Annotated in this window: 54 protein-coding genes and 1 pseudogene (1 of these 55 running past the window's edge); 42 read left to right on the top strand and 13 right to left on the bottom strand. The window is 43.9% G+C overall.

Going from position 1 to position 57,671, the window contains the following annotated elements; all coding sequences use genetic code 11:
* From PH210_RS17750 to PH210_RS17705, 10 genes are all read left to right on the top strand, one after another.
* Positions 1-810, top strand: partial view of a magnesium transporter CorA family protein gene (locus PH210_RS17750; protein WP_289987420.1) — the 3' portion only. Its footprint begins 126 nt before the window's first position; the window shows 810 of its 936 coding nt (coding positions 127-936); the start codon falls outside the window, past its left edge; it ends in the stop codon at positions 808-810.
* Positions 811-1,137: 327 nt separating this feature from the next.
* Complete coding sequence (locus PH210_RS17745) at positions 1,138-1,467, top strand: con-10 family general stress protein (protein ID WP_440446421.1); 330 nt, start codon at positions 1,138-1,140, stop codon at positions 1,465-1,467.
* Between the two features lie 139 nt (positions 1,468-1,606).
* Positions 1,607-3,148, top strand: a complete 1,542-nt coding sequence (gene cls / locus PH210_RS17740) for a cardiolipin synthase (RefSeq protein WP_289987419.1) — start codon at positions 1,607-1,609, stop codon at positions 3,146-3,148.
* A gap of 187 nt (positions 3,149-3,335) precedes the next feature.
* Positions 3,336-4,418, top strand: a complete 1,083-nt coding sequence (locus tag PH210_RS17735) for an AI-2E family transporter (RefSeq protein ID WP_289987417.1) — start codon at positions 3,336-3,338, stop codon at positions 4,416-4,418.
* 65 nt (positions 4,419-4,483) lie between these two features.
* Positions 4,484-4,960 (top strand): TraR/DksA C4-type zinc finger protein, encoded by a 477-nt coding sequence (locus tag PH210_RS17730; RefSeq protein ID WP_289987414.1) that lies wholly within the window; start codon positions 4,484-4,486, stop codon positions 4,958-4,960.
* 33 nt (positions 4,961-4,993) lie between these two features.
* Positions 4,994-6,292, top strand: a complete 1,299-nt coding sequence (locus tag PH210_RS17725; RefSeq protein ID WP_289987413.1) for a hemolysin family protein — start codon at positions 4,994-4,996, stop codon at positions 6,290-6,292.
* A gap of 198 nt (positions 6,293-6,490) precedes the next feature.
* Positions 6,491-6,805, top strand: a complete 315-nt coding sequence (locus tag PH210_RS17720) for an anti-sigma factor antagonist (RefSeq protein WP_289987411.1) — start codon at positions 6,491-6,493, stop codon at positions 6,803-6,805.
* Between the two features lie 12 nt (positions 6,806-6,817).
* Positions 6,818-7,300, top strand: a complete 483-nt coding sequence (rsbW, locus tag PH210_RS17715) for an anti-sigma B factor RsbW (RefSeq protein WP_289987409.1) — start codon at positions 6,818-6,820, stop codon at positions 7,298-7,300.
* On the top strand, positions 7,266-8,054 hold the full coding sequence (sigB, locus tag PH210_RS17710) for an RNA polymerase sigma factor SigB (protein WP_289987407.1): 789 nt from the start codon (positions 7,266-7,268) through the stop codon (positions 8,052-8,054). The genes rsbW and sigB overlap by 35 nt, the downstream gene beginning before the upstream one ends.
* 156 nt (positions 8,055-8,210) lie before the next feature.
* Entirely contained in the window at positions 8,211-9,347 is a 1,137-nt protein-coding gene (locus tag PH210_RS17705) for a fused response regulator/phosphatase (RefSeq protein ID WP_289987549.1), read from the top strand.
* A 450-nt stretch (positions 9,348-9,797) separates the two neighbouring features.
* Here PH210_RS17705 and PH210_RS17700 read toward each other — a convergent pair whose 3' ends face one another.
* Positions 9,798-10,256, bottom strand: a complete 459-nt coding sequence (locus PH210_RS17700) for a Dps family protein (protein ID WP_289987405.1) — start codon at positions 10,254-10,256, stop codon at positions 9,798-9,800.
* A gap of 166 nt (positions 10,257-10,422) precedes the next feature.
* Here PH210_RS17700 and PH210_RS17695 point away from each other — a divergent pair, with 166 nt between their 5' ends.
* Together PH210_RS17695 and PH210_RS17690 are read left to right on the top strand one after the other, a co-directional pair.
* Positions 10,423-13,152 carry a CHASE3 domain-containing protein gene (locus tag PH210_RS17695; protein WP_289987401.1) on the top strand — a complete coding sequence of 910 codons (2,730 nt, stop codon included), beginning with the start codon at positions 10,423-10,425 and terminating at the stop codon, positions 13,150-13,152.
* Positions 13,149-14,006, top strand: a complete 858-nt coding sequence (locus PH210_RS17690) for a CheR family methyltransferase (RefSeq protein WP_289987399.1) — start codon at positions 13,149-13,151, stop codon at positions 14,004-14,006. Before PH210_RS17695 ends, PH210_RS17690 begins: the two co-directional genes overlap by 4 nt.
* A gap of 39 nt (positions 14,007-14,045) precedes the next feature.
* On the opposite strand, the gene PH210_RS17685 is transcribed toward PH210_RS17690, so the two are convergent.
* Together PH210_RS17685 and PH210_RS17680 are read right to left on the bottom strand one after the other, a co-directional pair.
* Positions 14,046-14,300 carry a GlsB/YeaQ/YmgE family stress response membrane protein gene (locus PH210_RS17685; protein ID WP_289987398.1) on the bottom strand — a complete coding sequence of 85 codons (255 nt, stop codon included), beginning with the start codon at positions 14,298-14,300 and terminating at the stop codon, positions 14,046-14,048.
* A gap of 47 nt (positions 14,301-14,347) precedes the next feature.
* Positions 14,348-14,680 (bottom strand): IDEAL domain-containing protein, encoded by a 333-nt coding sequence (locus PH210_RS17680; RefSeq protein ID WP_289987396.1) that lies wholly within the window; start codon positions 14,678-14,680, stop codon positions 14,348-14,350.
* Between the two features lie 124 nt (positions 14,681-14,804).
* Between PH210_RS17680 and PH210_RS17675 the strand changes: the two genes are divergently transcribed.
* From PH210_RS17675 to PH210_RS17635, 9 genes are all read left to right on the top strand, one after another.
* A complete protein-coding gene (locus PH210_RS17675; RefSeq protein ID WP_289987395.1) occupies positions 14,805-15,131 on the top strand; it encodes a YflT domain-containing protein in 327 nt (108 codons plus the stop codon).
* A gap of 60 nt (positions 15,132-15,191) precedes the next feature.
* Positions 15,192-15,371 carry a hypothetical protein gene (locus PH210_RS17670; protein ID WP_289987393.1) on the top strand — a complete coding sequence of 60 codons (180 nt, stop codon included), beginning with the start codon at positions 15,192-15,194 and terminating at the stop codon, positions 15,369-15,371.
* Between the two features lie 264 nt (positions 15,372-15,635).
* Positions 15,636-15,872, top strand: coding sequence for a DUF1146 family protein (locus PH210_RS17665; RefSeq protein ID WP_289987391.1), 237 nt, complete (start codon positions 15,636-15,638; stop codon positions 15,870-15,872).
* 238 nt (positions 15,873-16,110) lie between these two features.
* Positions 16,111-16,923: a YwmB family TATA-box binding protein gene (locus tag PH210_RS17660; RefSeq protein WP_289987389.1), complete on the top strand. Its 813-nt coding sequence runs from the start codon at positions 16,111-16,113 to the stop codon at positions 16,921-16,923.
* Between the two features lie 32 nt (positions 16,924-16,955).
* Positions 16,956-18,266, top strand: coding sequence for a UDP-N-acetylglucosamine 1-carboxyvinyltransferase (gene murA / locus PH210_RS17655; protein WP_289987387.1), 1,311 nt, complete (start codon positions 16,956-16,958; stop codon positions 18,264-18,266).
* Between the two features lie 333 nt (positions 18,267-18,599).
* The gene (gene spoIID, locus PH210_RS17650; protein WP_289987385.1) at positions 18,600-19,637 is read left to right on the top strand and encodes a stage II sporulation protein D; all 1,038 of its coding nucleotides are present in this window, start codon (positions 18,600-18,602) and stop codon (positions 19,635-19,637) included.
* A 260-nt stretch (positions 19,638-19,897) separates the two neighbouring features.
* Positions 19,898-20,884 (top strand): nuclease-related domain-containing protein, encoded by a 987-nt coding sequence (locus PH210_RS17645; protein ID WP_289987384.1) that lies wholly within the window; start codon positions 19,898-19,900, stop codon positions 20,882-20,884.
* A 257-nt stretch (positions 20,885-21,141) separates the two neighbouring features.
* On the top strand, positions 21,142-21,975 hold the full coding sequence (gene spoIIQ / locus PH210_RS17640; protein ID WP_289987548.1) for a stage II sporulation protein SpoIIQ: 834 nt from the start codon (positions 21,142-21,144) through the stop codon (positions 21,973-21,975).
* A gap of 692 nt (positions 21,976-22,667) precedes the next feature.
* Complete coding sequence (locus PH210_RS17635) at positions 22,668-24,689, top strand: penicillin-binding transpeptidase domain-containing protein (RefSeq protein ID WP_289987382.1); 2,022 nt, start codon at positions 22,668-22,670, stop codon at positions 24,687-24,689.
* Positions 24,690-24,818: 129 nt separating this feature from the next.
* Here the strand turns inward: PH210_RS17635 and PH210_RS17630 are convergent, their stop codons facing one another.
* Complete coding sequence (locus PH210_RS17630; RefSeq protein WP_289987380.1) at positions 24,819-25,133, bottom strand: MGMT family protein; 315 nt, start codon at positions 25,131-25,133, stop codon at positions 24,819-24,821.
* 649 nt (positions 25,134-25,782) lie between these two features.
* Between PH210_RS17630 and spoIIID the strand changes: the two genes are divergently transcribed.
* The 5 genes from spoIIID (at position 25,783) to PH210_RS17605 (ending at position 29,090) form a co-directional block, all read left to right on the top strand.
* Entirely contained in the window at positions 25,783-26,055 is a 273-nt protein-coding gene (spoIIID, locus tag PH210_RS17625) for a sporulation transcriptional regulator SpoIIID (protein WP_007086083.1), read from the top strand.
* Positions 26,056-26,329: 274 nt separating this feature from the next.
* Positions 26,330-27,331 carry a rod shape-determining protein gene (locus PH210_RS17620; RefSeq protein ID WP_289987371.1) on the top strand — a complete coding sequence of 334 codons (1,002 nt, stop codon included), beginning with the start codon at positions 26,330-26,332 and terminating at the stop codon, positions 27,329-27,331.
* A gap of 411 nt (positions 27,332-27,742) precedes the next feature.
* Positions 27,743-28,057, top strand: coding sequence for a DNA-directed RNA polymerase subunit beta (locus tag PH210_RS17615; RefSeq protein ID WP_289987370.1), 315 nt, complete (start codon positions 27,743-27,745; stop codon positions 28,055-28,057).
* A 93-nt stretch (positions 28,058-28,150) separates the two neighbouring features.
* Positions 28,151-28,585, top strand: coding sequence for a 3-hydroxyacyl-ACP dehydratase FabZ (fabZ, locus tag PH210_RS17610; RefSeq protein ID WP_289987367.1), 435 nt, complete (start codon positions 28,151-28,153; stop codon positions 28,583-28,585).
* A gap of 130 nt (positions 28,586-28,715) precedes the next feature.
* Positions 28,716-29,090 carry a hypothetical protein gene (locus PH210_RS17605; protein WP_289987366.1) on the top strand — a complete coding sequence of 125 codons (375 nt, stop codon included), beginning with the start codon at positions 28,716-28,718 and terminating at the stop codon, positions 29,088-29,090.
* Positions 29,091-29,160: 70 nt separating this feature from the next.
* Here PH210_RS17605 and PH210_RS17600 read toward each other — a convergent pair whose 3' ends face one another.
* Complete coding sequence (locus PH210_RS17600) at positions 29,161-29,592, bottom strand: YwpF-like family protein (protein WP_289987365.1); 432 nt, start codon at positions 29,590-29,592, stop codon at positions 29,161-29,163.
* Positions 29,593-29,836: 244 nt separating this feature from the next.
* Here PH210_RS17600 and ssb point away from each other — a divergent pair.
* From ssb to PH210_RS17580, 4 genes and pseudogenes are all read left to right on the top strand, one after another.
* Positions 29,837-30,184: pseudogene (gene ssb, locus PH210_RS17595) on the top strand (single-stranded DNA-binding protein); the annotation flags it as partial.
* A 139-nt stretch (positions 30,185-30,323) separates the two neighbouring features.
* A complete protein-coding gene (locus tag PH210_RS17590) occupies positions 30,324-30,551 on the top strand; it encodes a hypothetical protein (protein WP_289987364.1) in 228 nt (75 codons plus the stop codon).
* Between the two features lie 290 nt (positions 30,552-30,841).
* The gene (locus tag PH210_RS17585; RefSeq protein WP_289987363.1) at positions 30,842-31,270 is read left to right on the top strand and encodes a hypothetical protein; all 429 of its coding nucleotides are present in this window, start codon (positions 30,842-30,844) and stop codon (positions 31,268-31,270) included.
* Between the two features lie 151 nt (positions 31,271-31,421).
* Positions 31,422-32,534: a 3D domain-containing protein gene (locus tag PH210_RS17580; protein WP_289987360.1), complete on the top strand. Its 1,113-nt coding sequence runs from the start codon at positions 31,422-31,424 to the stop codon at positions 32,532-32,534.
* Positions 32,535-32,671: 137 nt separating this feature from the next.
* Here PH210_RS17580 and PH210_RS17575 read toward each other — a convergent pair whose 3' ends face one another.
* From PH210_RS17575 to PH210_RS17560, 4 genes are all read right to left on the bottom strand, one after another.
* Positions 32,672-33,448: a HipA family kinase gene (locus tag PH210_RS17575; protein WP_289987358.1), complete on the bottom strand. Its 777-nt coding sequence runs from the start codon at positions 33,446-33,448 to the stop codon at positions 32,672-32,674.
* Positions 33,445-34,560, bottom strand: coding sequence for a glycosyltransferase family 4 protein (locus PH210_RS17570; RefSeq protein ID WP_289987357.1), 1,116 nt, complete (start codon positions 34,558-34,560; stop codon positions 33,445-33,447). Before PH210_RS17570 ends, PH210_RS17575 begins: the two co-directional genes overlap by 4 nt.
* Positions 34,561-34,647: 87 nt before the next feature.
* Positions 34,648-35,655 carry a serine/threonine-protein kinase gene (locus tag PH210_RS17565; RefSeq protein ID WP_289987354.1) on the bottom strand — a complete coding sequence of 336 codons (1,008 nt, stop codon included), beginning with the start codon at positions 35,653-35,655 and terminating at the stop codon, positions 34,648-34,650.
* A gap of 363 nt (positions 35,656-36,018) precedes the next feature.
* Positions 36,019-36,390, bottom strand: a complete 372-nt coding sequence (locus tag PH210_RS17560; RefSeq protein ID WP_289987352.1) for a winged helix-turn-helix transcriptional regulator — start codon at positions 36,388-36,390, stop codon at positions 36,019-36,021.
* A gap of 152 nt (positions 36,391-36,542) precedes the next feature.
* Between PH210_RS17560 and PH210_RS17555 the strand changes: the two genes are divergently transcribed.
* The 4 genes from PH210_RS17555 (at position 36,543) to PH210_RS17540 (ending at position 40,276) form a co-directional block, all read left to right on the top strand.
* Entirely contained in the window at positions 36,543-37,751 is a 1,209-nt protein-coding gene (locus PH210_RS17555) for an MFS transporter (RefSeq protein ID WP_289987350.1), read from the top strand.
* Positions 37,752-38,588 (top strand): aldo/keto reductase, encoded by an 837-nt coding sequence (locus PH210_RS17550; RefSeq protein ID WP_289987348.1) that lies wholly within the window; start codon positions 37,752-37,754, stop codon positions 38,586-38,588.
* 338 nt (positions 38,589-38,926) lie between these two features.
* A complete protein-coding gene (locus tag PH210_RS17545) occupies positions 38,927-39,700 on the top strand; it encodes a class I SAM-dependent methyltransferase (protein WP_289987347.1) in 774 nt (257 codons plus the stop codon).
* A gap of 87 nt (positions 39,701-39,787) precedes the next feature.
* Positions 39,788-40,276 carry a DinB family protein gene (locus tag PH210_RS17540; RefSeq protein WP_289987346.1) on the top strand — a complete coding sequence of 163 codons (489 nt, stop codon included), beginning with the start codon at positions 39,788-39,790 and terminating at the stop codon, positions 40,274-40,276.
* On the opposite strand, the gene PH210_RS17535 is transcribed toward PH210_RS17540, so the two are convergent.
* Positions 40,259-41,659, bottom strand: a complete 1,401-nt coding sequence (locus PH210_RS17535; RefSeq protein WP_289987344.1) for an aminotransferase-like domain-containing protein — start codon at positions 41,657-41,659, stop codon at positions 40,259-40,261. The two genes, PH210_RS17540 and PH210_RS17535, sit on opposite strands and share 18 nt — an antisense overlap.
* Positions 41,660-41,774: 115 nt before the next feature.
* On the opposite strand from PH210_RS17535, the gene PH210_RS17530 reads away from it, so the two are divergent.
* Entirely contained in the window at positions 41,775-42,686 is a 912-nt protein-coding gene (locus PH210_RS17530; RefSeq protein ID WP_289987343.1) for a DMT family transporter, read from the top strand.
* Between the two features lie 32 nt (positions 42,687-42,718).
* Here the strand turns inward: PH210_RS17530 and PH210_RS17525 are convergent, their stop codons facing one another.
* Together PH210_RS17525 and PH210_RS17520 are read right to left on the bottom strand one after the other, a co-directional pair.
* On the bottom strand, positions 42,719-45,613 hold the full coding sequence (locus PH210_RS17525; protein ID WP_289987341.1) for a DEAD/DEAH box helicase: 2,895 nt from the start codon (positions 45,611-45,613) through the stop codon (positions 42,719-42,721).
* Positions 45,614-46,086: 473 nt separating this feature from the next.
* The gene (locus PH210_RS17520) at positions 46,087-47,727 is read right to left on the bottom strand and encodes an SWIM zinc finger family protein (RefSeq protein ID WP_289987340.1); all 1,641 of its coding nucleotides are present in this window, start codon (positions 47,725-47,727) and stop codon (positions 46,087-46,089) included.
* Positions 47,728-47,974: 247 nt separating this feature from the next.
* Between PH210_RS17520 and PH210_RS17515 the strand changes: the two genes are divergently transcribed.
* Entirely contained in the window at positions 47,975-50,350 is a 2,376-nt protein-coding gene (locus PH210_RS17515) for an Ig-like domain-containing protein (protein ID WP_289987338.1), read from the top strand.
* A gap of 224 nt (positions 50,351-50,574) precedes the next feature.
* Here PH210_RS17515 and PH210_RS17510 read toward each other — a convergent pair whose 3' ends face one another.
* Positions 50,575-50,901 (bottom strand): hypothetical protein, encoded by a 327-nt coding sequence (locus PH210_RS17510; RefSeq protein ID WP_289987337.1) that lies wholly within the window; start codon positions 50,899-50,901, stop codon positions 50,575-50,577.
* Positions 50,902-51,216: 315 nt separating this feature from the next.
* On the opposite strand from PH210_RS17510, the gene PH210_RS17505 reads away from it, so the two are divergent.
* The 6 genes from PH210_RS17505 to PH210_RS17480 all read left to right on the top strand — a co-directional run.
* A complete protein-coding gene (locus PH210_RS17505; protein WP_289987336.1) occupies positions 51,217-53,286 on the top strand; it encodes an Ig-like domain-containing protein in 2,070 nt (689 codons plus the stop codon).
* 156 nt (positions 53,287-53,442) lie between these two features.
* Positions 53,443-53,889 carry a PaaI family thioesterase gene (locus tag PH210_RS17500; RefSeq protein WP_289987335.1) on the top strand — a complete coding sequence of 149 codons (447 nt, stop codon included), beginning with the start codon at positions 53,443-53,445 and terminating at the stop codon, positions 53,887-53,889.
* Positions 53,890-53,991: 102 nt separating this feature from the next.
* Entirely contained in the window at positions 53,992-54,456 is a 465-nt protein-coding gene (locus PH210_RS17495; RefSeq protein ID WP_289987333.1) for a VOC family protein, read from the top strand.
* 92 nt (positions 54,457-54,548) lie between these two features.
* Positions 54,549-55,124, top strand: a complete 576-nt coding sequence (locus PH210_RS17490) for a hypothetical protein (RefSeq protein WP_289987331.1) — start codon at positions 54,549-54,551, stop codon at positions 55,122-55,124.
* Positions 55,125-55,236: 112 nt separating this feature from the next.
* On the top strand, positions 55,237-57,309 hold the full coding sequence (locus tag PH210_RS17485; RefSeq protein WP_289987330.1) for an Ig-like domain repeat protein: 2,073 nt from the start codon (positions 55,237-55,239) through the stop codon (positions 57,307-57,309).
* Between the two features lie 95 nt (positions 57,310-57,404).
* Positions 57,405-57,671 (top strand): transposase (locus tag PH210_RS17480; RefSeq protein WP_289987328.1); only part of this gene is annotated, 267 nt, incomplete at its 3' end.

The following is a 57,671-nucleotide window of genomic DNA, read 5'->3' as shown; positions in this document are numbered from 1 at the left end:
AGCAATTATTTGAGAGTGAAAGCCCCTGAAAACGGAGAAAAGGTGGTCTATGGATCGCTTATCTATCAGCAAAGTTTTGAAGACGATCAAGATTATAAGATTTTTCATTTCTATGTAACAGAGGATCATTGGATCACCGTGGACCTTGCCCTTCCTGCGTTTAAACATATCAATCTTGAATTTCTTGTCAGGCAAATCAATCGAACGGAACATGCCGTGGATGGATTCCTCATTTTTCTGGGAGAACTGATGAATGAAATGCTGGTGGAAATAGATCAGTTTGAAGTGGAGCTGAAAACCCTCATATGGAGCATTCGTGATAGAAATGAGACAGGAATTCTCGAAAAAGTCTATCGGCGCCGGCATGAGCTGCTGGTTTGGAAAAGTCTGCTGATTCCGATACGCGAATTAAAAATGGGAATTGAGGAAGCGGATTTTGAAGAAGTATCAAAAGGAGAAATATTTACGAGAACATGCAGGCGGATTGAACGAGCGGTTGTCCTGCTCAACGAATATGAACATGAAATCGACTCGATTATTAATTTAGAAGAAGTGATTTCCTCCCATCGCGGCAATGAAATCATGAAAACCCTAACGGTCATCACAATTATCTTCACTCCGATAATGGCTTACGGAGCCTTGTGGGGTATGAATTTCAAGTATATGCCGGAGCTTGGATGGAGGCATGGCTATTTATTTGCCCTTATTCTGGTAATCTTTACGACTCTCTTGCTGTATGGTTATTTGAAAGTCAAAGGCTGGACAGGCGATCTCTTAAAAGGAAAAAAAAGAGGTTCCTTTTTTAAATAATAACTGTGTTAAAGGCCAATGTTGATTTATAACACTGTTGATTGGAGCGGAAGGCACGAAGACTCCTCGAAAATGCTAACGCATTTCCTTCGTGCGTGGGCGGATTCGAGGATGCAATTCAATGTCCTGCGGGAGTACGGGGCAGGGGAGACTCCGCAGGCGCTAAAGCGCCGAGGAGGCTCCCCGGCACGCCCTAAGGTGCGCGAAGTGCCTGGAGCGCAAATCAACAACTAAGTTTAAATAATAGGTTTTGAACCTTAAAAACGTGGTATTACATGAGTATAAGGTTAAAACAACCTTATAAAAAATCAGAAGGAGGAATTCAAGATGGACCGAAAAGATGATCAGAACATGAGCATGGAAGAACGAGGACGAAAAGGTGGACAAGCCACCGCCGAGAGACATGACAAGGAATTCTATCAGGAAATAGGTCGAAAAGGCGGGGAAGCCACTTCTGAAAATCATGACAAGGAATTTTATCAAGAAATTGGCCGCAAAGGCGGGGAAGCGACTTCTGAGAATCATGACAAGGAATTTTACCAAGAGATTGGCCGCAAAGGCGGGGAAGCGACTTCTGAAAATCATGATAAGGAATTTTATCAAGAAATTGGTCAAAAAGGCGGAGAATCGCGCAATAACCAGCGAAATGACGACTAAAGTTTCAGAATAACAATATTGTAAAAAAAGCTTGCACAACATCGTGCAAGCTTTTTCCATTTCTTTCAATCGAGATAGTTTTTTTTAGCCAAAAACGGGTATGTATCTTTTAAACAGTGATAAGCAGGGAGAAGGGCATATGAAAAAGCAGAGATTGGAATTTTTCTTGGTGATCTTGATGCTGGCTTTAGGATATTTGGTACTATTCAGAGACATCTCTTTTCAGTGGAAAGCGGTATGTATCGCTTTTTATGGTGTCATCATCTTCAGTACGGTGTTTTCGTTAATGATGGAAAATCGCTCCGCACAAAGTACACTTTTATGGATTTACATTTTAGTGTTATTACCTATATTCGGATACATCTTTTATTTATATTCTGGTCAGTTGCTGTTAAAAGGACTTCTATTTAAACATAAGCGCATGAATGATCGTGAAATTTTTGCAGCCAGTCACCACAGAGTCATGTTCGACTTTTCTCAGCTCAATGAGCGTCAGAGGTGTTTTGCTCGCTATTTGGAGCGGATGACCTTAACCCAGCCAAACACAAATACGAAAACAAAAGTTTTAAAAAATGGCAAGGAAACCTTTCGGGAAATCAAACAAAAGCTTTTGAATGCGAAGGAATTTATTCACTTGGAATATTATACATTCCGCTATGACAGGCTCGGAAAGGAGCTAATCGCCATTTTAGCCGAGAAAGTGAAAGAAGGAGTAGAGGTTAGATTGCTGTATGATGCAGTAGGCAGTATGTGTCTTTCAAAATCAGATCTTAAAGAAATTAATGACGCTGGTGTGGCTGTTTATCCGTTTTTACCCATCAAAAGCGGATTTTTGAATCAAAAATGGAATTTCCGCAACCATCGCAAGATCATTGTCATCGACGGCACATCAGGGTTTGTCGGCGGCTTGAATGTTGGGGTGGAGTATCTTGGGGAGGACGAAAAAATCGGATTTTGGTGTGATACGCATGTCTATTTGGAAGGAGACGCGGCTCAGACGCTGCATAAGGTTTTTTTGGCAGATTGGGAGTATGTTTGCAAGAAGAAACTGATGAAAGAGAGGAAACCAATGCAGGAGGAAAGCCAGCTGGAGGACAAATCAAGGCAAGCGGATACGAAACCAATCCCCGTTGATAAGGATGGCTTGGTCCATGTCGTGGCGACCGGTCCAGAAACGCGCAAGATGAGTGATCATTTTTATGCGATGATTACCTGTGCGGCCGAATCGATTTGGATTGCTTCTCCGTACTTTGTCCCCAATCAAGCGATCCGGACAGCCTTAAGGATTGCGGCTGCAAAAGGGATCCAGGTCAGAGTGATGGTACCGGAAGTGAATGATGGCTTTCTGACCCAATATGCTTCCCGCTCGTATTTTCCAGAGCTATTACGTGCCGGAATCGAAATTTACACGTACCAAAAGGGATTTTTACATAAAAAACTGATCATCGTCGATGGGGATATTGCCTCGATTGGAACCGCCAACATGGATTTGCGCAGTTTTCATCTAAATTTTGAAGTCAATTTATTTTTAACCGGGACAGAGCCGGTACGAGACTTGATTGTCCAATATGAAGAAGACCTAAGGGAATGCCGGCGGATTCGTCCTGTTCAATTTTACAAACGCCCGACGTCTGAACGGGTGAAGGAATCTTTCGCCCGCCTGTTTTCGGGTGTTTTATAAGGGCTCTTTTCGTAAACTATGTTTATTTTGGGGCTTAATAAAGGGCTTTTACTAAGTTCGCAGGCAATTTTCGCAAATGCTTTTACGAAAAGATGCCACGAAGCAACTAATTATACGGGTAGATGAACTTATACGAAAAACAAAAATCTTTGCGAAAATAGCCTTTATAAAAAAATGAGGTGATGATTTGCTGCGATCAAAAGCATTTCGAATTGGCTGCGGACTGCTGCTTGTTTTCTTAATAGTCCTAGTCGGGATGAAAATCAATTTTGTGTTCCAGCCGGTGATCATCCTTATCCGGACTCTTTTTTTTCCTTTTTTAATTGCAGGGGTGTTATATTACCTGTTTCGACCGCTAGTCCATTATCTGGAGTCGAAACACATCCCGCGAACACTGGCGATATTCCTGATCTATATCATGGCTGCTGCCCTGATTAGTTTATTGGCCTATCTCGTCGGACCCATTTTGCAGAGGCAGATTAAGAGTTTGGCAGAAAGCGGTCCTGCCTTAATAGAGTTTATTCAAGAAAAAATAAAGGGCTTGCAGGCTGGTAAATGGCTGAATCAATACAAACAGGCGGGCTCTGATACGATTGCTGAAAATGTATCTGAGATTGGGACAAAATTAGTTGAATTTATTGGAATGCTTGCGAAAATTGTGACCGTTTTTGTGACGGTTCCGTTTATTTTATATTACATGTTAAAGGAAGGCGAAAAGGCACCGAAACAGATGATTCGAATATTGCCGCCAGGGCAACAGAAAAACGGACGAAAAATTTTAGCTGATTTGGATGAAGCCCTCAGCTCCTATATACATGGTCAATTTCTTGTCAGCTTCTGTGTAGGAGCTCTTGCTTTCCTGGGTTATTTAACCATTGGTCTTGATTACTCGCTGCTTGTTGCCATAGTGTCAATGTTTACCAATGTCATTCCCTTTCTCGGCCCCATTATTGCCGTCATCCCCGCCTTGATTATTGCTGGATTAGATTCCCCAATGATGATCATCAAGGTCTTGCTTGTCATGGTAATCGTCCAACAAATTGAAGGACATATTATCTCGCCCCAGGTAATGGGCAAAAAGCTTGAGATTCACCCCCTCACGATTATCTCCTTACTGCTCGCAGCTGGAAGTATGGGAGGCATACTCGGATTACTCCTTGCGGTGCCGGTATATGCTGTCCTGAAGGTGATTGTCCATCATAGCGTAAAATTATGGAAGCTGCGAAAAGAGCAAACCATGGAGGAGAAAATGATAAACGGGACTTCGTAAACACAGGTTTTACCATTTTACTATAAGGGTATGTAAATGGCAGGAAAAGAAGAGGAGGAAACGATATGCTCACTGAAAAACAACTGATTTTTTTAAACCACAAATTAATCCAGACCAAACAAGAAATGCTGCAAGTGATAGAGGGGAACCAGCCGATCACGTTCGAGGACTTCGGTGAGTTAACCAGCTATGACAACCACTTTGCCGATCAAGCCACCGAATTGGATGAAATCGAAAAACAAAAAATGATCCATCAGACAGCCAAAAATATAGTTGATGAAGTCGATAAAGCATTGGAGCGGATGCGGGAAGGAACATATGGACTCTGCATCGATACAGGAGAAGGAATTCCGTTTGCGAGGCTTGAAGCTCTTCCTTATGCCAAGCGGACAGTAGAGGCACAAGCAATGTTTGAGAAGGACGGGGCTATAAGTTTTCTCGAGGAAAAATCGTTTTCTACGCCAAAACAAAATACAAGAGGAGATACACGTATTCAGACAGCAGACGAATTGATGACTGTGCATGGAAACTCATCATCCTAACTCCAATACATTTTTTTAAAGGAGGGGAAGTGGATGGTTATAAAGCTAGTAAGTGTTGCCCTATTAATCGCCTTAACGGGCTTCTTTGTTGCGATAGAATTTGCCATCGTCAAAGTACGTCCATCGCGGATTGATGAACTGGTAATGAGCGGAAAAAAAGGGGCAGTTTCCGCAAAACGGGTCGTGACCCATCTGGATGAATATTTATCAGCCTGTCAGCTCGGGATCACTGTGACAGCGCTGGGACTTGGATGGCTGGGGGAACCGACCGTAGAAAAGCTGCTCCATCCATTGTTTGAACTGCTTCATTTGGGTGACTCAACCTCGCGAATCTTGTCATTGATGACTGCTTTCATTTTGGTCACCTTTTTACATGTTGTGGTAGGGGAATTGGCACCCAAAACGGTCGCCATCCAAAAATCCGAAACGATCGCACTTCTTTTTTCCACGCCTATCATTTGGTTTAACAAAGTGATGTATCCCTTTATCTGGTTGTTAAATAGTTCTGCCCGAAGGCTGGCTGGCCTGTTTGGCTTAAAGCCTGCAAGTGACCATGAGCTGGCGCACTCGGAAGATGAGCTGCGGCTGCTGTTGGAGGAAAGCTATAAGAAGGGGGAAATCAATCAGAATGAGTATCAATATGTTAATAATATTTTCGAGTTTGATGAGCGCGTGGCCAAAGAAATCATGGTGCCAAGAGTGGAAATGAGCTGCCTTTCGGTAGAGGATACGCTGGAGGTGGTCATGCAAAAGTTGAAGACGGAAGGGTTTACCCGATATCCGGTCATGGAGGAAGACAAGGATCACATTATTGGTGTGATGAACGTAAAAAGGTTTTTGACAGCCAAAATAATGAATAAAGGTCCTTATCAAAATTGGAAGATTAAATCCTTCATCCAGCCCGTGATTCGTGTCATTGAGACGATTCCGATTCATGATTTATTGATTCGGATGCAAATGGATCGCACCCACATGGCGATATTAATGGATGAATACGGCGGCACGACAGGGTTGGTGACGGTTGAAGATATCATTGAAGAAATCGTAGGTGAGGTAAGGGATGAATTTGATGCAGATGAAGTCGCCGAGATTCGGACGCTGGCAGCTGGAAAACACTTTATTGTCAATGCGAAAGTAGGAATTCGTACCTTGAACGAGCTACTTGGGACCGACTTGACCGCCGAGGATGTGGACACAATCGGCGGCTGGTATTTGACCCAAAACACGAATGCATGTAAAGGCTCAATAGTGGAAGCGGATGGATATATGTTCAAAATACATGAAGCGGACGGGTGCCACCTTATGTATTTGGACGTGGAAAAGGTTAGTTGATTGTCTATAGATATAAAAACGGGCTGTTTCAAAAACAGCCCTCTTAGTTATATTCACCTAGAGCAGAGGGGCTATTCGGCCAGCTGGTATATTTTGATATAATAAAAAAAATAGATTCTGAATTTTTCTAAAAAAATAGGTTTTAGCTTTTAGAAAAGCGGGTATGTAAAAATAAATAGTTTCAGAGGTGAGGATGGCATGAATTTAAAGATAGAGAAGCAGCAGAGTGAAAAAGGTATATTGGTGCAAGTGGCAGGTGAAATTGATGCGTTTACGGCCCCGAAGCTCCGAGAGGAACTATTACCGTTAGCTGAAGGAAGCAATAAATCGATTATTGTCAATCTAAAAGATGTATCCTATCTGGATAGTACCGGTTTGGGTGTCTTTGTCGGTTTGTTTAAACAACTCAAGAAAAGTGGCGGAGAATTACAGCTGACGGACTTATCCGACCGGCTCAAGCGCCTTTTCGAAATTACAGGTTTAAGTCATATTATGAATATTTCAGTAAATTAGAGGTGGGGGAACATGAACGAAGTCATGGATTATATTGAAATGAAAATTCCGGCAAAACCGGATTACGTTGGTGTTATCCGCTTAACGTTATCGGGAATTGCCAGCCGCATCGGATATACTTATGAGGAGATTGAGGACATGAAGATTGCGGTAAGCGAGGCCTGTACCAATGCGGTTCAGCACGCTTACTCCATGGAAGAAGGCGGCGAAGTGATTATCGGTTTTGGGATCTATCCCGATAAGCTGGAAATCATGGTCGCGGACAGCGGCAAGAGCTTTAATTTTATCCAGACAAAAAATGAACTGGGCCCTTACACTGAATCCAGTACGGTCGAACAGCTGTCAGAGGGAGGGTTAGGTTTATTTTTGATTGAAACGCTTATGGATGAAGTCAGGGTTTTAGAGCATTCCGGAGTTACGGTCTTCATGGTGAAGTATCTGAGTGGGGAGCGTGAAAATCATGACCAAACCATTGCAAACCGTGAAACGAACTAAGGAAGAAATCGATGCCCTGATTTTGGAGTTCCAAGAAAACGAGAGCGCACAGGCACAAACGATCCTTGTGGAACATTACACCGCACTGGTCGGGAGTCTGGCGAGGAAATACTCACATGGGAAAGAGCTTCACGAGGATATCATGCAGGTTGCGATGATTGGGCTGTTGTCCGCAATCAGACGGTATGATGCAAGCGTCGGAAGATCGTTTGAAACGTTTTTAATCCCGACTGTCATCGGTGAAATCAAGCGTTTTTTACGGGATAAAACCTGGAGCGTACATGTACCGAGACGAATTAAAGAAACCTGGCCGAAAATTAAAAAAGTGGTAGACGAGCTGACGAATCGCTATCAACGCTCGCCAAAAATCCATGAAATTGCTGCACATATGGAGATTTCCGAAGAGGAAGTATTGGAAGCGATGGAAATGGGAAAAAGCTATCAGGCCGCTTCTGTCGATCAATCGATTGAAGCCGGTAAGGATGGAAGTTCAGTCACGGCCCATGATATTATTGGAAGAGATGATGAGGGCTTTGAAAAAGTCGACCAGCGGCTCCTCCTCGAGAATGCTCTTCAGGTTTTAAACGACCGCGAAAGGGAAATCATCCACTGCACATTTGTTTCCAACCATAGTCAAAAGGAAACAGGCGAGCGATTGGGGATCTCGCAGATGCATGTTTCGAGGCTGCAGAAAAAGGCGCTTGAAAAACTGCGAAAGGCCGTTGAGAGCAATGCCTATCAGCGGGTGAAATAAGGTGTGCTTGTAAAGCGGTTTGAATGGCCGTCTTTTGGGCACAGCGGCACCTGTTCGACTCATGTTGCTTTAATACGTTAATATACTCAGGTGTCAGGCCCCTTCTCGGGAGCAGGAAGTTTTTTTTACAAAAAAGGGGTTGGCTATCGGATGCCTATGAAAATTGCCATTGTGGACGATAATGTGACAAATTTAATGATTATTGAAAAAATCTTGCAGAAAGCGGGCTATCCTAGATTGGTTAAGCTGACTTCTGCCAAGGAGCTATATCAGTATTTGCAGCTGGATGGGGCTGGTCCTTCTTCTGAGGTGCCGGTAGATTTGATTTTGATGGATATGATGATGCCGGAGATTGATGGGCTTGAGGCATGCCGGACGATTCTGGCTGATGAGCGGTACAACGACCTTCCAATCATATTTGTCTCGGCGATGGGAGATTCGTATAAGATGGCCGAGGCGATGGATGCGGGAGCGCTGGATTATGTGATGAAGCCGATCAATAAAGTGGAGCTGCTGGCACGGATTCGGTCAGTGCTGCGTTTGAAGCGTGAGAAGGATTTGCGCAAGGAACGGGACCAGCGGATTCAGTATGAACTGGATTTGGCCAGACAGGTGCAGCGAAGTATGCTCAGCCGCCCGATTCAGGAAGGCGATGTCACAATTTCTGCGGTGTATAAGCCGTCCTTTGAGCTGGCCGGGGACTTGTATGCCTGGTACAAGATCAGTCCGAGCCGGTATGGCGTGATTTTGCTTGATATGATGGGACACGGGATTTCGTCTTCATTGGTCTGCATGTATATTTATTCCGCTTTAAAAGATACGATTACGGGGATATCCGATCCGGAGGAGGTCATGAAGGAGCTGAACAGGCGCATGAATCAGCTTCACATGCCTGATAGTCTTTTAAACTATTATTTTACGGCGATTTATTTTGTGCTGGATACGGAAGAGCGTTGCATTGAGTATGTGAATGCCGGCCATCCGCAGGGGTTGGCGCTGGTGGATGGGGAAGTAAGGATGCTGGATGAGGGTTGCTGTGCGCTCGGCTTTTTTGAGGAGATTGAGGTTAAAAAAGGCGTGATTCCATATAAGGAAGGAGCGCGGATATTGCTGTTTACGGACGGGTTGTCTGAGTGGCTGGAGGAGGAGTATGTGAATGCCCGCGAGAAACTGATCAGCTGCTTGCAGGAAAATGACAATCTGGAGTCGCTGCTGCACCAGCTGCAGCCAAACTCCGAGCTGGTGAATGCCCAAAAGGACGATATGTGTCTGGTGATGGTGTCGGCGAATTGAGTGTTGTTGCTAAATTGAGGATGTTGCGGGAAAAATGCATGAATCAGTCACTCTGGCAGGTTCAGTCCATAGTGCGATGAAGGACAAAACTTGGTTAGAAACAGAGCGGACTGTCTTTCATAAGGTGCGGTTAGGGAGGAAATATGTATCAATTCACAATGACCGCTGACATAAAAAAAGAGAACGAGCGGTCACTGTGGAGGGGGCCGAGAATAACCTAGGCACTCTTTTTCTAATTGATTCCGCCGAAATGTGTGTTATTTCCGCGGAACTTATCCTTATATCCGCGAATTTTCGGCGGAATTTCGCCATTTTTGGGACGAATTCCGCCGAGTTCACAATTAATTCCGCCGTTGTCACAATTTCAACTCAAAGGTCGGAGTTGTCCGGGACAGATAGGGCAGACTCACCTCTTGGATCCAGCCCTATCGTCCATACTTCACTCCCATCTTACTCCGCCAAATAGGCCTGCAGCATCCAACGGTGTTTTTCCAACGAAGTCCGAATCTCAATAAACAAATCCGCTGTCGGCTGGTCATCGTTGTCCTCCGCTTCCGTGATCCCTTCCGTTAACTCACTGCAGACCGTATTAAAGTCATCAGCCAGCGCCTGAACCATCTCGGACGACGACTCCTCGCCCGATGCCTCCTGAATCGAAGCCAGCTTCAATTGCTCCTTTAAAGTTGCCGTTGGCGAAGCCCCTAATGACAGCATTCTTTCTGCAATCGTGTCCATATGAAGCGCCGCTTCCGCATACAACTCACCGAATTTGACATGCAGCGTGAAGAAATTTTCGCCTTTCACATACCAGTGATAATGGTGCAGCTTCATATACAACACCGAGAAATTGGCCACCTGTTTATCGAGTGTCTCTGTCAACATCACGTTTTTATCTTTTGTTTTTGCCATAAAATAACCTCCATAACTAGTGATACCTTTGTAATACCCCAAGCCAAATATATGAAACTATGAAATATTTCCTATAGGGCTTAATTCCCATTGGGCTACCAGGAAATAAACGATATGATAGAATATAGATAGATTTTACAAAAAATAGGAGGGCGGCTGCATCACAATGAAGGGCTTCAACTTCAACATACGGACAAAAATTATCACAGGCTACCTGACCATCCTGGCCTGCCTCGTGCTAGCTCTGCTTATTGTCATGAATAGGATGACAGCACTGCAGAACGAGGTTGACTTTATATCCCAGCATGATATTGAGGTTCACGATCTCGCCAATCAGATTGAAAAAAATGTGCTCGAGATGGAAACCGGAATGAGAGGGTACGCGATTACGGGCGATGAAGAATATCTTGAGCCCTATCACGAGGGGAGCCGCAGCTGGCTGGACAACTACAATAAACTTCATTCCCTGATTAAGGGCAACAGCACTCAGGAGCGGAACCTCGAGGAGATTAAACCGCAGATTGAAAAATGGCAGGCAAACTCCGGTGAATATGTCATCAATAATAAAAAGGCAAATAACACTGCCGCTTTAAACGAGCACTTCACGAAAAATGCCGGAAAGAAAGTGACCGATCAGCTTCGGACTCAGCTAGAATCCTTCCTTGAAAAGGAAAAGAAATCCACCGATAACCGTACCGCCAAGCTTTTACAAAACACTGCCAATTTAAAATTAATCATATATGCCATCATCCTTTTGGTCACGGTTATTACCGTTGCTACGGCCATTTTCTTGTCCAATACGATCGTCAGGACGATACGAAAGGTCGTGAAAACGATTAAAAGCATCACCGATGCCGAGGTCGACCTGGCAACAAGAATCGAAGTGCATACGAAGGATGAGACTCGGGAGCTGGCAGAGGCGATGAACAGTCTGTTGAGCAGCCTCGAAAAACAGAGCTGGGTGGAAAAGAGCATGACGGAAATTTCCACCATGTATCAGGGGATCACGGATATTACAGATTTGGCAAAATCCTTTATAACTAAGCTTGCACCCTTGCTTGACGCCACTTATGGAGTCGTCTATCTACGCAGAAATCAAGGCGGCGAGATTGACTTCGTCAAGGTGGCGGGCTACGCAGTCGCGGAGGAAGAACGTGCTGCTGCCAGCTTCAAGCTGGGAGAAGGGATGATTGGCCAAGCGGCACTTGATAAAAGAATTTTTCTCATCGATAAACTGCCGGAAGACCATATCAAAGTGACTTCTGGTTTAGGCGCATCCTCTCCAAGCAATTTATTGGTGGCCCCGATTCTCTATGACGGCAGGGTGGAAGCTGTAGTCGAATTCGCCGCGCTCAAGCCGTTTCTTTCTCAGCACCTGACCTTGCTCGACCTGCTCCAGGACAAATTTGGCTCATCGATTACGAGCGTACTTGGGCGGATGGAAGTGGAAAGGCTGCTTGGAGAATCGCAGGTATTAACGGAGGAATTGCAGGCGCAGTCAGAAGAGCTTCAGGCCCAATCCGAAGAATTGCAGATGCAGCAGGAGCAGCTCCGGATTTCGAATGACTTTTTGGAAGAAGAGAAGCACCACGCCGAACAAAGAGCGGCTGAGCTAAAAAAAGCGAAGGACGAGCTGGAGGATTATTCACTCCAATTGAAGATGAGTTCGCAATATAAATCTGACTTTCTGGCGAACATGTCGCATGAGCTGCGAACGCCGCTGAACAGCATCCTCATTTTGTCACAAATGCTCATGGAGAATAAGGCGGAATTGGATCAAGACGAGGTTGGCGAGTACGCCCGTGTCGTCAATACCGCCGGTGCCGATTTGCTGCGGCTGATTGATGATATCCTCGATTTATCAAAAATTGAAGCAGGGAAAATTGAAATCCTGACCGATGAAGTCAATGTGACAGAGCTGCCGCAGATATTGAAGAGTTTATTTGCCCCGGTAGCGGCAAAAAAGAATTTGAGGTTTGAGGTGCACAGACATCCACATGTCCCTGCGGTCATTTCGACGGATGGCCAACGACTACAGCAAATTTTAAAAAATCTGTTATCCAATGCCTTCAAATTTACGGAACAGGGCTCGGTCTCGGTACGCATTAATCTAGCTGACGCTGAAAAAGTACCTGATATCCCGGCAGGAGTGCCTGTGCTGGCGATCTCTGTCACGGATACCGGAATTGGAATCCCGTTTGATAAGCAGCAAATTATTTTTGATGCTTTCCAGCAGGTTGACGGGACGACGAACCGGCAATACGGCGGGACGGGGCTAGGGTTATCGATTTGCCGCGAATTTACCCGTCTGCTTGGAGGTGCTCTTGACGTAGAGAGCGAGGTTGGCAAGGGAAGCACGTTTACATTATATATCCCGAGCAAACTGGACCGGGACATTCTTGCACTGAAGGAAGTGGCAGCTTCCATTAGCGTAACGACAGAGGACGAGGAGTGGAAAGAAGAAGAATCGACTCCAGCCGAAAAAACGGAAACCTCGAATGATCAGCTGTTTAAAGGGAAAAAAGTGCTTTTGGTGGAGGACGACGGACGAAATGTATTTGCCATCGTCTCGGCTCTTGAACGCAAGGGTGTAGCTGTACAAGTGGCAAAGAACGGGAAACAGGCGATTGAAATTTTACAAAAACAAGAGTTTGATTTGATTTTTATGGACATCATGATGCCGGTCATGGGGGGCTATGAAGCGATGACGATCATCCGAAATGAACTCGGGATGCACGATCTGCCTATTATAGCCTTGACGGCCAAGGCCATGAAGGGCGAGCGCGACAAATGTATGGAGGCAGGAGCCTCGGATTATATCATGAAGCCATTAAATATTGATCAGTTGTACTCGCTGATGCGGGTGTGGCTGACTGAGCAGGTGAACCAGCGGTGAATCCTATCATATCTCAAGATACAGAGGTCTTGGCGCTGAATGAGAGGCAGGAAGTCGAAATCAATCTGCTTCTCGAAGGTCTCTATCAAATGTACGGCTACGACTTTCGCAGCTACGTCCGCGCCTCATTGACCCGAAGAATACTGAACCGGATGAAAGCGGAGCAGCTCCCGACGATTACGGCTTTATTGGAAAAAGTGCTGCATGAGCATGGCTATTTGGAACGTCTTCTCAATGATTTATCGATTAGGATGACGGAAATGTACCGTGACCCGAGCTTCTTCGCTGTCATTCGCAACGAAGTAGTGCCGCTCTTGCGGGAGCTTCCGGAGATTCGGATCTGGCACGCCGGCTGTGCAACAGGGGAGGAGGTCTATTCCATGGCCATCCTGATCGAAGAGGAAGGGCTGGCGGAAAAAACCCGCATCTACGCGACCGACATGAATGAAAAAGCCCTTGTCGCTGCTCAAAAAGGCGCATTTCCTTTAAAAAAAATGCAGCAATACACAAAAAATTATTTGAAAGCCGGCGGTAAAAAGGCCTTTTCTGAATATTATTCGACAGACCATCAATTTGCCTATTTTCGGCCAAATTTGAACGAGAACCTGATTTTCGCCCAACATAATTTGGTGACGGACGGCTCGTTTAATGAGTTTCATATGATCCTCTGCCGCAATGTAATGATATATTTTGACAATAACCTGCAGCAGCAGGTGCACCGCCTGATGTATAATAGCCTGGCGCAGGGCGGTTTCATGGGACTCGGAAGCAAGGAATCGATTCTGTTTATGCCAAAAGGGCTGCAATACGAGGAATTCAATCCACAGGAACGAATCTATCGAAAAGCTTTTTAAAGAAGAAAAGACTGCCTCACACAGGGCAGTCTTTCTTTTTTAGGCGGAGCGTTTGAGACTTTTAAAAATTAGGCTGACGATAAATACGAGCACGATTGCCCCGACGAGAGCTGGAAGGACATAAAATCCACCGATTACCGGCCCCCAGCCGCCTAATATGATGGAACCGAGCCATGCCCCGACAAAGCCGGCGATAATATTACCAATGATACCTCCTGGCACATCACGTCCAAGAATAAGTCCGGCAAGCCAGCCGATGACTCCTCCAATAATTAATGACCAAATGAATCCCATGAATCATCTCTCCTTTCTTTTCAATTAAGTACCCGCAGTATAAAAAGCTAAACCTGAAATTTTTTCTCATTGGATGCTGGTGCAATCTTGTGATTTTTTAAAGATTCATGACATGCCTTTAATTCTTCCGTTAACTTTTTAAACCCTTCTTCATCACGTTCATCCAGGCATTTGTCAATCTGGCGCCTTAACAAAATGATGTTAGAAATGTTTTCAGCCTGGCGTTTTTGGGCGACATGCTCATTCCACGTTTTTGGCTTCTCCCAGCGATAATCGCTCAGTTTGGTTAAGCGCAGACCACATTTGCACAGCGCTTCATTCACATTAATCATATAAAATTCGGCATTCCCACAATCCCTGCATAACAATTTCTTCATCATCCTACCACCTCCATATAATTGCTTTTTATATACCCACGCTAGCTATATTAGTAACCTAAAAAAAATAGGTTTTAATTTTTCAAAAGCGGTTATATAACCTGTAAACACGAAAGGAGGAAGAAAAATGAAACATGTAAAAGTAGTTGAAAATGGGGTACAGGCAAGAAAAGAAATCGAACAATTCATCATGGATGGTTATAAAAAGGATGAGATTTATTTATTGGCGCACGACCAACATCGCTCGGAGGATTTAACGGATCAACTCGACATAAGCAATGTCGGTGTCGCCGAGGAGGGTGTTCTGGATTCGCTGGCAAACGTTTTTCGGACGCGCGGTGACGAATTACGGTCAAAGCTTGAATCATTGGGTCTGTCCACTAATGAAGCCGAGCACTTTGAGGAAGAATTGGACCACGGAAAAGTAGTTGTTGTCGCTTCAAAAACAGCCTAACTAGTCTCGCTCGCAGGCTCCCTACTTGGGGGCCTGCACCTAAAAAGGAGGAGGAAGAACATGAAATATTCCAAGATCAACTTTGAAAAATTAATCGGAGGACAAAGGATGGCAAGACAAAAAATAAGTCTTGCACGCCGTTTGGAGGCTTATTTTGAAGAACCAATTATCCACCGTGAGATTCATGGAGAAAAAGTATATGTACCACTAAATTTGCACAGGGTTTGGAATGAAGTGTAAGGATAATTAACTGCCTAAACAGCGTTTAAACAGCAGTGAACGGTGTTTAGGCGGTTAATTTTTTGGCTGTGTTTAAGGTCAAAGTTGAATTTGTAACCATGTTGATTCGAGTAAAATGACGAAGAGACTCCTTGGATGACCCGCAAAAAGCGGAAATCAACAGCAAGGAATTTTTAGAAAAAGTCTCCAAAAAAAGGAAATTACTCGAACTTTTTAATGGCGATATGGTAGAATAGTCTTTGGATTGAAAAAGGAGGTACCAGGATGATAAATGATTTTGGCCAAATAGCGCTAATCAGCATTATCTCCCACTTAGTGTTTATCGCGCTTTCATGGTGGGCACTGCAGGCCATCCGATTGGAGAAACTGCTGCGGCCAAACCATGTGTTCCAGGCGCGTTTACTGTACATATTATTAGCCATTTTCATCGGTTCATCTGTTAGTAACTTTTTCCTTGATTATCTGCAATGGTCCCAGCAGCTGCCGATGATTTTACAATAAATATGATAAAATGGAAAATATTTAGGTCTTCGTACATGTTCCCATTTGTCCATATTTTGAGTACAATTCTCTTTGTGTGGAAAAAATAGTAGTAAGTGATTTAATGTGATAAAGTGAACATGAAACCTTTGTACATTGTTTCACCTAATAGATATTGAAACTTGTCTAAAAGTGACGACATTTCCCAAGTATGCTCTGCTCTTCCTTGGAAACAATGGTAGTAAGGGGGAGTCGAGAGATGAAGAGAAACAGTAAGATTTTTTTAGGCATGGTTTCAATTTTATGTTTTTTTCTGGTTGTAATTGGGAACCGAACAACTGAAGCAAACGGCGGCCTGGATATTTTTAATAAAGAAAAAGCAGACGGAAGAGCGTCCATTTTTCAAAACAGCGGACAGGATTTGGCGAAAATCGGCTCTGTTTTACAAGCCGAAAATATTTTGCTCAATGAATGGTCGTATTATGCACGAGAACATCTGGCAGGCCTTAAGAGTGAGAAGGAAGTTCAGGAATACGTAGATAAGCTTCAAAAAAAGTTTCCCGAGTGGAATTGGTCTATGAAAAACACTAGCGAATATCGGGAAGTGACAGCAGTATCTCCAACATCTAAACACCACAGTGAAATGCTTCAAATTATGGCAACCCACACAAAACAACCTATCGATGCGTATATAGTTTATAGAGTTAGCGGGAGAGATTGGAATAAGATGTCAGAGGGCTTTTTCACTAGCGAGCAATTCAAAAATAGGATATCTGACATATTTCGAGGAAAACCTACAGTTTTCTCTTGTATGAAAGGCGTTTTCAGTGATAAGATTGATACGGCTTTACCTGAGGAAGTAAACAGGCTAATGTCAAGCTTTAATGCAACAGAGATCGAAGCGTTAAAAGAGGAGAATTTCATGTCTGTTTCGGCATCATCGCCACAGTTTACAGGCTCCATAGATAATAAAGAAAATAACATGAATTTACAAATTGGCATACGCTCCGAAGGATTGGGCGCAGGAACTACCGTCGTAGTTGGCACACCAATCATTACGATTGAATATTAATATAGAGAAAATGGACGCGGAGGGGAATACTCTTGGAAAAGATCATCGTCCGCGGCGGACAAAGGCTTACTGGAACGGTAAAAGTAGAAGGTGCAAAAAATGCCGTCCTGCCTGTTATCGCTGCAACATTATTAGCAAGTGATGGAAAAAGTGTAATTCGTGATGTACCTACACTCTCCGATGTATACACAATTAATGAAGTTTTACGCAACTTAAATGCTGAAGTGGTATTTGACAATAATACAGTTGTTGTTGATGCATCCAGAGAGTTAAAAGATGAAGCGCCATTCGAATACGTTCGAAAAATGCGCGCGTCTGTCCTTGTCATGGGATCTTTATTGGCACGTAATAGCCGGGCTCGTGTAGCTCTTCCAGGTGGTTGTGCCATCGGATCCCGCCCTATCGACCAGCACTTAAAAGGCTTTGAAGCCATGGGTGCGACAGTGAAGGTAGGGAATGGCTTTATCGAAGCGGAGGTACAGGGCCGCTTGAAAGGTGCCAAGATTTACTTGGATTTCCCAAGTGTTGGTGCAACGGAAAACATTATGATGGCGGCAACCCTAGCGGTTGGAACGACTATCATTGAAAACGTAGCAAAAGAACCAGAAATCGTTGATCTTGCAAACTTCCTGAACAAAATGGGCGCGAAGGTACGCGGCGCTGGTACGGGCACTCTTCGAATCGAAGGTGTCGATGTGTTATTTGGTGCAGACCATAACATTATTCCGGACCGAATCGAAGCAGGTACCTTTATGGTAGCTTCGGCGATTACGGGAGGAAATGTGTTGGTGAAGGGCGCAGTTCCGGAACATTTATCTTCCTTAATTGCAAAGATGGAAGAAATGGGTGTAGAAATTCATGAGGAAGAGGATGGCGTCCGCGTTATCGGTCCTGATCGATTAAAGGCCGTAGACATTAAAACGATGCCGCATCCGGGCTTCCCAACAGATATGCAATCACAAATGATGGCCTTATTGCTTCGTGCTGAAGGAACTTCGATGATTACAGAAACGGTGTTTGAGAATCGTTTCATGCACGTTGAAGAATTCCGCCGCATGAATGCAGATATTAAAATTGAAGGCCGTTCTGTTATTTTAAATGGCCCTTCGAATTTACAGGGTGCAGAGGTGTCTGCGACAGATCTAAGAGCAGCAGCTGCATTGATTTTGACTGGTTTGGTTTCTGAAGGCGTGACACGTGTGACTGAGCTGAAGCACTTAGACCGCGGCTACGTGGATTTCCACGGCAAATTAGCTGGGTTAGGCGCAGACATCGAGCGCGTGAAAGAAGTTGACGAGAGTTTCGTCGAAGTCCAGAAATACGTTTCGGATATGAATGCTTAGTTTTATTATATTATTTTAAGTTTACAATTGAGTTTGAGTTTGGAGGAAACCGAAGATTGGTGTACTGTGGTCTGATATCTGACCACCGTAGCAATCTTCGGTTTTTTCGTTTTTGTGGTGTCATTGTGGTGTCATTGTGGTGTCAGGCACCGCTCGTGGACATTTGTCTTTTTGTGGTGTCAGGCACCGTTTGTGGACAATTGTTCTTCTGTGATGGACACTGTGCGATCAAGCCAAAAAAACTGTAATAAATGCTTGTCCGCTTCCATATGTTTAAGTGAGATGTATTCGGGCGGTGTGTCCGGCTGCAAATTACAAACTGGAGGCACAATCATGAAAAAAATCAAACCATTCATCGCACTAGCAGCATTCCTCATTGCCTTGACTCTAATTATCCCCGCTGTACTTGTATTACCCTTTTCAGATGAACATAAGGCAAGCGGAAAATTAGGCGAGAATCTATCCAAGTCACCTGGAAAGGTAACAGATGTGACGTCCACATCTAAAGATCCTGCGGTGGAGGTGGCTGTCTTTCGTTTTTCAAAGTCAAAAATCGAAAAGGTCCAATTAGAGGATTACCTTGTCGGAGTTGTTGCGGCTGAGATGCCGGCTGATTTCAAGGAGGAAGCACTCAAGGCCCAGGCGCTGACGGCAAGGACCTATATCGTTCACAGATTGATAACGAAGGATAAGCTCGGCGTCCCAAAAGGTGCTCAGGTCAATGACACCCAAAACAATCAAGTGTATATGAATGATGATGAGCAGAGAAAATCATGGGGCAAGGACTATGACTGGAAGAAGAAAAAGGTTTTGGAGGCCGTCAGGTCAACGAGCGGGCAAATTCTGACTTACGAAGGCAAACCAATTGATGCGTTGTTTTTCTCCACCAGTAATGGCTATACGGAAAACTCTGAGGACTACTGGTCCGGCAACATTCCTTATTTAAGAAGTGTATCGAGTCCCTGGGATAAAAATTCGCCTAAATTTAATAACCAGAAAGTGATGACAGTTCGGGAGTTTGAAGCAAAGCTGGGGGTAAAGCTTGGTTCAAGCGGGACGATTGGTAAAATTGTGGAACGGACAACAGGAAAACGGGTGGGCAAGGTGAATTTTAACGGTAAGGTCTTCAGCGGGAAAGAAATACGCGACAAATTGGATTTAAAATCCTCCGACTTCGCCTGGGAGCGAAAAGGTAATAACATTGTCATCACAACGAAGGGCTTCGGGCATGGCGTTGGGATGAGTCAGTACGGTGCGAACGGAATGGCAGAGGAAGGTTCGAATTATAAGGAGATTGTGAAGCATTATTATAAGGGAGTCGAAATCACCTCAGCAGAAAACATGCTGGCGACGATAACGGCGCAGAAATAGTTTTTGGAGCCAGGCGCGTGGATGCCTGGCTTTTTGGTTTTTTTGTTGGGCTTATTCGACGGATGTCCTGCTGGAAAAAGGGAAGTGACCGATAAAATGTTGAAAGTGACCGATAAACTCCCAAAAGTGATCGATAAACTTTAAAAACTGACCGATATATGAACAGGCATCCAAAAAGGGTAACTTTAATTCACCAAATGGACAAAGAAGAACGTCGAAATTTGCAGGATTTTTGCTGGAGAGGGGGAATTTTTTAAAATATGAAAGGAATGATACAATTGTTTGCAAAAAAATGCGAGATTTCAGAGAGAATTCAAAAATTTGAGGCTCTCGAACCGAGAATTAGCCCGAATCATCCAATCAGACCAACTCTATTAAAAGAATATAAGAATTGGCTGGCAGGATACAAAGGAGAGAAATCGCTTGAATTTCACTTAAGTATGCTCCCCGATAAAAAATATCTTATTTTCCATAATATTCGACTGCTATTTGGGAAGTATTTTTTTCAAATAGATTTTTTAATCCTTGCGGCAGCCTTTGCGCTGGAAATTGAAGTAAAGAATCGAACAGGGGAGTACTTTTTTGAAAAATATTTAAATCAAACTACTTTAAAAGTTAGCGGCACACACGAAAGAATCAAGAATCCCGTATTACAAGCCAGGCTGCAGGCGATGAAACTTAAAAAGTGGCTTCAAAAGCATAATTTCCCAGAAATCCCGATTCTTCATATATTTGTTAATAGTAACGGTAAAGCCTCCATTACAGCTGAACGTGGAAACGAACAGATCCTCCGATATATCTGCAATAGTGAAGGACTACTTGAAAAAATCTCTCAATTAGCCAACTGTAATAAGAATGAGATATTAAATACCAAAGAACTACGTAGAGTAAAACGTCTTCTGTTAACTGGCCATACCCCTGAAAATTTCGATATCATCAGCTCCTTCCATCTTACATACAAAGATATCGTCACCGGAGTCCAATGCCCGAAGTGCCTCTTTTTACCAATGGACTATACATACGGGTCGTGGATTTGTCCAAATTGCCAGTGCAAATCAAAAACAGCTCATATTAAAGCCATCTACGATTACTTCTTACTATATAAGCCTTCGATTACAAATTCGGAGTTACGTGAATTCCTACATATTGAATCCCCGACAAGTGCAAATCGAATCCTGCGTAAACTGGACTTTACCTCAACAGGGACCAAAAAAGGCACAATTTATTTTCTACCTCGTCATAACTAAGTACATTCCCAAGCTGCACAGTTATTCCCATAAACAATGTCTTAATGGAATTTTTAATGAATACGAAAAGAGTAATTAATAGGTAAAATCGTCTACTCTATTAAATACAACTAAACGGAGGACAGCACCCTAAAAAATTTTTTTCCCATTCATGCATAAAAACTCCCTCAGTGTCGAAAAATAAGTTTTAAAAATTTTTTCAGACTAGTGTATATAATTCTACTTATCTGTTCAGAATGATTGCTGAGGTGATGAAAATGAGAGAGGAAGAAAACAAACGATCTTCTCAAAGTTCCAGTACAAAACGCTTTTTTAAGAAGCGTTGGGTCTTTCCAGCCATCTATATCGCAAGTGCAGCAATCATTTTAACCGGAGTTCTTTGGTATCAAGCGAGCGGCAGTAAAACAGATAAGTACGACTACAAGTCTACTGATATCGCTGGTAAAAAGAACCAGGCTCCAGCTGTTGAAGTTAACAAATCATTAGAAAACTTCAAAATGCCGGTGGCCATGGAAAAAGCTCCAGTTATCAAAACGAAATTCTATGATTTCAATGCAAAACCAGAAGATCAAGAAGCAGCTTTAGTATATTACGATAACACCTATAACCAAAGTACAGGTGTCGACATTACCGTGAAAAATGGCGAAACGTTTGACGTTTTGGCATCACTAAGCGGAAAGGTTACTCGTGTTGAAGAAGATGCTGTTCTCGGAAACGTGATTGAAATCGAGCACGACAATGGGGTTGTAACACAATATCAATCCGTAAAAGAGATTAAGGTCAAGGTTGGCGACGAAGTAAAACAAGGACAAGTTCTTGCCAAGGCTGGACAAAGCTTGTTCAATGAAAAAGCTGGAACGCATGTACATTTTGAAATTCGTAAAGATGGCGTGGCTGTAAACCCAACAAACTACTTTAACAAATCGTTGAGCGTTTTACAGGAAGACACACAATCGAACGATAGCACAGAGTCAGTGGAAATGCCAAAACAAAAGCAAGATGATCAAATGATTGAAGATCCTGCGTCTGATGACACTCCTTCTGATAAAGAAGACCAATCTACTGATTCAAAAGACAAGAAAAACTCTTAATTTTGTTATAAAGGGGGAAGAGGGAACTCTCCTCTTTTTTTGTCTTTAAGGATAAAAATGAAATTTTTTGAAAAACTAACCACTCGGAGACATTCTTCATGGAGGTATTAATATGCCAGCAATTATTCGTTTGGGATTACTCATTATTTCTTGGCTGACTATCTTTTATCTACCAAAAGAATCAGTAAAAAATATACACCGGTGGCAACTTTTTCATCCTTATTGGTCTTGGTTCTAAGTATTTTATCTTTTCAGTTTAAATGGTGGAGAGTCAGAGGCGGCGTGTCTAAAAAAATCTTTAATGACTTTAGCTTTATTTTTGGACCGTATTTTGTCGGCACGATCTGGATATTTCATTTGAGCTTCGGGAGATTTTGGTTATACAGTTTGATCAATCTTTTCATGGATGCAATGCTCTTATATCCTCTCAATACATTGTTTGAAAAGCTAGGGCTCTATAAATTAACCAGAATCACACCCAAGCAGCTTTTATACACAACCCTAAGCTTCGCACTCTCACTCTACGGATTTCAACTATTCATATTAAAACCCAAATCCAGCGAATAAACTGGATTTTTTTCTGTTTGTTGAGATACGAACATACGTGTCCTTCAGTGGTGGACAAATCAGTAGAAATGTCTTTTTGTGGTGCCTGACACCATGTTAGAATGGTAGTTAAAGGAGGGATTTTTTTGAAAAGATTAGTGGGGGCCATTCTCGTATTTTTGGTCGTTGCCCTGTTTATAACTGGCTGCAGTAAAGAACCGCAGCCCCAGGACAGATTCTCGGACTACATAGCGCTATGGAATCAGCAGAGGTTTGATAAGATGTATGATTATCTTTCAAATGATGCGAAACAGAAAATCACCAAAGAGGAATTCATCAGCCGCTATCAAAAAATCTACCAAGACCTTCAGATTAAAGACCTCAAGATTGACTTCAAAAAACCAAAAGAGGATAAACAGGCCGATAAAGAGAAGGCCCAATATTCTTTTACCGCTAAAATGAGCAGTATGGCCGGACCTATTCAATTTACCCAAACAGCGAAGTTGCAAAAGGAAGACCGCAACGAAAAAACAAACTGGTATGTAGACTGGAATACAGAGTATATTTTTCCAAAATTAAAGGATGGCGACACGATTGGCCTGATCACAGTTGCACCCAAACGCGGGGAGATTCTCGATCGGAACGGCAACGGGCTGGCGGTGAACGGCCAGGTGTATGAGGTGGGCGTGATGGCCGGGGAAGTAAATGAGCAGGTGATGGAGAAGCTTGCTCCTCTGTTGAAAATGACGCCGGAGCAAATCAATAAGGCTTTGAGTGCAAGCTGGGTGAAACCTGGTTTATTTGTGCCGCTGAAGAAAGTATCGATGGATGACACGGAGCGGGTTGCCCAGCTGGTCGCACTTGAGCCAGTCAAAACGCGGAAAGTAGACGCGAGGATTTATCCTTTTGGCCAGGCTGCGGCACAGTTAATCGGGTACGTTGGGCCGATTACTGCAGATGAGCTGGAGAAGCGAAAGGACTTGGGTTATACAAGCCGTGATGTAATTGGCAAACGAGGGCTCGAACAGGTGCTGGATGAGCAATTGAAGGGAACGAGTGGTGTTAAAATCGTGATTAAAAAGAAGGCTGGGAGTAATGACACTGGCTCCAGCTCCGGCTCGGAGGAAGTGCTTGCGGAAAAGCCTGTGGTGGATGGGAAGGATGTTAAGCTGACGATCGACGGCGGGACGCAGAAGACGATCTTTGACGAGATGGCCGGTGAAGCCGGCGCAGCCGCAGCGATGAATCCTGTTAGCGGCGAGACGCTGTCACTTGTCAGCAGTCCGTCGTTTGACCCTAACCAAGCCGCGCTAGGGTTTTCAGCGGATGAGTGGAAGGCGCTGCAGGAGGATGCCAAAAAACCGCTGACGACACGGTTTAAACAGGCTTATGCGCCTGGATCTGTTATGAAGGCTATAACCGCCTCTGTGGGACTAGAGAGCGGGGCCATATCGCCAGGCGATACGGTGCAAATCCTCGGGAAGAAATGGCAAAAGGATGCTTCTTGGGGCGGCTATTTCGTGACACGGGTGCACGAAGGCAGTCCGATTAATTTAGAGAAGGCATTCGTGTTTTCGGACAATATTTATTTCGCCCAGGCGGCGTTGAAAACGGGCAAGGATGCGTTTGCGAGCGGGCTGAAAAAGTTTGGCTTTGAGGAAGAACTGTCATATCCGTATCCGCTTGAAACTTCGAGAATTGGTGCCCTGGAAAGCGACATATCGCTAGGCGATACAGGCTACGGACAAGGGCAGATTCAAATGAGCATTGTTCATTTAATGGCCTCTTATACTCCATTTATGAATGGTGGCAATATGATTAAGCCGATTCTATTGGATGAAGAGCAGCGGAGCCAGGTATGGCGGGAAGCGGTGGTCTCAAGTGAGCATGCAGGAATCGTAGCGGCTGATTTAAGAAAGGTTGTGGCGGATGCTGGAGGTACGGGGCATGCTGCCGATATGACCGACTATCCGTTGGCTGGAAAAACGGGCACGGCTGAGATTAAGCAGAAGCAAGGCGAAACCGGCACAGAAAACGGCTGGTTTATCGCCTACAACACCAATTCACCGAAACTGATGGTGGCGATGCTGGTTGAGGGAGTTCAGGGCAGGGGCGGTTCGCAGATGCCGGTTAAAATGGTGAAAAACATTTTTATGAAAATAAAGTGAGGTGGCCAAAAACCAATCCGTGCTGCGGGTTGGTTTTTTGGTCGGCTGCACCGTATATCGTATGCCGATATGCCGATATGCCGGTGAAATATCCGCACAGGTGAAACCACCTGTGTGAATTTTAGGGAGCTATGATTCAACCGGCATATATTGATATATTTTCAAGTCGATTACTCCATTCAGGCCCACTTCTATCCCTTCAGCTTCGAGCGACCACAATTGCTCCTGGTAGGATTCCTCGTCCTGGAGAGCGATTTGCCCCTTGGCGTTGATGACACGGTGCCAGGGCAGGCGATGCTTTTTACTCATGGAATGAAGGATGCGGACGACTTGCCGCGCTGCCCTGGGACTGCCGGCCAACGCGGCTATTTGTCCATAGGTCATAACTTTTCCAGCAGGGATATTTCGAATGATTTCTACTACATTTTCAGTAAAGGGAGTCACGGCAATATTCCTTTCAAAGGCAGCATAAACTTATTATAAAGGAGTTTATCATTTTGGTCGAAGTGGTCGAAGGCGAAGGCAAAAAAATTGAGGGATTTTGGGGTAGAAAATGAGGAGAAACACCGTTTCTGACTACAAAATTGCCACTTTTGAATAATTTTTTGCTCGACAAATTTCTCAGGAAATAATGGCAGCAATGATTGTATTTCCTAAAAAAACCTTGGCAACAAGCGGGTTTGGGCAATACTACAAGATTGTCGAAAAAGTGGAAGGTGTCCCATTTTTCAAAAAATTTCCGAAAAGCCTTGTCCCGATTGGGGATTTTGTGCATAAACCCGTATCCAAGCTAATAAACTGTTACAAACCTTTACAAAGAGAGTGTTTGAGGTGAAGAGTCGTTTGTAGTTAGCGGGAATTCAGCCGGGGACATGATTATTCATTGTATAATCAGAAGGTACATTACTTTCTGCCGCATGGTGCCACTTCATAATAAGTGTGAGCGTCCGCCACAGATGGACAAAATGGCGAAAATGTCTTTTTGTGGTGCCTGACACCACAGAAAAACACACCATGCGGAAGCAGAATTGGTCGAAGTGATAAGCGGGTCTCATTTCACACTACTCACATCCAATTTAGGGAGGGCGAGAGTGTGCACGATTACATCAAAGAGAGAACTATCAAGATTGGAAAGTATATCGTGGAGACGAGGAAAACGGTTCGCGTGATTGCGAAGGAGTTTGGCGTATCCAAAAGTACAGTCCATAAGGATTTGACAGAGAGACTACCTGAAATTAATCCAGAGCTGGCAAACGAAGTAAAGGAAATATTAGATTATCATAAATCGATTCGTCATCTCCGGGGCGGCGAGGCGACAAAAATGAAGTATCAAAAAGAAGAAAAGGAAGGAGAGGCTGTCAAGTAAGCCATGATCCTTTTCGAAAATAGCTAATTTCTTGATGTTTGAACCTCGTTTCAAACATCACTTTTGTTTTAAAGGAGATTAAACTTTCTAGCGAGATTTTCACAAGAAACGAACGAATTCCAAGGTGTTCTCTTGTATTCTTCCCATAGCTGTCATATTTCTGCAAAATTCTACGTTATTTTTTTATATTGTTATGGAAATTGTAATGAATATGTTACAATAGACAATTAGGAAAAGAATGTGGAATTCCGCTCTGAGGAGGAAAGAAAAGAGAATGTTTGCAAGGGATATTGGGATTGATTTAGGAACGGCTAACGTGCTGATTCACGTAAAAGGCCGTGGAATCGTATTAAACGAGCCTTCTGTCGTTGCCATTGACAAAAATACAAACAAAGTTCTTGCCGTCGGTGAAGAAGCCCGCCGCATGGTCGGACGTACACCAGGAAATATTGTCGCGATTCGCCCGCTTAAGGATGGTGTTATTGCTGACTTTGACGTTACAGAAGCAATGTTAAAACATTTTATTAATAAACTTAATGTAAAAGGTTTTTTATCCAAGCCGCGCATTTTGATTTGCTGCCCAACCAATATTACAAGTGTTGAGCAAAAAGCGATCCGTGAGGCTGCTGAAAAGAGCGGCGGGAAAAAGGTCTATCTAGAAGAGGAGCCTAAGGTGGCTGCGATTGGCGCAGGGATGGACATCTTCCAGCCAAGCGGCAATATGGTAGTGGACATCGGGGGAGGAACGACAGATGTTGCAGTGCTTTCAATGGGCGATATCGTGACTTCTTCCTCCATCAAAATGGCCGGCGACAAGTTCGATATGGAAATCCTCAACTACATCAAGCGCGAGTACAAGCTGTTGATTGGTGAGCGCACAGCGGAAAATATTAAAATCAACATCGGTACTGTATTCCCAGGTTCACGTTCGGAAGAAATGGAAATTCGCGGCCGTGACATGGTGAGCGGTCTGCCTCGCACAATTACCGTTCGTTCCGAAGAAATCGAAGGCTCATTGCGCGAATCCGTGGCCGTTATCGTTCAGGCTGCCAAAAGTGTCCTTGAGCGTACACCGCCTGAGCTTTCAGCCGACATCATTGACCGCGGTGTCATTCTGACCGGAGGCGGAGCATTGCTGCACGGCATCGACATGCTGCTTGCAGATGAACTAAAGGTTCCAGTTCTTGTGGCTGAAAATCCAATGGACTGCGTTGCAATCGGAACAGGTATCATGCTTGATAACATCGATCGGATTCCGAACCGGAAATTTGGATGATCGGATACTGACCACGACCTGCGACCGAAAGTTGGTGTTTTTTTCTAACTTAGGTTGTATGACATCTTACCATGAAAAGTCTAATGTGCAGGCCAGAAAAAGCCTCATCCATTGGACTTTTTTTATTTTTTATAATTCCGTGATAATAATTTTTAACAGTTGATTGGAGCGGAAGTCGCGAAGACTCCTCGAAAATCCTTAATTATACTAACGCATAATATCGTGCGATGTAAAAATTATATATAAAATTCCCCATTTTTCGCGTTTTTTTAACATGAATTGACTTTTTCCTGTAAAAAGTTAATGTGTAATGATGAATAATTTTTTATAATAGAATAAATGTGACATAATATGTATTAACTCACTGATTCCGAAGGCGAATGACGGAATTCGGTTAAAGGGGAAATAAGCATGTCTGTAAATAATCTAAACCAACATCAAGTGCGAACGAGAGAAGAATATAAAAAAGCGGTTCAAAACGTAAAGGAAGAAATGACAGAAGTGAAGCCGCAGAATACAAAAGCCGCAGCCCCAAAAGGGAAGGAACGGGTCAGGATCCGTCTGATACCGATTTGGCTTCGTTTAGTTCTGTTGGTCGTGTTCGTCTTTATCAGCCTCATGGCTGGAGCAATCGTCGGCTACGGCGTACTTGGAGGCGGGAAGGCAGCAGATGTATTTAAAGAATCCACTTGGACACATATCCGTGATTTAGTTGATAAAAAATAAATGAGAGGAAGGGAGCTAATTCCCTTCCTTTTTGTGTACCTTAAGTATAGAATAGAAAATAAATACGAGCTACTAGTAGGAGGTACTAATTCTATGCTTGATATCGATCAAATTAAAGAAATTATTCCGCACCGATACCCATTTTTGTTGGTAGACCGCATTTTAGAAGTGGAAGAAGGCGTTCGTGCGGTGGGCATTAAAAATGTTACCGCCAATGAAGAATTTTTCAATGGCCATTTTCCTGATTATCCAGTAATGCCGGGTGTATTAATCGTCGAAGCACTTGCACAGGTCGGGGCAGTGGCCATGTTGAAAAAAGAAGAGAACCGCGGCCGGTTAGCCTTTTTTGCAGGAATAGACGGCTGTCGCTTTAAAAAGCAAGTAAAACCTGGAGACCAGCTTCGTCTTGAAGTGGAAATCATCCGTCTGCGCGGGCCGATCGGAAAAGGGAAAGCCGTTGCATCCGTTGATGGCGAAGTCGCCTGCGAAGCGGAAATCACTTTTGCCTTAGGCGACAAAAAAGAATAAATTTCAGGAAACGACCGGGGCTCCCGGTTGTTTTTTTTTTTCAAAAAAGTTCCATAAAATATTCTCGGTCCCCTGGAGAAACTAATAGCAGACCAAAAGGTCAAATTTTAGTTGAAAGGGGCTTTCTGCCTTGAAGAAAAAGATATCATTACTGCTTTCAGGGTCGATCCTATCTGCAATGTTGCTTGGGTTAACAGGTTGTAATACCAATACGAAAAATGATATGAATCCTCCGCCGCCAACCAATAACAGAATTGATAACGATTTGGACAATGATGGGGTTAATGACAGATATGAAAATAATTTGAATAACCGTAACAATAACTTGAATAACCGTAACAATGATTTGAACGACAATAATGTCATTGACCGGAACCACTTTCCGGAATCCGAGGATAAAAACACACCTACGGACAAAGACCCAGGCAAGGACAATAATACTCCTCGAGAAGAAATAATTGAGGATGATATTGACCGCCACGACGCAGATAATAAAGATGAATAAGAAGAAGGGACAGCCTGAGCGGCTTGTCCCTTCTTTCCTTTTAAAAACCAGTCCGAGGACTGGCCGCAGTCTAGGTGTTCTTCACTTTAAGCTTTGGCTTGCTCTTCATCTTTTCCTTGAATTCATTAAGAAGGGCCTGGCCTGAAAGTCCTTTTTGGAGCAGATTTTCGAGCAAGAGCTCGGAGTAGTCGCTTTTATTGCGGCGCAGATGGCCTTCAAATAAGACGCTGATGTGCTTTTCAAATTTCGTTAACGAGCTAATTGTTGTTTGGAAATACGCAGGCGCGTTCTCCTTTTTGGTGATAACTGCTTCGACAATGATGTCGCGTTTTTGCTCGAAAATGTTTTTGAAATAATCATAGAGGGAGAGATCGGTATAAGCCTCCATCAGCCAGGTGGAGCGGTCGTCTTCTTTATTGAGAATCAAGCCATCTTCTAACGGGACTTCAACCGAAGTGTCATCTTCCACAACTTCCAACGAGAATAACTTAAACGATTTCATCATAACCTCCTGTGTTTATTTTTCCTAATTATAACATACGCTAAAAAAAAGCAAATGTCGAAAAATATTTGTCGAAATGAGGAATATCAGTTTTTTTTGAAAAACGAACAGCTTTCTTTGACAAAAACCCCCTTGAAAAACCGTTTTTCGAGCAAAAACTGTCTCGAAAAAGCCCTTAAGGCGGTTTTACATGCGGCGGGCCCGGAGCTATGATGAAACCATCAAATGCGAAGGAGTTGAAAACATGATCAATCAAGTCACTATTGTCGGCAGGCTGACGAGGGATCCGGAATTAAGAAAAACGACGGAAGGGACGAATGTTGCGCATATCACGCTGGCGGTAAATCGCCACTATCGCAACCACAATGGAGAGATTGAAGCCGATTTTGTCCAGTGCACCCTTTGGCGGAATGCTGCCGAAAATACCTGCAAATATTGTCGAAAGGGAGCGGTGTTGGGGGTAACTGGCCGGCTGCAGACCCGCCATTATGAAAAAGAGGGAAAGAGAGTATACGTTACTGAAGTGATCGCGGAGTCTGTACGCTTTTTAAGCGCTAAGCCCCAGCACGAGGTGATACCTGAGGAAAGACGTGAAGCTGCGCCGGAACAAAGGCGCGATACAGTTCCAGAGCTGAGACATGAGTTTGTGCCGGAACAAGGCCGAGGTTCGGCCCCTGAGCCAGTACAAAGTCATGATCCAAAGCCAGAGCAAAAAAGGGAGGAAGTCTCCATTGGATTTTAACAATAAAGATGCTGCCAACTTAGAACAGCTGCTGGAAAGTTTGATCAAAATGGTTGGAAAAGCCAATCAAAATGTCGACAGCCTACAAAAGCGCGTTAGTCAGCTGGAATGCCTCATTATGGAGGAGCAGCTTGAAATCAGGGAAAGAGGCCCCCTTAGAATCCACTCCAATTACCCGCATAAAAGCTCGAAAAACACTCCTTTTCCCATAAGCTGACCAACGATTTCCCCAGTATAAGAAAATCAATCCTATCTTCGAAGCCATCCCCAATTCTGAATTCCGGTAGCCGTTGATTGCCGGAATTTTTTTTGTATAAAAAATAATCCTTTGGGTAAACTAAATGAAAAACCCCCCTGTTTTTTTAGAAGAAGCCGCTGAACACGTGTCAGCGGCTTCTTTGATGTTTAAGCTTTATGATTTTTTTAACTTTTTGCAGGCACCTGGAAGGAAAGAGATAAATTATCGTCGAATAATGTATATAAATGTAATATTTAGGGGGATTTTGTTTGAAGAGTAGAAATTCATTAATTTTTATCGGAGAAAAAAAGAGTAAGAAAAACCTGCAGTTCACAAGAAAACCCAGCTTTTACGATGCCATCCTACTTTCAAATCAGTCACTGAAATCACCTAAGACCCCATCCTATCAATCTATCCCGCTTGACAGCAAGGCAAACATTCAAATCCACTTCTATGATTCCAACATTCATCTTATCTACCAAAAGAAATCACTAAAAATTTTTTCCCGTCACCGCCATTTAACTGAAACAGAAGTGTTCGACCTTTTTCACCACTTTGCCGTCAAAGAAGGTGATAAGGTGTCCTTCTTAAGCATTTTCCCGAGTGGAAAAACAAGTGTACGGAAGAGAAAAAAGGTGCGCGTTTTGTCTGAGGAGAAGGGACTGGAGAAAGATGAAGCTGAAGATACATATATTTAATATTCCAAGTTCGAAAAGATGACACTGTTATGACACAGAATTGACACTTTCCATTGTATTATGACAATTTGTGATACTCTTTTAATCTATTTGTAACATAACTGGTACATTGTTCTGGTATAACTATAGTACTAAGGAAGGGAGAAAACGTATGCAAACGACAATTAAGCGTATCATTCTCGTGTTACTTACATTGGTATTATGTGAAACTGGGACAATAGTTACATATGCACAAACCAATAGCCAAGCCCTACATAATGCGAAGCAGCAGCTTCAGCAGCAGCAAAAATTAGTAGAGCAGAAAGCACAAGAAAAGCAAACCGTTAATAAAGAGATCGAACAAATTCAGCAAGAATTGCAATCTCTATATACATTTATTACACAAAACAAAGAATCCATGGCTAATACACAAAAGAAAATAGATGCAACCAACCAGTTGATCGAAAAGAAGAAAGAGGAAATCGTTGCCCTTGAGGATAAAATTCTTGCCCGTAAAGGGATTATGAAGCAAAGAGCAGTAGCGCTTCAGCAGAACGATAGCGTGAGCCTTGTGATTAACCTTTTCTTCGAATCTGACAGCATCTCTGAATTCATTCAGCGTGCAAGTGCTGCGTCAGCTTTAATGGATGCGGATAAAGATATTTTAACAGCACAAAAAGAAGATCTTCAGAAGATTGAAGACGATAAAAAAGAGATTGATAGACAAGAACAGAAATTAGAAGAAGATCAAAACGTACTTGCGAAGCAACAGGCTGAGCTTAATCAAAATCTTCAAAAGAGACAGCAAGCTTTAACAGCCATGCAGCAAAAATTAAGTCAAATTGTACAGCAAATGGCACTAGCCGAGCAGGAAAAGGCCGGCATTGAATCACAGATGAAAGACATCCAAGCGAAGATTGCCAGTGAAACAGCACCGGCAAAAGCGCAGCCAGTATCAGCTCCAGCTCAAAGTAAACCAGCGGCAGCAGTTAAGGGTAAAGAGATGTATGTATCGGCATCCGCATATACTGCGTCCTGTGCGGGATGTTCAGGTATAACTACGATGGGCTACAATTTAAAGGCCAATCCAAACCTGAAAATAATTGCTGTTGACCCAAGTGTCATCCCTCTAGGCAGTAAAGTATGGGTAGAGGGCTATGGCGAAGCTATTGCAGGCGATACGGGCGGCGCTATCAAAGGACACAAAATCGACGTGTTTATGCCAAGCCAATCCCAAGCGTTAGCATGGGGCAGAAGAACAGTAAAAGTCATTATTATGCAATAAAATTCAGAAGAGATCCACAAACCCAGAGGGGATGTGGATCTCTTTTTATTCAAATGGACAGCCTTCGGTCACACTATTAACCTATTATTAAAAACATGTAAAATGTGTACGGAATATTCCTTTACCTCGAGTGTAATTCATTCATTTTTTTCATGCAGCGGCAGATAGACCTTATGAATGAATTTATCGATTAATCGAGGCAGGTATTTTTTCCGCCGGTGAACCAGCGCGTTAACGATTGCCTTTTTTTCCTCCTGCGGCACATTCCAGTCTTCAGGTATTAAGGAAACGATTTCTTCAATTAAAAAGGTTGGAATCCTCTGAATGATTTCAAGCCCTTCACCGAAGGCTTCTTTGTCTTCAATAAATAGTGCCATTAGTTGGTGTGTCCGGCTTTTCATGATTTTTGCAGGGAGCTTGGACAAATCGGGCAGCGCCCAGCAGTAAGAACCAAATATTTCTGCATGATCGATGACTCGCAAATGAAAGGAATTTGGATTTTCTTCATGTAAAAGGATGTTTTTGAGTGTCCGATCGCGATTGTACAGCCAATAGTCGAATAAAATGATGGCAGCTAGAGAGTGGTGATTGCTAATTTCGTCTACTTTACACACCTGATGGCCATTAGAACACCTTGGAACGAAAAGGGAGGCAAACTGTGTTTTAGAAAAATTCAGCTGTGCGAGTTGTGGGACTTCAGAGGAGAATTCTTCTGGTATTTCTACTAATCGGGCGAAGGGAATCGGAAGACCTAGGTATCGCGCTAAACTGTATGCAATCCACTCATTCGGCAGCGATTTTTCGAAACCAGGTTGAAAATATTTAACTACATAGTCTTTTCCGTCATTAAATTTAATCAGGTGAGCATTCGATTTCCCCTCCAGCAGCCTTACATAGGCAATTGGTTCGATCATGGAGAATTCACCTCACGATCTGCTTCGTTATCGTTTTCTATAAGCCTTTTTAAAAAGTCGACGTATTGATCCGCCACAACTTGAATAGCAAACTTTTGTTGGACATGCTCAATCGCTGCTTCTGACATTTGTTGATGTAGATTTCGGTTATCTAGGATTTGGTACAGCTGATCGACTGCCTCTTGGACATTGTGCCCTTGAAAAAGCAATCCGGTCTTTCCATGGACAACGATTTCTGAGATTGGCATGAAATGAGAAGCGACAACAGGTACACCGCATATCATCGATTCTATAAAGGTATTTCCAAAGGATTCGGTTTTAGTGGTGGCAAGGGTACAGCCGCCTGATTCGCGGATTTTCGAATAGACATGAGGCATTTGCTGATAGGGGATGACTGGGAACCACTTAATAATATCAGTAAGCTGCTCCTCTTCCCATGCCGCTGCAAATTCTTCACGTTGCACGCTTTGTGCACCACCAATGAGCCAAATTTCTACATCATCGCGTTCTCTTTTAATCGTTTTGGCGACTTCTACCAGCATCGGCCAGTTTTTACGCTTATCCACTCGGCCAATCCATCCGATGATTTTTTTATTAGCGGCAGGCATTGGTGGAGTGGAATAATCGATCTCCTCTATTGCTAAAGGGCGAAAGAAGGAAGTATCTACTCCATTGTATATTACTTGGATAGGGATATCTTCCGTCAGGATGGAAACTAACCGCTTTTGATAGTGGGAAGGGACGATAATGGATACTGGTTGGATACCTCTGAAATTTTTTAAATGCGGCTGCAGTTTGATGAGTTCTGGTGTGCGCGCTTCAACAATGACAGGCCCTTTAAACTTTGCTTTTTTTATCCATTTGAAAGCAGCCCCTGTGTCCACAACAATAATGGCATCGTACCCATTTTTCTTAATCAAATTAATGATAATCGTTTCATCTTTTGTTAAATAAACAGGAGCTACATCCTGCATGATGTGCAGCCCACCGTGATCAGTGGTGTAAAGAAATTCCGTTTCAATTCCATGTTGCTTAAAATAAATGGCGCGATTCCGCCAACCGGCATTAACTCCACCAACTGTTAGCAGGCGCCAGATAATTAGTACTTTCATATTGTGTCTCCATTGCTAACAAAGTAGCTCCTCCTCAGCTTGGAGTATGGATTTGGTCCAATTTCAGCAGTTGGCTGTGAGGGTAGGCTAACGCCTTTTTTTTCCATGACTCTTTCCTTTATCACGGCTTTTCTCCTTGCTTCGTCTTTTTTCTTTATCCCGCCGTTTATCGTTGCTTCCACTACTACTATCATTATCGCGTTTTCTATCTTTATCCCGATTTTTGCTCCTATCACGGCTTGGCTCCATTTTATATTTAAATTGTTCTTCTTGTTTAGCCCAATATCTATCGATTTCGTCCATGATTTTGTCCATATCGTACCCTTTTAGGACCATCATTTTGACCCATTCTTCTTTAAAAACCTTGTGGGCTAAGCTTTCTAGTTGAGCAGCTTTTTTGCTCTCATCTTTTGTTGTTAAATACTTTTTACTCAAAATTTTTACGGTATCCTTTTCTTTTGGATTGGCAAGTAATACTTGGTAAATATTACGAGATATCTCATCCATACGAATGTAATACATCCATTCCTCAAACAGATCAGGAGCTAGTTGTTTTACATGTGATAAGAATAATTCTTTGTTTTCTTCACCAAGTGAAGTCAGTAATTTACGGGGATATGGATAGACGCGATCCCGCCAAACTGTCCTCGCTACATCAATTACTTTAAGATTGCCATCCGGCTGAAGGTAAATTTGCCGTTTATGATGGTCGATCCTTTCAAAGCCAATTCTTTTAAAAGTGATTAACATCTCAATCAACTTATAGGAAAGTTCGATTGTAAGTGGCTGAGATTGCAGGTATTCACGCAAATCAACCCCTTTGACAATTTCCATCACGATATAAAGTTCCCCAGCCTCGTATATACGTGGAAAAAGGTTGGTATGTTTTCCAAGTGAATAAGCATAATTTTCCCGTTGGCAATCTTCTGGATTCCCAAATATCTTTACACATATGTCGTCTGATAATTTAAAAACAGCTCCTTGCCGTCCTTTACCCATCATCTCTAATGGTGAGTGATTCACTACTTCCACATCTGCATTTTCCACATTTTGAACGGATATCATTTTTAGTATTTCTCGATGGTTAAAATACATTTCTTCCCTCCTTTCGTGTCATAGGAATAGGAATAGCTGCGTACTAACTATTCCTGTAAAAAGAGGAGTTTCCCCCCCAAGATATTGTTGTGGTTTAAACCTTTGGAATGGGTTAATCTATTAAACTCACATCATCAAATAGAATAATTAGTTAAGCTATTACTATAGTTAATTCTATAATCTTCTAAAAGGTAAAGGCGAAATTACTAGTAATAGAAAATGTATTATTAACACAAGGGAAAATTAGTTTAAGCTTAGTTTTGAAGAAGCATCATATGGGGCTTTTACTTACGGCGGAAAAGAATAACCCCCTCTACTAGAGTGGGGGCTATAAATTAATACTGGGATGGTGCCTGACACCATCTATTTAAGTTTATCGTTCAAAATGTTATCTTCTAAAACGGCGAACTTATCGCCATAAATTTTTGTGATGTGTTTTTCGCCCCAGTCGCACAGGGAATTCAGAATCCCTTCCAGGCTCCGGCCGTACTCGCTCAACTCGTATTCCACCTTTGGCGGCACCTGATTATAAACAATCCGATTGATTACGCCGTCCTCTTCCAGCTCCCGCAATTGCTGGGTCAGCATTTTTTGTGTAATGCTTGGCATCAGCCGCTTCAAATCACTGGTCCGCTTTTTTCCGTGCGTTAAATGACAAAGAATCACACACTTCCATTTGCCCCCGATCACCTCAAGCGTCGCCTCAACCGATATATTGTACTTCTTTTTTTCCATAATTAGACCATCCTCCTCACTGATAGGCACCAAAAAGTACCTATATTACTTTTAGGTATCTATAGCACTTTAAAGTGCGTACTTCCTAATTACTTGCCCATATCCCATAATAACATTTGTAAGTTAAAAAACAAACTAGAGGAGGAAACATTATGCCTTTAAATAAAAGACAAAGCACACTCGCGCTGCTGGCCTTAGCCGTGAGTGCCTTTGCCATCGGAACCACCGAATTTATCAGCGTAGGCCTGCTGCCGCTGATTTCCAAAGATTTACACATATCCGTCACCACCGCAGGACTGACGGTTTCCTTATACGCCCTGGGGGTCACATTCGGCGCTCCAGTCTTAACATCCTTGACATCGCGCATGTCACGGAAAACCTTGCTGCTGTGGATCATGATTATTTTCATCATCGGCAACAGCATCGCCGCCAGTGCTACCACCATCAGCGTTTTGCTGGCTGCACGCGTGATTTCAGCTCTGTCGCACGGCGTCTTTATGTCCATCGGCTCAACCATTGCTGCTGATCTCGTTCCGGCCAACCGACGTGCGAGCGCCATTTCGATCATGTTCTCCGGCTTAACCGTCGCCACCGTGACCGGCGTACCGTTCGGAACCTTCATCGGACAGCAATTCGGCTGGAGGTTTGCCTTTGTCTTGATAGTGGCAGTTGGCATCATCGGCTTCTTCGCGAACCTCGCTCTCGTTCCTTCTTTTTTGAAAAAAGGAACTCAGACCAGCCTTCGCGATCAATTCAAGCCCCTGACCAATGGCCGGCTTTTACTGCTTTTCAGCATCACGGCGCTGGGGTATGGCGGGACATTCGTTGTCTTCACCTATTTATCACCATTACTGCAAGATATAACTGGTTTTAAAGAAGGAACCGTTGCCGTTATTTTACTTGTATACGGTGTGGCCATTGCGATTGGCAACATGGTCGGCGGGAAGCTGTCGAACCGCAATCCAATCGGCGCCTTATTCTATATGTTTATCGTCCAAGCTGTCGTGCTTTTTGTCTTGATGTTTACAGTCCCATTTAAAATTGCTGGCTTAATCACGATTATTTTGATGGGATTGCTTGCTTTTATGAATGTCCCAGGTCTGCAAGTTTATGTGGTGATATTAGCGGAATGTTTCGTGCCGAGTGCTGTGGATGTGGCGTCTGCTCTGAACATTGCCGCCTTTAATGCAGGTATCGCGATTGGCTCCTATTTGGGAGGAGCAATCACAGATTCTATCGGCCTTATCCATACTACATGGATCGGCGCTTTGATGGTTTTTGGGGCAGTTATCTTAACAGGTTGGAGCCGTTCGCTGGAGCGGCGTGATCATAGTTTTTCAAAATTAGAGGAGGTTTGTTAAATGAACTTACAAACAACAACAACATTAAATAACGGAGTAAACATGCCATGGTTTGGATTAGGAGTATTTAAAGTGGAGGAGGGCCCTGTGCTGGTGAATGCAGTGAAGTCTGCAATTAAACATGGTTATCGCAGCATTGATACAGCAGCAATTTATGAAAACGAAGCGGGCGTTGGAGAAGGAATCCGTGAGGGGCTGGCGGAAGCGGGGCTTTCCCGTGAAGACTTATTCGTCACCTCCAAGGTTTGGAATGCTGATCTTGGCTATGAGTCTACCATTGCAGCATATGAAAGAAGCCTTGAAAAGCTTGGTTTAGAGTATTTAGACTTGTACTTGGTGCACTGGCCGGTTGAGGGGAAATTCAAGGAAGCTTGGCGGGCATTGGAAACGTTGTATAAGGATGGCCGGGTTCGCGCGATAGGCGTGAGCAATTTCCAGGTTCACCATCTTGAAGATTTGATGGCTGAGGCGGAGATCAAACCGATGGTAAACCAGGTGGAATACCATCCGCGCTTAACCCAAAAAGAAGTCCAGGCATTTTGCCGGGAGCACGGAATCCAGCTGGAAGCATGGTCTCCTTTAATGCAGGGTGGATTGCTGGACAATGCTGTTTTGGAAGAAATCGCAGGCAAATACAGAAAATCGCCGGCACAGGTAATTTTACGCTGGGACCTGCAGAATGGCGTCGTCACGATTCCAAAATCGGTTAAGGAACACCGAATTATTGAAAACTCACAGGTATTTGACTTTGAACTTACAGATGAGGACATGCAAAGGATCGACAGCTTGAATCAAAACCACCGCGTCGGTCCAGACCCAGATAATTTTGATTTTTAAAGAGGTAACTGGGTGCTCTTAAGGGTGAGAGCGGCGGCGGAATAAATGGTGAAGTTTGCGGAATTAAGAGGAAAGTTCGCGGAATTCCGCCGAAAATGCGCGAAATAAACAATAAAAGGCGCGGAATACATCCAAATATCCGCGAAATAAACAACCAAACAAGTAAAAAAGGGTTCCAGCCATCGCAGCTGGAACCCTTTTTTACTTGTTTGGTGTCTCCTGATAGTAGACAAATGTACACGATTAGTGCCTGACACCAATCTAAAAGAGGGTAATTTTCCTAATTTTCTGTTATATTAGTTTGGAAATATACTTGTTTGGATTAGGGGGAGTGGGGAATGGCGGGAACGGTTCATACGGATAGTTGGAATGCCAGTTTATATGACAGTAAGCATTCTTTTGTTTCTCAATATGGTGAGGATCTTGTCAGTCTGCTTGCACCTGAGCAAGGTGAAAGCATCCTTGACCTAGGCTGCGGTACAGGTGATTTAGCGAACAAGCTGCATCAAATCGGAGTCCATATTATTGGCATTGATAAATCGGAGAATATGGTCCAACAAGCGCAAAAAAAATACCCAGAAATAATCTTTAACGTGCAGGATGCAGTGAGCATGCCTTTTACAAACGAATTTGATGCTGTCTTCTCCAACGCAACGCTTCACTGGGTAAAAGAGCCAAAGCAAGCCTTACAAGGTATCTTTCAAGCACTAAAGCAAGGGGGAAGGTTTGTTGCGGAGTTCGGGGGGAAGGGCAATGTTCAAACGATCACAGACGAAATCATCAACCAATTAAGAATCTCTGGGATTGATTTTAGGAGCGGTCAATTTCCTTGGTATTATCCAAGCATCGGCGAATATGCAGCCCTTATGGAACAGGTTGGGTTTCGAGTAACACTGGCTCAGCATTTCGACCGCCCTACACCGCTGGAAGGCGAGAACGGATTAAGGAATTGGATTGAAATGTTTGCAATCAGTATGTTCGAAGGCTTAACAGCGGAAACAAAAGATGAAGTCATAAACAGAGTTGAAAAAGCTCTTAAAAAAGTTTTATACCAAAATGGCCAATGGCAGGCGGATTATAAGCGAATTCGAGTGGTGGGAGTAAAAGAATAATGTGCTGCCAGCTCAAAATGGCAGGACCCGTTGGGTAAGCAAGCGACAATAAAGACGCATTTTATAAATAAGAAAGCAGGTGCACCTATGCATCAAAACGAATATGCCTGGGTCCAACAGACCCGGCAAATATTACTCGACTTTTGCGGCGAGCTGGAACCAGAGGATTTTACCCGCCAAAATGGATTCGGCTTTCAAAGTGTGAGAGACACATTGGTACATATGGCCGATTGCTATCACGCATGGATTGGCTCATTTGTTTTATTACAAACAAAAAAGCCGTTAACCCAAAAAGAAGACTTTTCAAAAATGAGTGTAAATGAAATAAAGGCACGCTTTGAACAGGCCGATTCGTATGTCTACGAGTTACTTGAATTACTCGGAAATCAACTGAATGAGCCGATACATCGGAACATCCCCTGGAGAGAAACACCAGAGCCACTTACCATCACGCCAGCTAAATTGCTAATGCATACCATCACACACGAATACCATCATAAAGGTCAAATTGTCGCGATGATGCGCCAGATGGGGTATAAACCGCCTAATACAGATGTTTTAGGGACGGAAGATTGACGAAGCTTGCGCCACCTTCACAAATTTAGCGATCCCTTCACGCAGCTGCTTTTCATTGACGTAAGAATAACTTAACCGGATCCAGGAGGATGGTTGTTTTAATGGATCACAAACTTGACCCGGCACAAAGGAAATAGATTGCTCAATACTTTTGGTCAATAATAGTTCTGTAGAAAGATGATCGGGCAGCTTCACCCATAAATTCAGGCCGCCGTTAGGACTGGTCCAGTGCCAATCGGTTGCCTTCAAAGCTTCCTCCATAATTTCTTTTCGAATATGCAGCGCAATCCGGAGTTTCTCCAAGTGCTGCTGCATTCTTACGGATGAAAAATAATGGAGGAATATTTTTTGATTGAGAAGCGGCGAGCCATTATCTGATAATGATTTTACCGTGATAAGTGATTTCATTAACGATGATTGGCAAATAACCGCGGCAATTCGCAAACCTGGTGAAATATACTTACAAAAGCTTCGGATGTAAATGACGGTCCCAGCCGTATCAAATGTGTAAATGGGCGGCGGCGGGGCCTGGTCGAAATAGATGTCATGATAGGCGTCGTCCTCAATTAAAAGACAGCGATATTGTTCCGCCAATTCAACCAGCTTTTTGCGCTGCCAGGCGGGAACCGTATAGCCCGTTGGGTTATGGACCGTTGGGTTGAGATAAAACATGCGAGGTTTATTATTTTTAAAAATTAATTCAACCTCCGCTAAATCGTACCCATCCGGATGGATCTCCACCGCTTCAATTTTTGCTCCATATGCTCGAAAAAGGTCAATTGCCGCACTATAACTCGGACGTTCGAACAGTACAACGTCCCCCGGCTTGATCAAAGCTTGTGCAACTAAATGAATCGCTTGCTGGGAGCCGGAAGTGATTAACAGATGATCGGCAACTAGCTGGGTTTTATAGCGGCTGATGAAATATTGACTAAGGACCTCGCGAAGCTCTGTATCCCCCTGCACAGTCGAATAGGTGGCAAGGACCTTTGGATAAAGGTCAAACACATTCTTCACATAATCGGAAAGGAAATGATTCGGCAAAAGATTGGGATCAAGCAACGCCTGAGAAAATTGATAGGAAACCGGTGATTGATGGATTTCCGATAAATGATTTTTTTGGACATAGGCGGAAACGATAGGGTTATCGAAATGTTCCAGGTTTTCCGCCCCACCCTGCTCGACGAAATAGCCGGCCTTATCTTTTACATATACTTTGCCGTTTTGTTTCAGTAATTGGTATGCCTTTAGGACCGTTAATCGGTGAATATCCATTTCAGATGCTAATTTTCGGACGGAGGGCAGTTTGTCATGTTCTTTCCATTCTCCGCGTTCGATTCGGTTCATTACATAATCATAAACTTCTTGAAAAAGCGGCTTCACATCTACCCCTCCTCTGTAATGCGATTGTACCACGATTCCGGTCAATCTGTTCTATTTGATTCCATCTGTTCTATTGCCCTTCTTTTATGATAGAAAAAAAGGAGGAGTTATAGGAATGATTATAATGAATTATATTTTGATGTGTTTGATTTTTGGAACGACGTTTCTGGGGATTAAAATTGGCGTGGATGCAGGCGTGCCGCCATTTTTATCAGCAGGACTGCGTTTTTTAATAGCGGGCTTGCTGCTGTTTGGCTTCATGGTTTGGAAAGAAAAAACGCCGCTTTGGCTGTTATTCCGGAAAGAGATGTTTTTTACCGGAGTCTGTTTAACGTTTGGGACGTTTGCAACCCTTTATTGGGCAGAACAATATGTGACATCCGGAATTGCCGCGGTTTTATCGGCGACAGGTCCGATGATGATTTTAGTAATTCAGGGATTGATTTTAAAACAAAAAGAGAACCGGCAATCCTTCATTGGCTGTATGGTGGGGCTAATTGGGGTCACGCTGTTAATCCTTCCTAGTTTTTCCATCAAATTAAACCCCTTTTGGATGATTGGCTGTCTGGCCATCTTAATTGGAGAGGTCTTTTATGCAACAGGGGCAATTTATACAAAGCGGGTCGTTCAAAAATTTGAAACGGTCTCGCCGATTGCCTTGAATGCAGCGCAAATGATGCATGGCGGGATCCTATTAATCCTGTTATCTTTGTTTACCCAGGACATTCAGCCTGAAAAACTGTTAAGTCCAGCTTCCATTGGCTCACTTGTTTATTTGACGATTTTTGGTTCGATGATTGGGCATACCATTTTTTATTGGCTGGTCTCACGGACCAATCCGGTTTTTCCTTCGACATGGCTGTATATCTCACCCTTGATTGCCGTGATCCTGGGAGTGATTTTCTACGATGAATATATTTCTTGGCTGACCGCGCTCGGGACGTTGACGATTATTGTTGGAACAGTATTAGTTAATTTTAAATGGGCTGTTTTTCAAGGCATTAAAAGCTTTTCTTTTAAAAAATAGGAAAGGGACCCTTTTTGATTAGGGTCCCTATTTCATCCTAAATTCACTAGATCCTTCAGTTCATCTGTAGACAGCTCGGTAATCCAGTTTTCACTTTGAATAATTTGATCGTTTAAAAATTGCTTCTTCTCGAGCATGGCGTCGATTTTTTCCTCAAGCGTTCCTGTGCAGATTAGTTTGTGCACGTGGACGAACCGCGATTGGCCGATCCGGTAGGCGCGGTCGGTGGCCTGGTTCTCAACGGCCGGATTCCACCAGCGGTCGTAGTGGATGACGTGATTCGCCGCCGTCAAGTTCAAGCCGGTTCCACCAGCCTTCAGGGACAGCAAGAACACAGGGAACTCGCCGTTTTGGAACCGTTCAATCATATCGTCACGCTGCGTTTTCGATACGCTGCCATTGAGGAACGGCACATCGATGCCAAAGTTCTTTTTCAACGTGCTTCGAATCATTTCACCCATTTCGATGTATTGCGTGAAAATCAGACAGCTTTCGCCTTGCTCGAGCACCGCTTCAATTAATTCGACCAGCTTTTCCAATTTATTGGAGCGGTCCAGGAGCTGTCGGTCAGCGGATTTTTCTTTTAAATAAAGAGCAGGGTGGTTACAGAGCTGCTTTAAGCGGCTGAGCATTTGTAAAATTAACCCCTTGCGCTCAAAGCCGGACAATTTTTCAATCTCCGCAAACGTATCATGGATGAGCTGCTCGTACAATGAGGCCTGCTCGGCAGTGAGCGGGCAGTACTCCTTTTGCTCGAGTTTGTCTGGGAGGTTGAGGGCGACCTCCTCATCCTTTTTCGTGCGGCGCAGCAGGAACGGACGAATCATTGATTGCAGCTGCTGCACTTTTTCCTTTTTCTCATCTTTTTCAATCGGAATCACGAACCGCTTTTGGAATTGCCCCAGGCTGCCAAGATAGCCATGATTGGTAAAATCAAAAATCGACCACAACTCGGACAGGCGGTTTTCCATCGGTGTCCCCGTCAGTGCGATGTGATGACGGCCGCGCAGCTTGCGGACCGCCTTCGACTGTTTCGTCTGCGCGTTTTTGATGTTCTGCGCTTCATCGATTGCAATGGAACTCCACAGCTGCGACTCGAACTCCTCGGAATCCAGGTGGCTCAAGCCATAGGAAGTGAGCACGACGTCGGCATCTTTGACTTTGTCGGAAAAACCCTCCTCTTTCAGGCGATTCGAACCGTAGTGGAGGTAGACGTTCATCTCCGGAGCAAAGCGCTCGAGCTCTTTCTGCCAGTTTCCAAGCACCGAGGTCGGACAGATGATCAATGCCGCCTTCGTCGGCGTTTTCGCGGGTGCTTCGTCCTTCGTTTTCTTGCTCCGTGTAGTGTTAATGGTGTCAGGCACCACTGGCTCCTCATCCTTTACCTTCAACAAATAGGAGATGAGCTGGACGGTTTTCCCGAGACCCATGTCGTCGGCGAGGGTGGCGCCAAACCCGTACTGGCGTAAAAACCAAAGCCAGCTCATGCCAAGCTGCTGGTAAGGGCGGAGCTCGCCGTTCAGCCCGGCAGGCACGTCTACCAACGGTATTTCGTGCACCTCGGACAGCTGCTTCATCATTTGCTTCCATTGACGGTTCAACTCAATTTGAATTTTTGCAAACGCCTTTGGATTTTCTAAGTCGTCTTCTGTTTCGCCTGCCTCGACCAGCTCCTGCTCAAGCAAATCGCGGACATGCAGCCCTTCCTTTTCAGCCCGTTTCATCAAATCCTGAATTTGTCGGATGAACTGCGGATCAAGCTTTACCCAGCGGCCGCGGATATACACGAGCCTTCTTTTTTCCTCCACCAGCTGACCGAATTCTTCTTCAGACAGATCGACCCCGTTCATTGAAAAGCGCCAATTAAAGTCAAGCATGGCCTGAAGTCCGACGAACGAAGGACGGTGGCTGGATGTTCCTTTCAGCGACGCTTTCACCTTGAGGTTGGCATTTTTCATGGCCTGCCACCAGGAAGGGAGGAGAATCTCGACATCAAGCGCGAGCAGCGTCTCACTTGCCTCCGTTAAAAACATCCACGCTTCTTCTTCGGTAAGGTGTGTTTTAAAATAGCCATCCTCGCTAAGCCATGGAATCAGCTTGGTCCATCGCTCCTGCTCGCGGTCCACTTTTTCTAAATATGGCCGCCACTTCGCCGGGATTTTCGCGACTCCTTCAATATCATAAACTTCATCAGTATTTTTCTTGCCGCGCAAAAAGACATCCAGCGTCCAGGCGCCTTCGCCTTCGATTGGTTCATCGAGCCGGAGCCCGATGGTGAAGGGGGTGTCGCTCTCCTTAATGCCCACCCACTCGAGCCAGCTTTCTTCATCAAAATAGCGGGAAAGTTCACGGCCAGAGATATTTTGCTTTTTCAGGAGGTCGAGCTTTGGCCCGAACAGCTCTTTCATCGCCGAATTTCTGGTGAGATAGGCGTCAAGGGCGCTATTGTATAAGTCGGAAATGTAGGTCCGTGTGGATTGTGTTGCATTTGGTTCGACCTCTTGTTCCCAAAAAGACGGGTCAAACTCATCCTGGACCCGTTCCGGCAGCTTCCAGCGGAAATCCCCGTTCTCCCAGACCGAGAAGTCGGGGAGCCAATCTTTTTCCAAAATGCCTTCATAGAGGGAAAGAGCCGCGGCCAGGCAAAGCTCGGATTGCTCATTCCAGTCCCATTCTATAAAGCGGTTGAATGACTCTTTGGCAAAAAGGGAGACCAGCTGCCAGCCGCTGACCGCCACACCGGGGGCATCGTCGACTGTCTCAGTCTCAAGGAGTGTCCCAAAGAAGCTTTCCGCATGGCTGCTGAAAACGAGATTCTTCCAGATGGATGGGTCCATATTGTTGCCATGCTCATCCTGAGCCGTCAGGAAAAAGCGGTCCTCACCTAATTTAGTTGTCAGCAATTTCATAAACCTTGTTTTAAGCATCGTATGTAAACTCCTTTAAGGGGGAAAGAACATCATTGACGATTATTTGAAGTTGGAGGGGGGGTTGGGATTTTCCAAATAATGTCTAAATGTACAAAACACCTCGAAAAATAGACAAAAGCATTTAAAAAATAGACAAAGTCACTAAAAAAATAGACAAAACTACTGAAAAAATAGACAAAACCTATCAAAAAATAGACAAAACCTCAATAAAGTAAAAAAGTTTGTGTGAAAAATCCTCAAGAAACATTCCTAAAATTCTATTTCATAAAAAATGGGTGAACTTTGGGTATCTTATTTGCGCATAATCCAATTTTATTTGCGAATCCATGGGGTTTATTTGCGAAAATACCCTTTTTATTTGCTAATCCAAGACGTTTATTCGAGAATCAAAACAATCCATTCATAATGTCCACCCGACGTGGACAAATTGGTGAAAGTGTCCACGCGTGGTGCCTGACACCATTAACGCACTATTCCGTTGAAACCTCTATTAACTTGCTCCGCTTGCATTCTTCATGAAATGCACGTAATCTCTTGGTGCGTTCCATCAGGGTATCTAAGAAATACTGCCAGTCGTCGACGCGTTTCAGCTTTTTGTATATGGTTCGGAGTTTTTTCAGATGCCGTACGGCCATTCGATAGCTCGCCCGGTTTTTCTGGTCGATTTCGCGCTGGGCGGTTTGGTGGAGCATCGCCAGCAGCACCTCCGGACGCTCCTTCTCGACAATTTTCAGCTTATCCTTCGGCAAATCATAAAATTCCATGCCGACAAACGCATGGAGCTCGCCCCAGCGGTCGTACTGCCCGCGTTCAAACAACAAATACTCATATTCTGAAAAACTATATGGGAGCGTCTGCAGCAAAGCTCGTTCATACAGGTCCGCCCGGTCGCTTTCTGCACAATAAGAGGCAATCGCCCGAAGCGCAGTCCTTGTAAACGTCGTGCAGCTGCGATACCCGCCCAACACCTCTAAATAGCCTTTTATTTTTTGTAAAAATAAATCAACCAACGGCCCGACGCGGCGCCATGCTTTCAATTGACTCAAATAGTCAATCCAATAAACAAGATAGGGCGTGAACGTGGCATCGTTAATCATCCCGAGCATTTTCAACGCCAGCTCATCGTTTTGCAGCAGAAAATTCAAGTGAATCCTGCCAGCCACAAGCGGAAGAGGATTTTCCCAGTCCTGAAGCTCCTTCCCGCGCGCTTGGATCTTCTCAAGTTCGGCTTCCCGCCATGGTTTCTTTTTAAAAAGCGAGGCCCACAGAAGGCGGTACAAGTATATCCGCTCATATTCCAGCACCGAAGCACAGGTCAGCAGCTCGAACGCATCGTCCTTCAGTTTCTCGATAAACTCGTCAAAGGCAAAAGGTAATGATTGCACCCCAAATTTGCCGACTAACTCCTCGGCATCATCCATTAAATTATGGAAGAGATGTAGATAGACGCGCTTAACCATTTCCTCACCGTGCCCCAGCTCCTCCGTCAGGACGGCGAGCTTGCGGAAGGAAACCACAATCCCGATCAAGTCATAGAGCATGCGCCATTCCTGTTCAACAGGTGCACTTGCTTGGATACGCCTTGAAAAGATATCGAACAACTCGGGAATGACGTACGGACTCGTGTATTTTTCCGTAGCAAGCAGGGTATCAAAACTGACCTCAAAGGAATGGACCCAGCGGCTGTAATCCGGCTTCAGCACCCCGTTCGCCTTGATTAAATCCTTCGCTGTCTGCATGCCCCAGTTCGTGAGCTCCTTCTTCTCCTGCATCGGTTCGCGCCATGCCGTCACCCAGTCCGAAACGCTGCCCACCTTTGCATAAGCCGCAAAGAATACTGCCATCTTGTGGCGGCACCATCCCTCATACGGACATGAACATTCGCTCAACGTATAAAAACTGAGGTCGAGCAGCACCTTTACCGGCGTCACATCCTGCACAACAGCTGTAACCTCATCTTTTTCTTTATGTAATTGGGTAACAAGTCCTTGCCGGTACAGCATTAATCCTTTTTGGACGAGCCGCGCATCCTCGACAGAATTTGGACTCAGCAATTCCCGGATTTCCTCTGTAAAGTCATCCATTATGTTATTTTCAGGTGTCGACTCCAAGGCCGCGACCCCCTTTATTTGAAAAATAAATACGTTTGTTTAAAAAAATCCATATTCCTTTATTATACCCAAAAATTTGCGGTTAGAGGAGGGGGGCGCTCGAAAAGCGTATTTTGAGAACTAAAAAGAACATACAAAAAAACGCTGGGTCTATAAGCCTATTATTTTTTTACTATGGAATGGAATCTTACGTCCAAATCAGCAATATATTTTTCAATGTATAACAATTAAGGAGGCGATAGTTGGTTTGGGGAGAAAGATTTTTCTATTCGTGCTAAGCCTTTTGCTGGTGCTGCCAGGAGCGGGGCTGGCGGCAGTTACAAGCTCAAAAACTATTTCGAAATCCACTAGTAATCAAGTAAAAACTCAAGCAGTAGCGAAAACCAATGATACGAGCGCGCCAGTTGTGCAAAATTTTCAAACTTCAACGTCCACAGCAAAGCCCGATGCGACCGTTCAATTTACGGCTGTGGTAACAGACGATTCAGAGGTGGAGGGAGTGGATATCCATCTTTACAGCAGTTCAGGGCAATTCCGCTACATCTCACTGTCCGTCGATCAAGCCTCCGGAAAATGGACGGGAACGTATAAAGTGCAGTCTATCGACGAAAATGGACCGTGGACGGTAGAGGTTTCATCATGGGATACTGCCGGCAACTTTATGCAGCAGGAACAGGGCAAAGTGACCATTTTGAATCCCACCGTAGATGCTACACCGCCTGTAGTAAAAGATTTGCAAGTCTCTCCAAAAACCGCAAAACCAAAGGAGACCATTAACTTTACGGCAAGTACGGCCGATGAAACAGGCGTAACGGCAGCAACCGTTTACCTGACAAGTGACTCCAGGGATTTCCGTGAAGTTCCTTTAAAGTTTGACGCGGCAGCGGGAAAATGGGCCGGCTCTTATCAGGTACAAGATAATGATGAAAGTGGGGCTTGGACGGTGGAAGTGAATGCCAGCGATGCCGCCGGCAACAACACTTGGTTTAGCGATCCAAGCGGCATTACGATTACGAATGCAAATGCTGACACGACCGCTCCAGTGGTCGATAGTGTCGAGCTTTCCGCAACCCAAGTTAGTCTTGGACAGGAAATAGGTATTTCTGCAGCATTGCACGATGATCAATCAGGGGTAAGTTCAGCAGCAGCTTCTTTTGCAAGTCCGAGCGGCATAATGCGTTCTGTTGACCTTACATACAATGAGCAGTCACAAAAATGGGTCGGTACGTATAACATTAGCCTTGCGGATGAGCCTGGTGAATGGACCTTAAGGGCGCTGGATGTATCCGACAAGGCCGGCAACCGCACTTGGGATTGGCAGGATGGGAAAACCTTCACCGTTACGAACCCGGATGCAGACACGAAGGCTCCGACATTTGAAACCGTGGCAATCGGCCCATCAAACGTCAAAACCGGCCAAAAGGCCAAAATTGTAGTGACAGCACTCGATGATAAATCAGGTGTGGAAGCGGTAGACGTGCGATTATCAAATCAGGAGCACAATGCAAAGGATACAGTGAGTCTCACTTATGACGAATCGGCACGTGAGTGGGTGGGATGGTATCAGGCCACGAAGGATACGTTGCCAGGTGTCTGGAAAATAGATTCTATTTTTATAAAAGATAAAGCGGGTAACAGCGCAACCGTTTTTGCTGATGGGTCGTTCACAATTGAATCGGACACAACCCCGCCTGCGAAACCAAAAGTGAAGGAAGTAACGGATAAGGATCAGACAGTCACAGGTACGGCGGAGGCCGGTGCGAAGGTAGAAGTAAAGGCTGGCGGGTCTGTTTTAGGTTTTGCAACAGCTGGTGAAAATGGTGAATTTTCGGTTCCGATTACACTTCAGGTGTCAGGCACCGAACTGAGCGTCACGGCCGCCGATCAGGCTGGTAATGTTAGTGATGCTACGGTGGTGGTGGTAAAAGATGTGGATGCGCCTGCGAAGCCGGTCGTGAATGCCGTGACGGATAAGGATCAAGCGGTCACAGGTACGGCAGAAGCAGGTTCCAGGGTAGAAGTAAAGGGCGGGGGCAAAGTAATCGGTTCAGCGGAAACCGGTACAGACGGCAAGTTTTCGGTCACGATTCCGACGCAGGTGTCAGGCACCGTATTAACCATTGTCGCTATTGATAAGGTTGGAAACGTGAGCGAAGCCGCAACGATTGTCGTCTCAGGGACAGAGGAAAACCTTGCTGGCTGGGTGTTCCGGGATGGCAAATGGTACTATTACGATCCCGCCAGCTTTAAGCTGAAAAAGGGCTGGTATAAGGTCGGAGGCACTTGGTATTATTCCAATCCCGATGGTGTTATGCAAACCGGCTGGATAAAGGATGGCGCCAATTGGTATTACCTCAACACGAGCGGCGCAATGGCAACGGGCTGGCTGAAGGACGGCGGTGCCTGGTACTACCTCAAGCCAAGCGGTGTAATGGCTACCGGCTGGTTGAAGGACGGCAAGTACTGGTACTACTTCAAATCAAGCGGTGCAATGGCAACGGGCTGGCTGAAGGACGGCAAGTATTGGTATTACCTCAACACGAGCGGCGCCATGGTAACCGGCAGGGTAAAAATCTCAGGAAAATGGTATTTCTTCAATAGTAATGGGACTTTAAGAGGATAAGAGGGCTCCCTTGGCCGGATGGCTGAGGGGGTTTTTCGTTTGTAGTGGGGGATAGAGGGTGGCAATTAGCGGATAGCGGTCTTCAATCAGCGGATAAAGGGAGCCAATCAGCGGATAGTGAGCACAATCAGCCGATAAGTGGTGTCAATCAGCGGATAGCGAATGCCAATCAGCGGATAACGCAGCTCAATCAGCAAATAACCATCAAAAGTCATTGGCGCCCATTAATAATGACTCAAATACTGCAAGGTAAAAAATGTACCAAACATCCCCATACTTTTCACTGTGACAATACCCGAATCTCCAGCACTGTATCTTTTTTCAATATAAATAAAGAAAGGATTGGCGGCTAACTTATTCATCGTGGGAATTAAAGGAAAGGTACCATCTTTAGTAGTTTGCTGACAAATCCCATTCACACATTGAATACCGTACTTTGCACTGACCCAGTCCTCAAACTCGGCCTCAGCAGGGTTCGTTAGCTTCAACGTAAATAAGAGGATTACGCCTAGGCTAACCAACACCATCAAAATAACTCGAATTCTTTTCATATATTCGGCCCCCTTAATGAAAAGAATTTCTCTCTTTATTAAAAAAATCCTCTCCATTAAAAAAAGAAATCTTCTTATTTTGCGGGCCTGACGATTGTTCGGCCACTCTTAAAATATATCGGTCTCTTTTTAGGAAGGTCACAATACCCTGACGGCCACTTCCTAAAACACTGTTTACCTTGCACAAAATTCAAATAATATTCATAGATTTGCTTCCCAACCACTTGCTTACCCTGTTAAAATAAAAAGGATTTAGGAGTGTTGTTCTATTTCTGTTAAAAAATGACATTTTACTAGAATGAGGGGGAAAACAGGTTGGGCAAAAAGTTCATCCTATTATTAATATGTTTAATGTTAAGTCTGCCGGGGGCAGGGCTGGCAAGTGGAGTTGACAACACGAGCAGCCAAACGAGCATAAAGTCAGCCAACACTAACAGCTTAACCAATCAAAACCAACAGACACAGCCAAAATTAAGTATCGAAACAACACAGGAGCCTTCGCTCGAAAGCTATACAGTTACACCAAGCGAGGCAAGAGTTGGCGACATCATTACGATTACTGCAAAAATAAACTCGCCATCCTATGTGATCGATAAAGTCCAAGCAGAGTTTTACGGGGAAACCGATAAAATCATCGACATGAAATTCAATAGTACAGATGGAACGTGGACCGGAACCTATCAAATAAAGGAATATGACCATCAAGGGTACTGGCATCTTGACTTTTTACTTTTTAGCAAGGAGTACTGGTGGTTTAAATATGCACAAGCCATTAAAGTCATTAACCCGAACGAAGACCGTGTGGGTCCACAGGTTAACAGTATTACCATGGAGCCGCAAACAGTAAAAGCAGGCGAGCCTTTTAAGGTCACTGTCAAAGCAGCCGATAATATTGGCATGAAATCGGTTAAGGCAGATTTTGTAAGCCCAGACGGCTCAATCTGGACAGGCAAGCCTCTTACGTACGACAGCAGCAAGGATGAGTGGTATTTCATCCACACATTTGAAGGAAATACGAAGCCTGGCGATTGGAAATTACAAATTCAAGCTAAAGATATACCTAGTAACGTGACAACCGTAAACAAAAACTTCCAGCTGACCAATGAGCTGGCAGATTTTACTCCTCCCAAGGTCGACAATATCACCATAAACAAACAAGAGGTCAAAATTGGCGATGAACTGAAGGTTACGGCTAACATCACGGATGACAAATCCGGTGTGGCCACGGCGGAGCTGCGCATTTGCGACGTACAATGCTATCAGTCACCTTTTTCAAAAAACCCTGCAACTGGATTGTGGGAAACGACCCTTCGAATTGACCGGTATATGTTGGCAGGCACCTATCAAATTGATATACAGGTTTATGATAAAGCAGGAAACCTAACCTATCCAAAAATTGATCAGGTTTTAAAATTAGTAAATCCGGAGGAAGATTATACTGCTCCTGAACTTACTAATTTTCAGGTAACACCGCAAACAGCAAAGCTTAACGAAGAAATTCATTTTTCTGCGACGGTGGCAGATAAACAGTCAAGTGTTCAGGAGGTTAGTCTCTATCTGTTCAACTTGACCACCTACCAAAACCGTAACGTGAACTTAATTTTTAATAAAGCTACAGGAAAATGGGAAGGGTCTTACCGTGTTCAGCTCAATGATGCCCCTGGGGTCTGGAGGATTGATGTACATCCAAAGGATACCAATAGTAACGAAATCGTGATACTTGGCGTTAGTCAAATTACCATTGATAATCCCAATGCTGACCTTATCGCACCAGCTAAACCGATTGTCAATGAAGTAACCGACATAGATACCACGGTTACGGGCCAAGCTGAACCAGGCTCAATAGTAACCGTGAAGAGTGGAGGTTCCAATCGTTACACCGCCATTGCCGGAGCGGATGGCAAGTTTGTGGTCAAGATTCCAGCTCAGTGGGCAGACAGCCCTTTATATGTCACAGCAACAGATATCGCTGGAAATACCAGTGAGGAAACAACAATCTTCGTTGTAAAAGCAAGACTTTCCGGCTGGGTGAAAAAGGATGGATACTGGTATTACTATGATCCAACGACCCATATCGCAAAAACAGGCTGGCTGAAGGTCGGAACAGCTTGGTATTATTTCAATGGTGCGGGCATTATGCAAACCGGATGGCTGAAGAGCGGTTCAGCCTGGTATTACCTTAACTCCAGCGGGGCGATGGCCACTGGCTGGCTGAAGGTGAACTCGGTTTGGTATTATTTCAAGTCCAGCGGAGCAATGTTAACCGGCTGGTTAAAGCTCGGCACAAAATGGTACTACTTTAACCCGAGCGGCGGAATGATGACAGGCTCGGTAAGAATCTCTGGAAAAACCTATTATTTTGACAAAACTGGCGCATTAAAATAAATCTGTGACTCCCTTGGCAAATTGACCGAGGGAGTTTTTTTGCCATTATCGAATAAATAGATCAGCCGCTTCTTGTTGTTAAAAAAGAGACAGTTTATGGTATGATTTTTATAAAAAGTACAGAAAATTCTAACTATGTAAATGGAGGCTATAACGATGAAGCATTATAATCAATTAAATAAGGTATTAACCGGGGATGCTCCTGGAGCACCGATTACGCAGCTGCTCGGGATTGAACTAGTTGGACTGGAAGAGGGAAGAGTGGTCATGGAGATGGAAACCACGGAACGGCTGTACAATCCAATGGGGACACTACATGGCGGAATCCTCTGCGACCTTTCGGATGCCGCGATGGGGTATGCGTTCGCGAGCACTTTGGCGGACGATGAGGCTTTTACCACAGTGGAAATAAAACTAAACTTTCTGAAACCAATTTGGAAATCAAAGCTTCGTGCTGTTGGACAAGTTATCAAGAAGGGGAACTCGATCGGCCTGCTTGAATGCCATGTTTATGATGAAAAAGAAAGCCTTGTTGCCCATTCCACCAGTACATGTATGATCTTAAGAGGCGACAAGGCCAAGGGCAGATCGACAAAAGAATAACCTGCGACTTTTGATGGAGAAATAATCCCACCAAAGCACAATGTCTCCAACCAACAAAACCACTAAAATGAAATCATCTAATACAGATTGGTGGTAGGCTCAATGAGAAATGCGAAACTATATGAAACCCATGTTTACTGTAAAAACCTAGAAAAATCAATCGAATTCTATCAAACACTCGACCTGGATCTTGCCTATGTGCTTAACGAAAGAAGGGCCGCCTTTTTCTGGCTTGGTGAACCTGGTACAAAAGAGCAAATGCTCGGAGTTTGGGAAGTCTCGGAGGACCAATTTTTCAAAAAGCACTTCGCTTTCGCACTATCCTTAGAACAATTACATGAACTGCCGCAATACCTTGAAAGCAAAGGAATCAAGCTTCGGCCTGCGTTTGGATTAGATGCATCGGAACCGGTTGTCCATGCCTGGATGCCGGCCGCGTGTTACTACTTCGAGGATCCGGATGGGAACTCGCTTGAATATTTGGCTGTACTAGAAGGAGACTCGCAGCCTGAACTGGGTGTCGTCCACCTCAGCCAGTGGAACCAGCAATCCCCAAAAAAAAGGTAGATTTCTAAATGAAATCTACCTTTTTCCCTTGTTATTTCCATCAATTTATATTAATTATATAAATGACTATATTTTTTAGGAGGAAAAAGGAAATGAAAAAGGGACTGATTTTTGGGATAGGTATTTTGGGAGTTATCTTTATATCTATTTTTCTAATAAATAATCAAAATGAAAAAACATCCGCTGGCCAAAAACAAACATCAGTAAATCAAGAGAGCAAGGCCAACACCACCCAAACAAAACAAATAGAAAAAGCAGCGACCAGCACCTTTCAGACAGGAACCGCCAAAGGAAAAACCACTGGAAAAACCACTGAAAACACAGCAACAAAAGAAAACAAGGACAAGCAATTAGAAAAATATCGAATGGACTTCGAACAAATCAATAATACAGCTGACAAACGAGTGGACTCCTTAATTGAGCAGGCCAAAACGGAGTATAAGGCCAAAAAGGAACGAAAGGAAGATTTAACTCAATTTAAGCCTAAGTATGAGGCAATCTTAGAAAATTATGAGCAAAAGACGAAATCACAATTCGATTTTTACTATAAATCCTTAGAAAAAGATACGGCCAACAAAGACGCAGGTCAGGAATTTACCGCAGACTATCAAGCCAAAAAAATGGAACGTTATAAAAAACTAAAAACTGAATTAGCAAAATTATCATAGGGGAATAGCAATATTTCCCTATTATTTTTTTCCTAATATTATGGAATTAATTGTATGATAGGGGTATAATTGTTAATTGGTTAATAGATAAAAAGAATTGGGGGAAAATGGTTTGTTTAGAAAGGTTTTTTTACTAGTAATGAGCCTATTGATTTCCTTGCCTGGGGCAGGATTGGCGAATACTAGTTCACAAAGCAGTACAGGCATAAATTTACAAGCTAACACTAGCAAACTAGTGAATTCTGAGGAAACCGCAAATTCCTTAGAATATACAGAGGACTATAACGGTCCTGTGCTGGAATCCGCAACAATTACACCAAAAGAGGCAGCGGTTGGCGATACTGTTACGATTACCGCAAAAGTAACAGATGACGAATCAGGTGTAGGTTCGGTACAAGCCATCTTTTATGGCAATTCCGATAAAACGGTAGACCTGACTTATAACAACGAGACAGGGAATTGGAGCGGTACCTATAAAATCGCGGACTATGACCATGAGGGGACATGGTATCTTTATTTTGATATGTATGATAAGGCAGGGAATTATTCATACGGAGATACAAATGAATCAATCAATGTCACGAACCCAAATGGAGATTTTGATCCTGCAGTCATTGAAAAAGTAACGATTGACCCGCAGCCGGTTCAGGCAGGAGAGCAGGTTAATGTAACGGCAAAGGTTACCGATAATCTGGGAATCCAATCGGTAAAGGGAAATTTGTTCAACCCGGATGGTTACTATGAAGGTGAAGTGATTTTTACATATAACAGCACGGCCGACGAATGGAAAGGATCGTCTACGATTGGTGCCAATGCCTATCCAGGTGATTGGACACTAGATGTAAACGTGATTGATAAGGCTGGAAATTATTCGTACGATTCCTCTACGTTCCAGGTAACCAATGAAAATGGTGACTACAAGGGGCCGGTCATTGGCGATGTGACCGTAAACCAACAGGTGGTTAATCCTGGTGACGAACTAACGGTGAAGGCAGACATTTCAGATGATAAGTCTGGTGTGGACTACGCCTACACATTATTGTGCAGTAACGATGAGTGCTACAGTTATGATCTTGTCAAAAACCCATCGACTGGGCTTTGGGAAACAACGATTAGTATTCCAGGTTACCTTAAGCCTGGCACGTACGAAATACAAATTCAGGCAAGTGATAAGATTGGGAACTATGGAGAAAAAACACTAGAACAGACGTTAGAGGTTCACAATGACGGCGATTATACACCGCCAGTGGTCGAGGACTTTCAAATTTCCACATTGACAGCAAAACCAAATGAAGAAATCACCTTTACTGCGTCTATTACTGATGATCAGTCAGGAGTTGGCGAAGTTGAGGTTTATCTGAATAGCCCATCCGGACAATTCCGCTGGCTTTCTTTAAATTATGATGACGCTCTTGGTAAATGGGTTGGCACCTATAAAGTTCAGTCAAATGATGAGCCAGGCACTTGGACTGTCGAGGATCGTGTGAGTGATATGGCAGGCAATGGAACATGGAATAATCATGGCGAAATTACCATTGATAATCCAGATGCTGATTTTACCGCACCAACGCTCGAATCGTTTGAAGTAAGCCCTGAATCGGCAAAAGTGGGAGAAACGTTAACGTTCAAAGCAAAAGTGAGCGATACACAATCAGAAGTGGCTCAAGTCTTTGTTGATATATATAACACGGAATTCGAGCACGGTCAGCAAATCGACTTAACGTATGACCATACTTCTGGATACTGGGTTGGAACCTATACGGTTGATAAAACCGATTCGAATGGAAGCTATGAACTTTCTGTATTTTTCGAGGACACAGTCGGAAATAATGATTGGAGCTACCCGCAGCAGACTGTAACAATTGAAAATCCGGATTATGATGGAACTGCTCCGACGTTTGAGAATATTGAATTATCGGCAGCTGAAGTCAACTTTGGCGAAGATTTAACGATTACGGCCTCCCTTCATGATGAACAATCCGGGGTAAGAGAAGCTTATGCTTATTTAACCAGCCCAAGCGGCGAGGGCAGAATCGTTGATTTGACCCACAATGCCGAATTGGATAAATGGGTTGGAACCTTTACGATTGGGTCAAGAGAAGAAAGCGGTCAATGGACCGTAACTGAATTAAATTTCTTTGACAATTACGGCAACGGGAATTGGGAGTCGATTGGAAAAACCTGATAAAGTCCATATAATTGTGTAAAAACAAAGAGTCATTTTATTCACTCTTGGCAACACTGTTTTCAGCGACGATAAACAATGAAAAGAGGATTAAAATGACTCACTTACAGTTTAACCTAGATTTAGACCTTTTAAAAGAATCCGTCATCAATTCTAACCTGGATATGGTGATTAAATCAGCGATTGTCTTAGTTCTTAATGAAGTCATGGAAAAAGAGAGGGACGATTATTTACAGGCCGCTGCTTATGAACGTTCTCCAGATCGCCGGGACTACCGAAACGGCTACTATGAACGTGAATTGATCTTAGGTATTGGCAAACTAAAGCTAAAGGTACCCAGGACCAGAAATGGTGAGTTTTCC

This window comes from Paenibacillus sp. BSR1-1, assembly GCF_030403775.1.
GTDB lineage: Bacteria > Bacillota > Bacilli > Bacillales > Cytobacillaceae > Neobacillus.
The sequence above is the reverse complement of the archived record's forward strand: the minus strand, read 5'-3'. Positions and strand labels throughout refer to the sequence as shown.

Coding starts and splice junctions, on each gene's coding strand:
- PH210_RS17550 (WP_289987348.1), top strand. CDS start 37,752: ATGAACTTACAAACAACAACAACATTAAATAACGGAGTAAACATGCCA.
- PH210_RS17745 (WP_440446421.1), top strand. CDS start 1,138: ATGGACCGAAAAGATGATCAGAACATGAGCATGGAAGAACGAGGACGA.
- PH210_RS17705 (WP_289987549.1), top strand. CDS start 8,211: ATGAAAATTGCCATTGTGGACGATAATGTGACAAATTTAATGATTATT.
- PH210_RS17525 (WP_289987341.1), bottom strand. CDS start 45,613: ATGCTTAAAACAAGGTTTATGAAATTGCTGACAACTAAATTAGGTGAG.
- PH210_RS17580 (WP_289987360.1), top strand. CDS start 31,422: ATGCAAACGACAATTAAGCGTATCATTCTCGTGTTACTTACATTGGTA.
- PH210_RS17510 (WP_289987337.1), bottom strand. CDS start 50,901: ATGAAAAGAATTCGAGTTATTTTGATGGTGTTGGTTAGCCTAGGCGTA.
- spoIIQ (WP_289987548.1), top strand. CDS start 21,142: ATGAGAGAGGAAGAAAACAAACGATCTTCTCAAAGTTCCAGTACAAAA.
- PH210_RS17490 (WP_289987331.1), top strand. CDS start 54,549: ATGAAAAAGGGACTGATTTTTGGGATAGGTATTTTGGGAGTTATCTTT.
- PH210_RS17720 (WP_289987411.1), top strand. CDS start 6,491: ATGAATTTAAAGATAGAGAAGCAGCAGAGTGAAAAAGGTATATTGGTG.
- PH210_RS17540 (WP_289987346.1), top strand. CDS start 39,788: ATGCATCAAAACGAATATGCCTGGGTCCAACAGACCCGGCAAATATTA.
- cls (WP_289987419.1), top strand. CDS start 1,607: ATGAAAAAGCAGAGATTGGAATTTTTCTTGGTGATCTTGATGCTGGCT.
- PH210_RS17665 (WP_289987391.1), top strand. CDS start 15,636: ATGATAAATGATTTTGGCCAAATAGCGCTAATCAGCATTATCTCCCAC.
- PH210_RS17500 (WP_289987335.1), top strand. CDS start 53,443: ATGAAGCATTATAATCAATTAAATAAGGTATTAACCGGGGATGCTCCT.
- PH210_RS17575 (WP_289987358.1), bottom strand. CDS start 33,448: ATGATCGAACCAATTGCCTATGTAAGGCTGCTGGAGGGGAAATCGAAT.
- PH210_RS17560 (WP_289987352.1), bottom strand. CDS start 36,390: ATGGAAAAAAAGAAGTACAATATATCGGTTGAGGCGACGCTTGAGGTG.
- PH210_RS17600 (WP_289987365.1), bottom strand. CDS start 29,592: ATGAAATCGTTTAAGTTATTCTCGTTGGAAGTTGTGGAAGATGACACT.
- PH210_RS17530 (WP_289987343.1), top strand. CDS start 41,775: ATGATTATAATGAATTATATTTTGATGTGTTTGATTTTTGGAACGACG.
- PH210_RS17685 (WP_289987398.1), bottom strand. CDS start 14,300: ATGGGATTCATTTGGTCATTAATTATTGGAGGAGTCATCGGCTGGCTT.
- PH210_RS17570 (WP_289987357.1), bottom strand. CDS start 34,560: ATGAAAGTACTAATTATCTGGCGCCTGCTAACAGTTGGTGGAGTTAAT.
- PH210_RS17700 (WP_289987405.1), bottom strand. CDS start 10,256: ATGGCAAAAACAAAAGATAAAAACGTGATGTTGACAGAGACACTCGAT.
- rsbW (WP_289987409.1), top strand. CDS start 6,818: ATGAACGAAGTCATGGATTATATTGAAATGAAAATTCCGGCAAAACCG.
- PH210_RS17675 (WP_289987395.1), top strand. CDS start 14,805: ATGAAACATGTAAAAGTAGTTGAAAATGGGGTACAGGCAAGAAAAGAA.
- PH210_RS17495 (WP_289987333.1), top strand. CDS start 53,992: ATGAGAAATGCGAAACTATATGAAACCCATGTTTACTGTAAAAACCTA.
- PH210_RS17555 (WP_289987350.1), top strand. CDS start 36,543: ATGCCTTTAAATAAAAGACAAAGCACACTCGCGCTGCTGGCCTTAGCC.
- PH210_RS17725 (WP_289987413.1), top strand. CDS start 4,994: ATGGTTATAAAGCTAGTAAGTGTTGCCCTATTAATCGCCTTAACGGGC.
- PH210_RS17670 (WP_289987393.1), top strand. CDS start 15,192: ATGAAATATTCCAAGATCAACTTTGAAAAATTAATCGGAGGACAAAGG.
- spoIID (WP_289987385.1), top strand. CDS start 18,600: ATGAAAAAAATCAAACCATTCATCGCACTAGCAGCATTCCTCATTGCC.
- fabZ (WP_289987367.1), top strand. CDS start 28,151: ATGCTTGATATCGATCAAATTAAAGAAATTATTCCGCACCGATACCCA.
- PH210_RS17660 (WP_289987389.1), top strand. CDS start 16,111: ATGAAGAGAAACAGTAAGATTTTTTTAGGCATGGTTTCAATTTTATGT.
- PH210_RS17645 (WP_289987384.1), top strand. CDS start 19,898: ATGAAAGGAATGATACAATTGTTTGCAAAAAAATGCGAGATTTCAGAG.
- PH210_RS17695 (WP_289987401.1), top strand. CDS start 10,423: ATGAAGGGCTTCAACTTCAACATACGGACAAAAATTATCACAGGCTAC.
- PH210_RS17680 (WP_289987396.1), bottom strand. CDS start 14,680: ATGATGAAGAAATTGTTATGCAGGGATTGTGGGAATGCCGAATTTTAT.
- PH210_RS17620 (WP_289987371.1), top strand. CDS start 26,330: ATGTTTGCAAGGGATATTGGGATTGATTTAGGAACGGCTAACGTGCTG.
- sigB (WP_289987407.1), top strand. CDS start 7,266: ATGACCAAACCATTGCAAACCGTGAAACGAACTAAGGAAGAAATCGAT.
- PH210_RS17615 (WP_289987370.1), top strand. CDS start 27,743: ATGTCTGTAAATAATCTAAACCAACATCAAGTGCGAACGAGAGAAGAA.
- PH210_RS17545 (WP_289987347.1), top strand. CDS start 38,927: ATGGCGGGAACGGTTCATACGGATAGTTGGAATGCCAGTTTATATGAC.
- PH210_RS17565 (WP_289987354.1), bottom strand. CDS start 35,655: ATGTATTTTAACCATCGAGAAATACTAAAAATGATATCCGTTCAAAAT.
- PH210_RS17730 (WP_289987414.1), top strand. CDS start 4,484: ATGCTCACTGAAAAACAACTGATTTTTTTAAACCACAAATTAATCCAG.